Below are 57,671 nucleotides of genomic sequence, written 5' to 3'. Positions count from 1 at the left end.
CCATGACGCCGTTTCCGACGTCCAGCGAGTCGAGGTTGTTCCAGTGCCCCGGTCCGGCGTCCGGGATCCACTGGACGACGTCGTTCCAGCGCACCTTGACCGAGTTGTTCCAGGTCACCAGGGTGTCGCAGTAGCACTCGACATCGGTGTCGACGCGCCAGCCGTTGCTGTTCTGCTTCCAGACGCCGGCCTTGGTGTGGCTCAGCGACCAGGAGATGACGAACTGGATGGGCCGGCCGGTCTGCTTCAGCGCCGTCGACCAGGCGGCCACGTCCTGGGTGTTGTCGTGGTTGGCGCCGCCCTGGAAGGAGCCGGGTCCGACCCCGTCGAGCTTGAGGAAGTCCACGCCCCACCCGGCGAGGACGTCGGCGACGGAGTTGACGTAGGCCTGGGCGCACGCGCTCGAGTAGTCGATCTTGTACGCCGAGTCCCAGCCGTTGGTCTTGCGCAGGTCGGAGTAGACGATGTCGCGCGTGTGGCAGCCGGTGGTGCCGTAGACGGGGGTGTCGCCGTTGTTGTAGGCGCCCGGGTCCAGGCCCACCGCCAGGTATGTGCCGAGCTTGAGGCCCTTGTTGTGTACGTAGTCCGCCACGTACTTGAGGCCGTCAGGGAAGGTCTTCGTATTGGCCAGCGGCCTGCCGTACGCGTCGAAACCGCCGGCCCAGCCGGCGTCGATGTTGACGTACTCGTAGCCGTGCGACTTGAGCTTGGCGGCCAGCACATCGGCCTGCTGGAGCACATGTGCCTCGGTGAGCCAGCTCGCCCCGCCGGTCGGATTCACCCCCGGGTAGTTGGTCGACTCCAGGCTCCAGCTGCTCCACCCCAGGTAGGGCTTATCGGCGAGCCCGGCGGAGGCGGCGGAGGTGGAGGCGTGTGCGGACGCCGGGTTGGCGACCGCACTCTGCGGCGCGGCGGCGGTAAGGCCCGCCGCGGCGCACAGGAGAGTCACAAGGACGCCCCCTAGTCTGGTGGTACGTCTTGTCCGCTGCATCCTGAGTCCCTTCAGGAGTTGTGGAACGGAAATTGGACGTGCTCGGCGGTCCGGACCAGGGATGCAGCCCCGGTCCGGACCGCGTCAGCCCGCCCGGACCAGGTGCGTCAGGGTGCTGGCCCAGTCACCGGCGGGCAGTCGCAGAGGCAGCCCGTGGGCGCGGAGCACGGCGCCGTGGTGCACGGTGCCCTGTCCGTCGCGGTAGCGGGCGGCCGGATCGAGCGCGGCGAGCCGCAGCGGGAGCCGCGGCAGGCCGAAGTGCGGGGCGCGCTGCCAGGTCAGTACGACCGCCTCGGAGCCATCGGCGGCGGTGTACTGGACGGCGGCCGGTCCGTCGTCACCGGGGGCGCGCAGCCGGTGCAGCGCGCCGTGCTGGACGAGGTGCCGGACCGCCTTGTACTCCGCGACGAGCGTGGCGGCCTCGGCGAGTTCCAGCTCGCTCCAGGCCGTCAGATCGCCGCCGATGGCGAGTACTCCGGCCATCGCCACATGGAAGCGGTAGCGCAGCGGCACGCTCCGGCCGGTGAGCTGGTTGGGGGTGTCGGTCACCCAGGCGGCCATGGTGCGGGCCGGGTACAGCTGCCCGTAGCCGTGCTGGATGGTGAGCCGGTCGGCGGCGTCGGTGTTGTCCGAGGTCCACGCCTGGTCGGTACGGGCCAGAATGCCCAGGTCGACCCGGCCGCCGCCGCCGCTGCACGCCTCGATCCGCAGCTCCGGATGGTCCCGGCGCAGCCGGTCGATGACGTCGTAGAGATTGGCCACGTACGCCGTCCACAGCCGGTCCGGGTCGCCGTGCGGGCCGTCCGGCCAGCCCGCCTCGCTGAACGGCCGGTTCATGTCCCACTTGAGGAAGTCGATGTGGTTGTCGCCGACCAGCCGGGTCAGCCAGCCGTAGGCCCAGTCGGCGACGTCGGGGCGGGCGAGGTTCAGCACCAGCTGGTTCCGCAGCTCGGTGCGCTGCCGGTGCGGGAAGTGCAGCACCCAGTCCGGGTGGGCCCGGTACAGGTCGCTGTCGGGGTTCACCATCTCGGGCTCGACCCACAGGCCGAACTTCATACCGAGCCGGTGGACCTCCTTCACCAGCGGGCCCAGGCCGTCGGGGAAGCGGGCGGGGGAGGGGGTCCAGTCGCCGAGTCCGGCGTGGTCGTGGCGCCGGGCGCCGAACCACCCGTCGTCCATCACGAACAGCTCGGCGCCGATCGCGGCGGCGCGGGCGGCGAGCACCTGCTGGCCCGCCTCGTCGACGTCGAAGCCGGTGGCTTCCCAGGAGTTGTAGAGCACCGGGCGTTCCTCGCCGGGGTGCGGCAGGACGTGGCCGAGGATGTACGCGTGCCAGGCACGGCTGGCGGCGCCGAAGCCGCCGTCGGTGTACAGCCCGCACAGCCGCGGGGTGGTGTGCTCCTCGCCGGGGGCGAGCACCAGGGCGGTGCCGTCGTGGCCGGCGCCGCCGGTGAGGCCGACGCGGTCGTCGGGGCTGCGCTGGACGGTGATCCGCCAGCTGCCGCTCCAGGCCAGGGCGGTGCTCCAGACCTGGCCGTGCTCCTCGCCGGCGTCGCCCGCGTCCACCATCAGCCAGGGATTGGCGTGGTGGCCGGTGATGCCGCGGCGGCTGGTGAGCACGGTCTCGCCGTACGGGAGCCGATCGCGGCGCAGCTGGTTCTCCGCCGCCCACTGGCCGGTGACATGCGTGTGGCGGTAGTCCTCGCGGGGCGGGAGGGACCAGGCGGCGGAATCGGCACGCAGCAGGGTGACGGCTGCGTTTGCCGGGTTCGCTGCGTTGTGTGCCGTGTCTGCCGCGTTTTCGGTGGATCCCGCGTCCTGGCCGGTGTTGCGCAGGCTGGTCCAGCGTTCGATGACGTCACTGTCGTCGTGCACCCGGTAGTGCAGGGTGACCTCGAACGGGTAGTGCCGGTCTCGGAAGCGCAGACGCAGGGTGCCTGCTTCGGGGTCCGCCTCGTGGCCGAGGTGGCGCCATTCGAAGGCCCGGGTGCCGTCGGCGTAGCGGACCTGGAGCGACGGGGTGCCGTAGCGGGCGCCGCCGTCCACGGGGAGTTCCTCGCCGGCCGGCGGGCGGCCCTCGAAGCTGTTGAGCTCGGGTATGCGCCGCGTCGCGATCTCTTCGGCCTGCTCCAGCGTCAGCCGCTCGCCCCAGTGCACATGGCAGGGGGAGTCCGTGTCGTCCAAGCGCAGCGCGTAGGACGTGCGGGGCGTGCTGAGCAGCCAGACACGGGAGCCCGGAGCATGGGCGATCGCGGGCATATGTGCCTTTCAGGTTGGCGAGTCAGCAGCGAAGCGCAGCCAACTCGCCTTCCGAAGGCTTGTCAATCCCCCTGGCAGTCAAGCAAATCCAAGGAGGACGTGGCTTCCTGGAGGTAGTCCAAGGGATTACGGTTCTTTTATTGACAGAGGAAAATAAAGACATTACATTCCCGGCCATGCCCTCCCGTCCTCCTCTAGAGCCGTTCCCGGTGAGCACACCCGCCGCCACGCTCGTGTTCACCACGGTCCTCACCCAGGGCCCGCTCTCCCGGGTGGAGGTTGGTCGCCGCACCGGGCTGTCGTCCGCGGCGATCACCAAGGCGGTGCGTCCGCTGCTGGACGCCGGCTACCTGCTCGAGGCGGCCGACGGTGCGAAGGGGACAGGGCTCGGCCGTCCGGCCAACCCCCTCCAGGTCGACCCGGGGCGGGCGTTCTTCATCGGGATCAAGGTGACCGGCGATGAGGTGATCGGGGTCCTCACAGACCTGACCGCCCGCATCCGGGAAGCCCGCCACATCCCGTTCACCTCCCGGGCACCCGCCGTCGTCCTGGAAGTGATCACCGCCCTCACCGCCGAATTGCGCACGGCCGCCGAGGAGTACGGCGTGCCGGTCCAGTCCCTGGGCGTGGCGGTCTCCGGTGATGTGGACCGGGAGGTCGGCATGGTGCACTATTCGCCGTTCCTCGGCTGGCGGGACGTCCCGCTGGCCGAGCTGGTGAGCGGCGCGACCGAGCTGCCCACCGTGGTGGACAACGACGTACGGGCGCTGACCGTAGCCGAGCAGTGGTTCGGCGCGGGGGTGGGCGCTGACACTTTCGCCCTGGTGACGGTCGGTGCCGGAATCGGCTGCGGACTGGTCGTCGGCGGCCGTGTGGTAGCCGGGGCGCACGGAGTGGCCGGCGAGATCGGCCATGTGCCGATCGACCCGGCGGGACCGCTCTGCCACTGCGGCAACTCCGGCTGTGTCGAGGCGATCGCAGCCGATCCGGCGATCGTCCGGCGCATCCGGGAGGTGACCGGCGAGCCGGTCACCACGGCAGAGGAGGCGCTTGCCCTCGCCCGCTCCGGGCATCCCGGCGCGCGGCAGGCGTACGCCGGGGCAGGGCACGCCATCGGCCTCGGCATCGCCGCCGTGGTCAATCTGCTCGGGCCCGAACGGGTCATCATCTCCGGCGAGGGACTCACCGCGTACGACCTCTTCGAGGAGCAGATCCGCACCGCCTTCGCCGCTGCCGCCTTCGGCGCCGCCAAGGAGTGCGAGCTGCTCACCAGGCCGCTGCCCTTCGACGAATGGGCACGCGGCGCCGCGGCGACCGCCATCCAGACGTTCATCGAACCCGGCAAGGCGTAGGCCTCCGTCCACCGCGTGGGCCTTGCCGCTGCGGCATCGGGCCCGGCCCCGCCCGTGAGCGGCCGTGATCTCAGGTGTCCGCCGTGAGGGGCAGGGGCTGTTCGGTCCAGATGCATTTGCCGGTCCTGGTGTAGCGGGTGCCCCAGCGGTGGGCGACGGCGGCGACGAGCTGGAGTCCGCGACCGCCCTCGTCGGTGTCGGAGGCGTGGCGGATGCGCGGGGTGGTGAGGCTGCCGTCGGAAACCTCGCAGGTGAGGGCGCGGCTGCGGAGCAGACGGAGCCGGATCGGGCCCTTGGCGTGGCGGACGACATTGCCGACGAGTTCGCTGGCGAGGAGTTCGGTGGTCATGGTGAGCTCGTCGAGGTCCCATGCGGTGAGCTGGCTGCGGATGTGTTCGCGGGCCTGGCCGGCGGCCTGCGGGTCCTCAGGGAGGGACCAGGAGGCGACGTCGCCGCGGGCCAGCGTATGGGTGCGGGCGATCAGGAGGGCAGCGTCGTCGCTGGTCAGCTGCTGGGCGGGCACCAGGGCGGCAGTGACGGCGTCGCAGAGTCCCGCCAGGCGTTCGGTGTCCTGCGCCCCGGACCTCGTTCCGTTCCGTGACCGGTGCGGTGTCGCACCGAGAGCGTTGGTGAGGGCCTGGGCCAGCTGGTCCATACCATGGTCGATGTCTCGGGCGGGGGACTCCACGAGGCCATCGGTGTAGAGGGCGAGGAGGCTGCCGTCGGGGAGGTCGAGCTCGACGGTCTCGAAGGGCGGGACGGCGGTGCCGAGGGGCGCGTTGGGGGCGGTGCGGGGGAAGTGGACGGTGCCGTCGGGATGGACCACGGCGGGCGGGGGGTGGCCCGCGCTGGCGAAGGCACAGGTCGCGGTGGAGGGATCGTAGACGGCGTACAGGCAGGTGGCGTAGAAGTCATCGCCGAGGTTGCTGACGAGGTCGTTGAGGTGGGTGAGGAGCTCGTCGGGGGGCAGGTCGAGGTCGGCGAGGGTGTCGACAGCCGTCCGAAGCCGTCCCATGGTGGCGGCTTCGGAAACGCCGTGGCCCATGACGTCGCCGATCACCAGGGCCACCCGGCCGGCGGAGAGCGGAATGATGTCGTACCAGTCGCCTCCCACCTCGATGCCCTCGCCGGCGGGCAGGTAGCAGGCGGCGGCGGTGACGGCGGGCAGCGGAGGCAGCTCGCGCGGCAGCAGCCCGCGCTGCAGTTCCTGCGCCCGGGAGTGCTCCGTGTCGTACAACCGCGCCCGCGCCAACGCCTGGCCCATCAGTCCGCTCACCGCGGTGAGCAGGGTCCGTTCCTCGTCGGTGAAATGGTGTGGCTGGGAGAAGGAGACGACGGTCACACCGATGGCGCGCCCGGAGGCGACCATCGGCAAGAACGCCCAGGCCTGCTTGTCCCCCAGGGCAGGGATATGGGCCAGTGAGGGATAGCGTTCGACGTACGCCTCCGCCGACGGTATGAACACCGGGGCTCGCTCGTGGAGGGTTTCCAGCACCGGCTCCTTCCCGGTCAGGGACAACGCGGGGACAGCGTCGAGGAACTCCTGCGGATACCCGACCGCTCCGACCGCGCTCATCTTGTCGCCCTCGACGACCGTGACGGTCAGCCCGGTGGCGCCGAACGGCTGCATCACCCGGTCGGCGACCACAGCGACGACGTCCCGCCCGGTGACCGCCTCGGAAAGCGCCAGGGTCAGCTCCCCGATCCTGGCGGAGCGCTCCGCCGCGCTCTGTTCCGCCGCCTTGCGCTGGGCGTCCAGCGCCCGCCTCTCGGTGACATCGGTGAGGTAGACCATCGCTCCGTCCGGGACCGGCACCAGCCGCATATGGGACCACCGCTGGTCGGCGGCCCACTGCACGTCGAATCCGATCGGCGTGTCCTCGGCGGCGGCCTGCCGGTAGCGCTCGTGCAGGTCGGGCACTCCGGCGTCGGAGAACGCGTCCCACAGCAGGCGGCCGAGCAGTTTCCGGCTGGAGCCGAGGCGGCGTTCGGCCTCGGCGTTGACGAAGGTGATCCGCCACGAGGCGTCGGTGGCGAGGAATCCGTCGCTCATGTGTCTCAGCGCGCGGCCGATGGAGTCCCGGTCGACCCGGGTCTCCGTCGTGTCCCAGACCGTACCGATCATGTGGAGCGGCTCCCCGTCCTCGTCCAGGATCACCTGGCCGCGGGCCTCCGCCCAGCCGAAGGTCCCGTCCGGACGGGACACCCGGTACTCGACGCTCAGCAGGCTCCCGGTGCGGGCCGCCTCCTCGGCTGCGGCCAGCACCCGGGGCAGGTCCTCGGCGTGGACGGCGGACGACCAGGCCTCGAACCGTTCCAGGTGATCGTCCGCGTCGATACCGAACACGGCCAGCGCGCGATCGTCGAGGCACAGTTCGCGGGCGCGGAGATTCCACTCGAAGGAACCGACGTCGACCGCCTTCAGGGCCGACTGGAAGTGGGCGTCAGGCCTCCGCTCAGGCCACCGGGAAGGAGGAGGACGATGCTGGTCGGCGGAAGTACGCAGGCGCTCCACGGCCCACCGGGCCACCGCTTCCAGGAAGGCACACTGCTCCGGCGTGGGCGCCTCGGGCGTCGCCGTCAGCACCGTCAGCGCGCCGAGCGGACCGGGAGAAACCGACAGCGGAACGGCCACCATCCCGGTGCCGAGTGAGGGAGCTATGAGGGAAGAATTCTGCACGGGCACCCAAGCGCTCCGGCCCTCGCGGACGGCGCGGGCCGGAGCCACCTCCTCGTCCGGCCCGAGCTCCGCCCAAGCCCGGGCGAACGACTGGGGCAGCCCGCTGCTCACCACCAGCTTCAGGACGAGGGACACGGGCCTGCGGAAATGCGCCATGCCCCCCATCCCCCCTAGCTCGGCCACTGCCTGCTGGAGGCCCAGTCGCAGCACCTCGGTGTCCGACATGCCGCCGCTCACGGACGCCAGCAGCCGCAGCCGCTCGGCCTGCGGCCGACTCATCGGTGTGCGCGGGCTTCCGCCGACTCGGTTGATCACATCCGTTCCTTCGTCTGCTGCGGTCCGGGCATCCGCCTCCCCCGGCGCCGGGGGAGGCGAGGAGCGGGTAAAACATGATCTGTCACGATAAAGACACCCTAACCCTCCCGGTGGGGGACCCCGGGCCCCCTCCTCGATGTCGCACGCTGAAAACGGTCCCGTTGAAGCCAAAACAGACCAACAACGATCCCGCCTCCGAGCAGACGGTGCGCGGGTACTGGATGGCCGATGAGGTGGAGCCGTGGGGTTTGTCTAGGCCGGTCCTGTCGCCCGACGGGCCGCTCTGGAGTCCCGGCACCCGCACAAGCACCCGGATCCGTACGTACGTTTGTCACGCGTGTGGCCTGAGAGGCTAGGGTGCACCAAGCAAGCGTTGGGGGCTCGTTTCTTGTTTCTTGGGGGTTGAGGTGTCCAGGCATCGGATGTCGAAGCGGCAGCGGTATGTCGCGTGGTCGGTCGCGGGCGCGGCCGTGCTGGTGGGGGGCGCGCTGACGGCCGAGGCCGCAACGACGTCGACGTCGAGGCCGGCGGCGAAGGTGTATTCGGGGCGCGCGTTCGACACGTGCACGGCTCCGTCGCTGTCGACGATGACGGCATGGAAGGCGTCGAACTTCTACGGGGCGGCGGCCGTGTATGTGGGCGGCACGAACCGGGGGTGTAAGCAGCCGGCGCTGACCTCGACGTGGGTGACGAAGGTGAGCGCGGCCGGCTGGAAGCTGATCCCGTTGTACGTGGGTGCGCAGCCGCCGTGCCAGACCAGCAGTAACACGGAGCGGATCTCGGCGACGAACGCGGCCTCACTGGGCGCGACGGACGGCGCGGACGCGGTGGCGAAGGCATCCGGGCTCGGTATGAAGGCCGGCAGCGCCGTCTACCTGGACATGGAGGCGTACGACATCACCAACACCTCCTGCGTCAAATCCGTCCTGACCTACATCCACGCCTGGAACAAGGCCGTGAAGGCGAAGAACTACTACGCCGGGTTCTACGGCTTCAAGAGCACCAGCGCCGCCGCCGTCGTCAACGACACGGACCGTACGAACCTGCCCGACGCCGTCTGGTACGCGTACTACGACAAGGTCAACACCACGACCACCGACTGGCCGTACAAGGCCACGTGGTGGGTCCACCACCAGCGGGGCCACCAGTACCTGGTCAACAGCAAGGAGTCGCACGGCGGCGTCACCCTCACCGTGGACCGCAGCGCCTGGGACGCGCCGGTCGCCGTCGTCGCCGGCTAGACCGGCCCCAGGGACGGCACACCGAAGAGGCGGTACCCGATAAGGGTGCCGCCTCTTCGGCATACCGCTGGGCGGGGTCTGCGCGGCGGTTGGTTTCCTATTGTGCGCAGGGTTGCGTGACGGGCAACATTGGGCAGCCTTTAGCCGTCCAAAAGGTGCCTTGACAAGCCCTGGGGGCGCCTTCAGACTTACGTTGCGTCAACCGCAATCCGTTCCGTCATACGCACCGAGGTGTCATGCTGATTCCCGTGTGCCGTCTCGCCGATCTGCCGCGAGGCGAGGCCTACCGGCTCGAGTCCGACCCGCCCGTCGCGGTGTTCCACACCGACGACGGCGAGGTGTTCGCCATCGATGACACCTGCACTCACCAGGACGCCTCGCTCGCCGACGGCTGGCTGGAGGGCTGCGAGGTCGAATGCCCGCTGCACGCGTCGCGGTTCGACCTGCGCACGGGGAGCGTCGACGCACCGCCGGCCAAACTGCCGGTGCGCACGCACCAGGTCGTCGTCGAGGACGGCATGATCCGTCTGCGGCTGTCCGATGCCGCGCCGAACCTCCCGCCCGGCGCCGCCGGACGCACCGTGGGGGAAAACGCGTGAGGACCGTGGCCGTCGTCGGTGCGTCGTTGGCCGGCCTGTCGGTGGCTCGGTCGCTGCGCAAGCAGGGCTACGACGGACGGCTGGTCGTCATCGGTGCCGAGCGGCACCGCCCCTACGACAGGCCGCCGTTGTCGAAGGAATTCCTCGCCGGCGAGATCGACGAAACGGCGCTGACGCTCGAGGCGGAAGGTGAGGACCTGGGCGCCGAGTGGGTGCTCGGCGCGACCGCTGTCGGGCTCGACCTCGCAGACCGCTCGGTGCGGCTCGCGGACGGCCGGTCGGTGCGGGCGGACGGGATCGTGGTCGCCACCGGAGCGGCGGCGCGAACGCTTCCGGGAAGCGACGGCCTCGCCGGGGTGCATGTGCTGCGTACGGTCGACGATGCCATCGCCCTGCGCGAGGACCTGGCCCGGGGCGGGCGGTTGGTGGTCATCGGGGGCGGATTCATCGGCGCCGAGGTCGCGTCGACGGCGTACGCACTCGGCCTCGAGGTAACCGTGGTCGAGGTTGCGCCGACGCCGCTGGCCGGTCCGCTCGGGGCGGCGATGGGCGGCGTGGTCTCCTCGCTGCACCTGGACCACGGCGTCGGGCTGCTCTGCGGCGTCGGCGTCCGGGGGCTCATCGGGGGACTGGGGGCACCTCCCGGCGGTAGCCGGGGAAGCGTGGAGGCGGTGTTGCTGGAGGACGGCCGTAGTCTGCCGGCCGATGTCGTGGTCGTCGGGGTGGGCGCGCGGCCGTGCGTCGAGTGGCTGGAGGGGTCCGGTATCGCGCTGGAGAACGGCGTGCGGTGCGACGCCGACGGCAGCACGAATGTCCCGGGCGTCGTCGCGGTCGGTGACTGCGCGGCCTGGTACGACCCTGCCGCCGGGGCCCATCGCCGGGTCGAGCACTGGACCGGCGCCCGGGAACGCCCGGCGGCGGCCGTCGCCGCCCTGCTGTCCGGGGGGACGGCAACCCCCGAGCCGCTCCGGCCGCCGTACTTCTGGTCGGACCAGTACGGCGTACGCATCCAGTTCGCCGGGTACGCCGCCGGCGCCGACAGCGTCACCGTCGAGGAGGGCGCCGCTGCCGACCGCAGCTTCCTCGCCGTCTACCGGAGCGCCGGCCGGCCGGTCGCGGTGCTCGGCATGAACCAGCCGCGGCTGTTCACCCGCTGGCGCAAGCAGCTTGCACAACACCACACGTCTCCTGCGAGGAGTGCCCCGTGACAAACACCAGCCTGCCGGAGAGCCTCATCAGCACCCTCCCCGGCGACTACTACACCGACCCGGAGATCTTCGCCCTGGAGCAGGAGCGCATCTTCGAGTCGATGTGGTTCTGTGTGGCACGCTCCTCCGAACTGGACAAGCCCGGTGCGTTCCGGACCGTGGACGTGGGACGCGAGAGCATCCTGGTGACCCGGGCGCGGGACAACTCGATCCGTGCCTTCTTCAATGTCTGCCGGCACCGTGGTGCCAAGCTGCGCACCGAGGAGTCCGGAGAGGTCAAGCGGGCATTCCAGTGTCCGTACCACGCGTGGACGTACGACCTGCAGGGCAAGCTCGTCGCGGCTCCGAACCTCACCAAGATGCCGGACATCGGCCGTACCGAGTACGGGCTGGTCAATGTGCACGTACGCGAGTGGCTCGGCTACGTCTGGGTCTGCCTCGCGGAGGAGCCGCCCTCCTTCGAGGAGCAGACCCTCGGTGAGGTCATCACCCGGCTCGGCGACGTCGAATCGATCGAGCGGTACGACATCGCCGAGCTCGAGGTCGGCAGACGGATCGTCTATGACGTCAGGGCGAACTGGAAGCTCATCATCGAGAACTTCATGGAGTGCTACCACTGCGCGACCATCCACCCCGAACTCACCGAGGTGCTGCCCGAGTTCGCCGACGGCTATGCGGCCCAGTACTTCGTCGGCCATGGCGCGGAGTTCGGCGAGGGCATCCAGGGATTCACCGTCGACGGCTCGGAGGGCGTCGACCGCATCCCGACGGTCTCCGAGGACCAGGACCGCCGGTACTACGCGATCACCATCAAGCCGCAGGTCTTCATCAACCTCGTGCCGGACCATGTGATCTTCCACCGGATGTACCCCGTCGCCGCCGACCGCACGATCGTCGAATGCGACTGGCTGTACCTGAAGGACGTGGTGGCGAGCGGCAAGGATGTCAGCCGCTCCGTCGAGCTCTTCGACCGCGTCAACCGGCAGGACTTCGACGCCTGCGAGCGCTGCCAGCCCGCGATGAGCTCACGCCTGTACGCCAAGGGCGGGGTGCTGGTGCCGAGCGAGCACCACATCGGTGCCTTCCACGACTGGATCCACGACCGTCTGGGCACCCGGCAGCCGCAGTAGTCCCCCGGAGAGTCGCCGCCGCTCTCCGGGCGGCGGCACACTCAGCCCAGGTAGCCCATGCGGTGGCTGATCTCGTCCGCGCCCTTGATCAGCACGGGTGCGAGCTCGTGCATCCGCTCCTCCGTGAACCGGTACCCCGGGCCCGACGCGCTGACGGCGGCGACGACGTCGCCGGCCTGGGCGCGGATCGGGGCGGCCATGGCGTGCAGACCGATCTCGAGCTCGCCCAGCGTGACGGCGTAGCCGCGTTCACGGGCCTCGGCGAGGTTCTTCTCCAGCTTTGCTTTGGAGGTGATGGTCTCCGTCGTCACCTTCTCCAGCCCGGATTCCGCCAGCACTTCCGCGCGGCGCTTGGGCGTGAGGTGGGTCAGCAGGACCTTGCCGCTGGACGTCGCGTGCAGCGGCGTCAGCTGCCCGACCCAGTTGTGCGCGGTGATGGCGCCCGGTCCGCGCACCTGGTGCAGATTGATGGCGTAGTGGGACTCCAGCACCGCGATGTTGATGGTTTCCTCGATCTCGTCGGCCAGCCGTTCGCAGACCACGTGGCCCTGCTGGGTCACGTCGAGGCGGCCGGTGACCGCACCGGCCAGGCGTACGATGCCGAAACCGAGCCGGTACTTGCCGCGCTCGCCCGCCTGCTCCACGAGCCCGCGTGCTTCCAGGGCGCCCAGCAGGCGGAAAGCGGTCGACTTGTGAACCTCGATCTCCGCGGCCACCTCGCTGACGCCCGCCTCGCCACGCTGAGCCAGGATCTCCAGGACGCTGACGGCGCGGTCGACGGACTGTACGCCGCCCGACGGCGGCCCCGAGTGCTCCGAATCCGCGTCTGCACTGTAGTTGCTCATGACGAAACTATACGTGCAGGAAACAACACGGTGATAAAGGAGCGCGACGTCCCAGGGGCGTCAAAAGTTGCGTCCGGCGCAACCTAGTGCGTATAGCGGTACTCGTATTAGCATGCGAGGCGTATCGACCGCGCGAGCGAGACGAGGCAGCAATGGCCCCCAAGAGTTACGACTTCGTCATCGTCGGCGGCGGCTCGGCCGGCAGCGCACTGGCGAACCGGCTCTCCGCGGATCCGGACACTCGCGTGCTGGTGCTCGAAGCCGGCCGCCCCGACTATCCGTGGGACGTCTTCATCCACATGCCCGCCGCCCTCACCTTCCCGATCGGCAGCCGCTTCTACGACTGGAAGTACGAGTCCGAGCCCGAGCCCCACATGGGCGGCCGCCGCGTCTACCACGCCCGCGGCAAGGTCCTCGGCGGTTCCAGCAGCATCAACGGCATGATCTTCCAGCGCGGCAACCCGCTGGACTACGAGCGCTGGGCCGCCGGCCCCGGCATGGAGAAGTGGGACTACTCCCACTGTCTGCCCTACTTCCGGCGCATGGAGAACTGTCTCGCCGCGGACGAGGACGACGAGTTCCGTGGCCATGAGGGCCCGCTGGTGCTGGAGCGCGGCCCCGCCACCTCGCCGCTCTTCCCCGCCTTCCTCAAGTCCGTCCAGGAAGCCGGCTACCCGCTCACCGACGACGTCAACGGCTACCGCCAGGAGGGCTTCGCGCCCTTCGACCGCAACGTCCACCGGGGACGGCGGCTGTCCGCCTCCAAGGCCTACCTCCGCCCGGTCAAGAAGCGCCCCAACCTGGAGATCAAGACCCGGGCCCTGGTCACCCGGGTCCTCTTCGAGGGCAAGCGCGCGGTGGGCGTCGAGTACCAACGCGGCCGTGGCAAGCCCCAGCAGGTCCGCGCCGGCGAGGTCATCCTCTGCGGCGGCGCCATCAACTCCCCTCAGCTCCTCCAGCTCTCCGGCGTCGGCAACGCGCAGGAGCTTCAGCAGCTGGGCATCGACGTCGTCCACGACCTCCCGGGCGTCGGTGAGAACATGCAGGACCATCTCGAGGTCTACGTCCAGTACGCCTGCAAGCAGCCCGTCTCCATGCAGCCGTACATGGCGAAGTGGCGTGCCCCCTTCATCGGCTTCCAGTGGCTCTTCCGCAAGGGCCCCGCCTCCACCAACCACTTCGAGGCCGGCGGCTTCGCCCGCAGCAACGAGGACGTCGCCTACCCCAACCTGATGTTCCACTTCCTGCCGATAGCCGTTCGCTACGACGGCTCCTCGCCGGCCGGCGGCCACGGCTACCAGGTGCACGTCGGGCCCATGTACTCCGACGCGCTCGGCTCCGTGAAGATCAAGAGCAAGGACCCGCGCGAGCACCCCGCGCTGCGCTTCAACTACCTCTCCACCGAGCAGGACCGGCGCGAGTGGGTCGAGGCGATCCGCGTCGCGCGCAAACTGCTCAACCAGCCCGCGATGGAGCCGTACAACGCCGGAGAGGTCTCCCCGGGCCCCTCGGTCGAGACGGACGAGCAGATCCTCGACTGGGTCGCCAAGGAGGGCGAGACGGCCCTCCACCCGTCCTGCACCTGCAAGATGGGCGCCGACGAGATGGCGGTCGTGGACCCGGAGAGCATGAGGGTCCACGGTGTGGAGGGGCTGCGGGTGGTGGACGCCTCGGTGATGCCCTACGTCACCAACGGCAACATCTACGCCCCGGTGATGATGATCGCCGAGAAGTCCGCCGACCTGATCCTGGGCAAGACCCCGCTGCCCCCCTCCAAGGCGCAGTTCTACGTCCACACCCCCCGCAACGCCCAGCAGGCCTGAACCGGGCGGTGAATCTCGAAGTACCTGACGCGTTCGTCTTCTCCGGCCGGCCTCATGCCAGCTGCCATCATGACGTGCTGAGACGCGATGTTGTCGTGGTCGGCGTCGCCTTTCACGCAGGTGACGCCGCGTGCCCGCGCGAACAGCAGCAGTCCGCGGAGGGCTTCGGAGGCGTATCCCTTGCCTCGCGCTGACGGGATGAGGCCGTAGCCGATCGTGACGCTGCCGTTCTCGTCCGCAGGTCCGTGGAAGCCCAGGCCGCCGATCGCCTGACCGTTCTCGAGGCGACGGATCTCATAGTTGCCGAACGGCTGGGGATCTCCGGTGTTCGCGCAGGTGCCCAGGAAGCGCCTGGCTGCGGACACGTCCCCATCGGTGGGGTATCCGGGCGCCCATCGGGCACCGCTGTCCGACTCGCCCGCCACCACTCGCTCAGCCTCGCTGACCGTCATCGGATGAAGCACGAGCCGCGCTGTCACAAGATCGCCCATAGCAGGGAGGAGTATCACGCGGGACGACCAGACCGCACTTGGATTATCCGACCGGACAGCGCCCCGCCTCCAGTTGGCGATCGTAGGTACGGAAGGATCGCGGTATGCGCGGTGGGGATGGGCTGTTCGAGGTCGAGCCGGTCGAGGGGAATCGGCCGGATGGCCGTGCGGCGGCGGTGGACAAGCGGTTCAGGGCGTTCGACCCGCACCAGGTCCTGCTGCTGCCCCCGTCGCTGGACGACTGGCTGCCCCAGGACCACCTGGCCCGGTTCGTCGCCGACCTGGTCGGCGACGTACCTTGGCGGGTGCGCCCCCGCCTCTCGTTCCGGCCCGCGAGTTGGCCATGCGGTTCACCTTCACGCCGCGCGGTGCGCGTCTCGCCCGCCGCCTTGTACCGGCTCGACCAGTGGGGTTACGGGTACGACTCCGTCGTGCTCGGCTCGGGCGTTTGAGGGGCGGGCTGCCTGACCCTGAGCGCATGGCCTCCGGCTCCCGGCGGAGCCGGTCAGCGGAAGACGACCGTGCTGCTGCCGTTCAGCATGACGCGGCTTTCGCTGTGCCACTTCACCGCGTGCGCGAGCACCTGGGCCTCGACGTCCCGGCCGACCGTGACCAGGGCCTCGGGGCCGAGGGAGTGGTCGACGCGTACAACGTCCTGCTCGATGATCTGGCCCTCGTCCAGGTCCGGGGTGACGTAGTGGGCCGTGGCACCGACGAGCTTGACGCCGCGCTCGTGGGCCTGGACGTAGGGGCGGGCGCCCTTGAAGCTGGGGAGGAAGGAGTGGTGGATGTTGATGGTGCGGCCGTCGAGCCGTTTGCAGAGGTCGTCGGAGAGGACCTGCATATAGCGGGCGAGGACGATGAGGTCGATGTCGAGCTCATCCACGAGCTCCAGCAGCCGCGCCTCCGCGGCGGCTTTGGTCTGGGCCGTCACAGGGATGTGGTGGAAGGGGATGCCGTAGGTCTCCGCCAGTGGCTCGAAGTCCCGGTGATTGGAGACAATTGCCGGGATCTCGATGTTGAGCGCTCCGGTTCGGCGGCGGAAGAGCAGATCGTTGAGGCAGTGGCCGAACTTGGACACCATGATCAGTGTGCGGGTGGGGGTCAACACGTCACGTATTTGCCAGGTGATCCGATACTCCTCGGCCACAGCGGCGAAACCGTAACGCAATGTTTCCAGCTGTGTGCCCGGATCCGGCACCTCGAAGTGGACTCTCATGAAAAAGCGGTCCTGCAGCCGGTCGTCGAACTGCTGGCTCTCCAGAATGTTGCCGGAGTGCCGCACGAGGAAGCCGGTCACCGCGTGGACCAGTCCGGCCCGGTCGGGACAGGAGAGAGTGAGGACGAACTCATGGCCGGGCTGCGGTCGAGGAGACATCTGGATCCTCCGTTGGTGCGTATCGCACAACACGGTGTCTGATACGCAACATCATCCAGTCCCGTGTAGCACGGGGTCAAGGAGTGCCGTCGCAGTGCTCACCTTTGTGAACCCATATCCGCTGACTACTTGACGTATGACGCTCTGTGCACGATCGTGTTCCCCCACAAGGAATTCGATGCGTGATACGCAACGAACCAAAGACGCAATGAGTGTTACAGCCAGCCTGAAGGGCTCCGCGCGTGGCAGATCTGTATCTCGACGGCGTTTGGTGCGAGGCGGTGGCGGGTGGCCACCGCGAGATCCGCTGCCCCGCCGACGGCATTCTTGTCGCGACCGTGTCGGAGGGGACCCGGGCCGACACGGAGATCGCGATCGCCGCGGCCCGGCGCGCCTTCGACGACGGGCCCTGGCCGCTGACCCCGGAACGGGAACGCGGCGCCCTGCTGCTGCGCGCCGCCGATGTGATCGAGCGCGACGCCAAGGAATTCGCCCGCGCCGAGTCGCTCGACACGGGCAAGCGCCTGGTGGAGAGCGAGTACGACATCGCCGATGTCGTCTCGTGCTTCCGGTACTACGGCGGGATCGCCGGCACCAGCGCCGGACGGGTCATCGACACCGGGCGTGACGACGCCATCAGCCGGGTGGTCTATGAGCCGGTCGGGGTGTGCGGGCTCATCACCCCGTGGAACTATCCGCTGCTCCAGGCCTCGTGGAAGGTCGCGCCCGCCCTCGTGGCCGGCAACACGGTGGTCCTCAAGCCCAGCGAGCTCACCCCCTCCACCTCGGTCCTGCTGATGCGCGCGCTGGAGGAGGCCGGGCTGCCGGCCGGAGCGGCCAATCTCGTACTCGGCGCGGGGCCCGAGGTCGGCGCGCCGCTCTCCGAGCATCCCGGGGTGGACATGGTCTCGTTCACCGGCGGGCTCGGCACGGGCAAGCAGATCATGGCCACGGCCGCCGCCTCGGTGAAGAAGGTCGCGCTGGAACTGGGCGGCAAGAACCCGAACGTAGTGTTCGCCGACGCCGATTTCGAGGCGGCGGTGGACTTCGCGCTGACGGCCGTCTTCCTCCACTCCGGCCAGGTCTGCTCGGCCGGTGCGCGGCTGATTGTCGAGGATTCGCTGCATGACGCGTTCGTCGACGAGGTGGTGCGGCGCGCCCGGCGGATCCGGCTGGGCGGCCCCTTTGACCCCGACGCCGAGACGGGGGCGCTGATCTCCGCCCAGCACCTGGGAAAGGTCGAGGAGTACGTGGCGCAGGGCCTGGCGGAGGGCGCTGTGCTGCGCTGCGGAGGGCAGCGGCCCGACGACGAGGCTCTGGCCGGCGGTTTCTACTATCTGCCGACCGTGCTCGACGAGTGCCGCCAGGACATGCGGGTGGTGCACGAGGAGTCCTTCGGCCCGGTGCTCACCGTCGAGCGCTTCACCGGCGAGGACGATGCCGTACGCATCGCCAACGACACGGAGTACGGGCTCGCGGGCGCGGTATGGACGCAGGACGCGGGCAAGGCCCAGCGGGTCGCGCGACGGCTGCGGCACGGCACCGTATGGATCAACGACTACCACCCCTATGTGCCACAGGCGGAATGGGGTGGGTTTGGTCATTCGGGCGTGGGCCGGGAGCTGGGGCCCACCGGCCTGGAGGAGTACCGCGAACCCAAGCACATCTGGCAGAACATCCGACCCAGTGCGCAGTACTGGTTCCGCGGCTGAGCGTTCCTGCCACCGACGTCAGGCGCTGCCGTGCCATCCGAAGAGAGGTCGATAGTGACCGCAGGAACCGAGAAGACACCGGTCGACCTCGCTCCCCAGCAGGTCGCCGACGCGGTGGAGAAGCCGAAGCCCTCCGGGGGGCCGCCCCCGGTCATCTCCGTACGCGGACTGTGGAAGGTCTTCGGGCCGAAGGCCGATCAGGTGCCGGACTCGCCGGAGCTGTGCGGTCTGTCCCGCCGTGAGCTCATGGACAAGGCCGGCTGCACGGCGGCCGTACGGGACGTCAGCTTCGATGTGTCGCCCGGCGAGGTGTTCGTCGTCATGGGCCTGTCGGGCTCGGGGAAGTCGACGCTGGTGCGATGTCTGACCCGGCTGATCGAACCGACCACCGGCGAGATCGTCTTCGAGGGCGAGGACATCCGGGGCGCGGACGAGAAGCGGCTGCGCGAGCTGCGCCGGAACAAGTTCTCGATGGTCTTCCAGCACTTCGGCCTGCTGCCGCACCGCAAAGTGCTGGACAACGTCAGTTACGGCCTGGAGATCCGCGGCGTGGGCAGGGCCGAGCGGGCCAGGCGGGCCATGGAGGTCATCGAACTGGTCGGCCTCGCCGGCTACGAGAACTCCTACCCCGACCAGCTCTCCGGCGGGATGCAGCAGCGCGTCGGGCTGGCCCGGGCGCTCGCGGGCGAGCCGGATGTCCTCCTCTTCGACGAGCCCTTCTCCGCGCTCGACCCGCTGATCCGCCGGGACATGCAGAACGAGGTCATCCGGCTGCACCACGACCTCGGCAAGACGATGGTGTTCATCACCCACGACCTGTCCGAGGCGCTCAAGCTCGGCGACCGCATCCTGATCATGCGCGACGGCAAGATGGTCCAGTGCGGCACCGGCGACGAGTTGGTCGGCGCTCCCGCGGACGACTACGTACGTGAATTCGTCCGGGACGTGCCGCGCGCCGACGTCCTCACCCTGCGGTGGATCATGCGGCCGGTGCAGCCGGACGACGCTCTCGACGGCCCTGAGCTCGGCCCGGATGTCGTGATCCGCGAGGCGACGCGGGCCGTGCTCGCCGCCGACAAGCCGGTGAAGGTCGTCCAGGACGGACAACTGCTCGGCATCGTCGGCGACGACGAGATCCTCGCGGTTGTCGCCGGTGCGGAAGTGGGCGCGTGATGGCGGTTCTCGCCGGGACGACCGCGCGACTCGCGCCGGTGCTCAAGGTCCGCCGCCGGACCGTGGTGGCCGGGGTCCTGGTCGGCTGGCTCGTGCTGTTCGCCGTCCTGCGCGGCCACCAGACGCTCGCGCTGGACCAGTCCAGCCTGACGGGCCTGCACCGCTGGTTCAACTCGCTCAACGACTCCATCGGTGCCAACCGCAACAGCAACCCGCTCTTCCTCTACTTCTTCAACGAGATCCAGCTGGCCATCAGCAATTTCGTCACCTTCATCCAGTCGCTGATCTCCCAGCCGTCGGGCGGCCGCCCGGTGCCCACGATCGGCTGGCTGGGCGTCGTGGCCATCGCCGGTTACGTCTCGTGGGCCTTCGGGAACTGGCGGGTCGCTCTGCTGGCCGTCGCCGGGTTCGCCTTCTTCGGGCTGCAGGGGCTCTGGCAGGAGAGCATGGACACCCTTGCGCTCACCCTGTCGGCGGTCCTCATCTCCCTTCTCGTCGGCATCCCGCTCGGCGTGTGGGCGGGGGTGTCCGACCGGGTGAACCGGATCCTGACGCCAGTCCTGGACGTCATGCAGACGATGCCGACCTTCGTCTACCTGGCCCCGCTGACGCTGTTCTTCCTCATCGGCTCGGCGTCCGCCGTGATCGCCACTCTGATCTACGCCGCGCCTCCCGCCATACGTATCACCGCGCACGCCATCCGCGCGGTGCCGGCCACCACGGTCGAGGCGGCCGAGTCGCTGGGGTCGACCCGATGGCAGACGCTCATCAAGGTGCTGCTGCCGATGTCCAAGCGCACAGTCGTGATGGGCGTGAACCAGACCATCATGTCCGCGCTTTCCATGGTCACCATCGCGGCTCTGATCGACGCGCCCGGTCTGGGCAAGGTCGTCATGCAGGCGCTGGAATCGCTCGACGTCGGTACCGCCTTCAACGCCGGTCTCGCCATCGTCGTCATGGCCATCGTGCTCGACCGGGTCACGACCGCGGCCGGCAACCGCACCGAGGACGCCAAACGACGGGGCAACCGGTTCCAGAAGCTGCGCCGTCCGCTGCTGTTGGCCGGTGGCGTGGCCGTCGCCGTATGCGCGTACGTGTCCTACACCTACGTATGGGCGGCGGAGTTCCCCGGCAGCGGCGGCATCGGCGGTTCGATCGCCAAAGCGGCGGACTCGGTGACCACCTGGGCTCAGAACGACCTCAGCGGAGTGACCAACGGCATCAAGAACTCGGTCACCACCGCGCTGCTCAACCCCTTCCAGACGCTGCTGACCGAGTCCCCCTGGTGGCTGGTGGGCGCGGTCCTGGTCGCCCTCGGTGCGGTGCTCGGCGGGTGGCGCGCGGGCGTCACGGCGGCGGGCTGTGTGGGCCTGCTGTTCGGGACGGGTGTGTGGTCCGACAGCATGGCGACGCTGGCGTCGACGGTGCTGGCTACGCTGATCGTGGTGCTGCTCGGCATCGTGGTGGGTGTCTGGATGGGACGCAGTACCGTGGCCGACCGGCTGATCCGCCCTGTCCTCGACGCGGGCCAGACCATGCCCTCGTTCGTCTACCTCGTGCCGTTCCTGGCGCTGTTCGCCGCGAGCCGGTTCACGGCGATCGTCGCCGCCGTCGTCTACGCCGCTCCCGTGACGATCAAGATCATCGCAGACGGGATACGGGCGGTGCCGGAGACCACGGTCGAGGCGGCGACGGCGGCCGGCTCGGACACCTGGCAGATCATCACCAAGGTGCAGCTGCCGATGTCACGCAGTGCCCTGACTCTCGCGACGAATCAGGGCCTTATCTACGTCCTGTCCATGGTCGTCATGGGAGGGCTGGTGGGCGCGGGCGCTCTCGGCTACGACGTGGTAGCCGGTTTCTCGCAGGGCGATCTGTACGGCAAGGGCCTCGCCGCCGGCCTCGCGATCGTTCTGCTCGGAGTCATGTTCGACCGGATCACGCAAGCGGCGGCGCGGCGCAGCGGGAACGTGTCCGGAAGGCAGTGATGCGCGGCAACGGCAAGGCTCTGCGGGCACAGCAACAAGCACTGGAGGCACCACATATGACAGGAAACCTCATCACCGGGTCCCGCCCCGCCAGATGGCGGGCCGGGATGGCTGGACTGGCGGCGCTGGGCCTCGCGCTCACCGCCTGCAGCGGCGCCAAGATAGGTGCGTCGAGTCCGTCGAGCGGCAGCAGTTCCGGCAAGTGCGGAGCGTTCAACCTGGCCGTCAACCCCTGGGTCGGATACGAGGCCGACGCGGCTGTCGTCGCGTACGTCGCCAAGACCGAACTCGGCTGTACGGTGACGAAGAAGGACCTCAAGGAGGAGGTCGCCTGGCAGGGCTTCGGAACCGGCGAGGTGGACGCGGTCCTGGAGAACTGGGGCCATGACGACCTCAAGAAGAAGTACATAACGCAGCAGAAGACGGCCGTCTCGGCCGGCCAGACCGGCAATAAGGGCGTCATCGGCTGGTACGTACCGCCGTGGCTGGCGAAGAAGTACCCGGACATCACCGATTGGAAGAACCTCGACAAGTACGCCGCCCAGTTCAAGACTTCCGAGTCGGGCGGCAAGGGCCAGCTGCTGGACGGCGACCCGTCGTATGTCACCAATGACGCCGCTCTTGTGAAGAATCTCAAGCTGAACTACAAGGTCGTGTACGCGGGCAGTGAGGCCGCTCTGATCACGGCGTTCCGCCAGGCGGAGGCCAAGAAGACCTTTGTCCTCGGGTACTTCTACGAGCCGCAGTGGTTCCTCTCGGAGGTCCCGCTGGTCAAGGTGAACCTGCCGAAGTACACAACCGGCTGCGACGCCGACCCGCAGAAGGTCGCCTGTGACTACCCGGTGTACAACCTGGACAAGATCGTCAGTAAGACGTTCGCGGACTCCGGCAGCCCGGCCTACGACCTGGTGAAGAACTTCAACTGGACGAACGCCGATCAGAACCTCGTCGCGAAGTACATCGCGCAGGACAAGCTGACGGACGATGCCGCGGCGAAGAAGTGGGTCGACGCCAACCAGGCCAAGGTCAAGGCCTGGCTCGGGAAGAGCTGAGCCGACGCTCGCGGAAAGTAATCGCCGTGCCTGGCGGGGTGGTTGTCAGCCCGCCGGGCACGGCTTTTGCGTGTCTGTGCGAACCCGTCCGGGCGGGCGGCAGGGACCTCTTGACACCCGCCCTCGGTGGCAGGCAATGTGAGTTGCGCAACCTGAAGCATGTTGCGCTGACAGCAACTGGACTGCTTTGAGGACTGGAGGTGCGGCGATGGCGGGACCCCGTGTGGTCATCATCGGAGCAGGCGTGGTGGGAGCGGCACTGGCCGACGAACTGTCCGCCGCCGGCTGGACCGATGTGACGGTCGTCGACCAGGGACCGCTCCCCGCCGCCGGCGGTTCGTCCAGCCACGCCCCCGGCCTCGTCTTCCAGACGAACCCCTCCAAGACCATGACCGAGCTGGCCCGCTACACAGTGGAGAAACTCTGCTCCCTCGACGTGGACGGACAGCCCTGCTTCCTGCAGGTGGGCGGCCTCGAGATCGCCACCACACCCGAGCGCCTGGCCGAACTCCGGCGCCGGCACGGCTGGATCACCTCCTGGGGCGTCGAGGGCCGGCTGGTGCGCCCCGACGAGTGCCTGGAGCTGTACCCGCTCCTGGACCGCGAACGGGTGCTCGGCGGGCTGCTGGTCCCCACCGACGGCCTGGCCAAGGCGGTACTCGCGATCGAGGCGCAGATCCGGCTCGCCACCGCCCGCGGCGTACGCTTCCTCGCCCGCCACGAAGTGCTGGACATCACCCAGGACGACGGCCGGGTCACCGCGGTCCGCACCGACCAGGGCGAGATCCCCGCCGACATCGTCGTGTGCTGCGCAGGCATCTGGGGGCCCAAGGTGGCCCGCATGGCCGGGATGACCCTTCCGCTCACCCCGTTGGCGCACCAGCTGGCATCCACCGGCCCGGTACCCGCCCTGGCCGGCCAGAGCGCCGAGGCCGTCCGCCCGATCCTGCGGCACCAGGACGCCGACCTGTACTACCGCGACCGCTTCGACCGGGTCACCATCGGCTACTACGGCCACCGCCCCATGCCGGTCTCCGCCGACGACATCCTCTCGGTGGACGACGCCGAGTCCATGCCCTCGGTACTGAAGTTCACCGAGGACGACTTCGCCGACGCCTGGACCGAGACCCAGGCGCTGCTCCCCGCGACCCGCGAGTCGAAGATCGAGGAGGGCATCAACGGCCTCTTCTCCTTCACCACCGACGGGATGCCGCTGCTCGGCGAATCGCCCGACGTCAAGGGCTTCTGGGTCGCCGAGGCGGTCTGGGTCACCCACTCCGCCGGAGTCGCCCGCGCCATGTCCGAATGGCTCGTCGACGGCCATTGTTCGTCCTTCGACCTGCACGAGTGCGACGTCAACCGCTTCGAGCCGCACCAGCTCGCGACGGATTACGTCATGGCCCGCGACTGCCAGAACTTCGTCGAGGTCTACGACATCCTCCACCCGCTCCAGCCCGCCGGTGCCCCGCGCCCGATCCGCACCAGCCCCTTCTACCCCCGCCAGCAGGAGCTCGGCGCCTTCTTCCAGGAGGCGACCGGGTGGGAGCGGCCCCACTGGTACGAGGCCAATGAGCCCCTGCTGGCCGGGCGCGACATCCCGCGGCCCAACGACTGGGCCGCGAAGTACTGGTCGCCGATCGTCGCCGCCGAGGCCCGGACCACCCGCGAGAGCGTCGCCATGTACGACATGACAGCCCTGAAGCGGCTGGCGGTCACCGGCCGCGGGGCCGCCGCCTTCCTGCAGCGGCTCTCCACCGGCAACGTCGACAAGTCCGTCGGCTCGGTGACGTATGCGCTGCTGCTGGACGCGGACGGCGGCATCCGCAGCGACGTCACCATCGCCCGCCTCGGCCGGGACCACTTCCAGGTCGGCGCCAACGGCAACCTGGACCTCGACTGGTTCACCCGGCACCTGCCCGGGGACGGGTCGGTGGCCGTACGGGACATCACCGCCGGCACCTGCTGCATCGGCCTGTGGGGTCCCAAAGCCCGCGAGGTCCTCCAGCCGCTGGCCGACGAGGACTTCTCGAACGCGGGCCTGAAGTACTTCCGCGCCAGGCGCGCCAACATCGGCTCCGTACCCGTCACCGCGATGCGGTTGAGTTACGTCGGCGAACTCGGCTGGGAGATCTACACCACCGCCGACCACGGCCTGAAACTCTGGGACACCCTCTGGGCGGCGGCCCGGCCCCTCGGCGGCATCGCGGCCGGGCGCGGCGCCTTCAACAGCCTCCGCCTGGAGAAGGGCTACCGCTCCTTCGGCACCGACATGACCTACGAACACGACCCGTACGAGGCCGGGCTCGGCTTCGCCGTCAAGATGGACAAGGGCGACTTCCTCGGCCGCGAAGCGCTGGAGCGACGGGCCGGCGATGTCCGCCGCCGCCTCGCCTGCCTGACCATCGACGACCCGCAGGCCGTGGTGATGGGCAAGGAGCCGGTGTACGACGGCGAGCGGCCGGCCGGCTATGTCACCAGCGCCGCGTACGGCTACACGATCGGCAAGGGCATCGCGTACGCGTGGCTGCCGGCGGAACTGGCCGTGCCTGGCCGGTCCGTGGAGATCGGCTACTTCGACCAGCGGGTGCGCGCGGTGGTCGCGGACGAGCCGCTGTTCGACCCGATGATGACCCGACTCCGTGGCTAGGCCCATGTCCTGGGGCTCCGCCCCAGAACCGCCCCCTACGCCCTGCGGGCCTGGGGGGACCCCCAGTCCTCAAACGCCGGACGGGCTGGATTTGCTCGCACCGCACCATTCAGGAGACGCGTGATGACTCCCCGTACCCCCGGAGCGGAGCTCCCCGAGCATCCCGACTGGCTGTGGCGCTCACCCGAGCCCAAACGCTCGTACGACGTGATCATCGTGGGCGGCGGCGGACACGGCCTCGCCACCGCGCACTACCTGGCCAAGAACCACGGCATCACCAATGTCGCGGTGCTGGAGCGGGGCTGGCTCGCGGGCGGCAACATGGCCCGTAACACCACCATCATCCGGTCCAACTACCTGTGGGACGAGAGCGCCGGAATCTACGAGCACGCGCTCAAACTGTGGGAGGGGCTGGAGGAGGACCTCGACTACCCGGTCCTCTTCTCCCAGCGCGGTGTGCTGAACCTCGCGCACAGCTTCCAGGACATACGCGACAGCGTCCGCCGGGTGGAGGCCAACCGGCTCAACGGCGTGGACGCGGAGTGGCTCGACCCCCAGCAGGTCAAGGAAGTCTGCCCGATCGTCAACATCTCCCCGGATGTGCGCTACCCGGTCATGGGCGGCACCTACCAGCCGCGCGGGGGCATCGCCAAGCACGACCACGTCGCCTGGGGCCTGGCCCGCGCCGCCGACGCGGCGGGCATCGACCTCATCCAGAACTGCGAGGTCACCGGCATCGACATCCGGGACGGCCGGGTGACCGGAGTGCGGACCTCGCTCGGCCCGATCGCCGCCGGCAAGGTGGCGCTGTGCGCGGCCGGACACTCCTCGGTGCTGGCGGACATGGCCGGGTTCGAGCTGCCGCTGCAGAGCCACCCGCTGCAGGCCCTGGTCTCCGAGCTGCTGGAGCCGGTGCACCCCACCGTCGTGATGTCCAACGCGGTGCATGTGTACGTCAGCCAGGCGCACAAGGGCGAGCTGGTCATGGGCGCGGGTATCGACGCGTACAACTCGTACACCCAGCGCGGTGCCTTCCACATCATCGAAGCCCAGATGGCAGCCGCCCTGGAACTCTTCCCGGTCTTCGCCCGCGCGCACATCCTGCGCACCTGGGGCGGAATCGTGGACGTCAGCCCGGACGCGTCGCCGATCGTCGGACTCACCCCCGTCGACAGCCTCTACCTCAACTGCGGCTGGGGAACCGGCGGCTTCAAGGCCACGCCGGGAGTCGGCTCCGTCTTCGCCCACACCATCGCCCACGACGAACCCCATCCGCTCAACGCCCCCTTCTCGCTCGAACGCTTCACCACCGGCGCGCTCGTCGACGAGCACGGCGCGGCCGCGGTGGCCCACTGAAGTGAGCCAAAGGGCGCGCCGCTGCCGAGGAGCCTCGGCAGCGGGTCAAGCGCCCGGAGGCGAACGAAAACAACACTGCGGAGCCGAACCCATGCTGCTCATCCCATGCCCCTGGTGCGGGCCTCGCGACGAGGCCGAATTCCACTACGGCGGTCAGGCACACGTGGCCTACCCCCAGGACCCCTCGGCGCTGACCGACGACGAGTGGGCCCGCTTCCTCTTCTTCCGCGACAACGCCAAGGGGCCGTATGCCGAGCGATGGAACCACGGGGACGGCTGCCGCCGCTGGTTCAACGCCGTCCGGAACACGGCGACCAACGAGATCCTCGCCGTCTACCGGACCGGCGAACCAAGGCCGGTGACGGCCGCCGAGTCAAAGGCCGCGCCCCTGCCGAAAGCGCCGGGAACGAGCGTGCGAGGAACGAGCGAGCGCAGCGTCGAGAAGCGCCGACAGGGCCACGCGCCGGAGGCGCATGATCGGACACAGCGAGCGGCCGGAGGCGAGGGCGCGGTAAGCGGCACGAGCTCTCAGTCCTTCCGGCTGCCGCACGGCGGCCGGGTATCGCGCGGGGAGCCGCTGAGCTTCCGCTTCGACGGCGTCGAGTACCAGGGCTACCGCGGCGACACCCTCGCCTCCGCGCTGCTCGCGAACGGCGTCCACCAGGCCGCCACCAGCATCAAGCTCGGCCGCCCGCGTGGCATCTTCTCGGCGGGCAGCGAGGAGCCGAACGCCGTCGTCCAGATCGAGGCACCCTTCCCGGAGCCGATGCTGCCCGCGACGACCGTCGAGCTGTACGACGGCCTTGTCGCGAGCAGCCTCCCCGGCCAGGGACGCCTCGCCACCGAACCCGACCCGGCCCGCTACGACGCCGTGCACGCCCACTGCGACCTGCTCGTCGTCGGCGCCGGACCGGCCGGGCTCGCCGCGGCGGCAGCCGCCGCCCGCAGCGGCGCCCGCGTCATCCTCGCCGACGAGCAGCCGGAGCTCGGCGGCAGCCTCCTCGGAACGGGCGACCTCCCCGACTGGGCCGCCTCCGTCGGTGACGAGCTGGAGGCGGCGCCCGAGGTGCGGGTGCTGCGCCGCACCACGGTCTTCGGCTACTACGACGACAACCATCTCGTCGCCGTCGAACGCCGCACCAGCCACCTCGGCGGCCGGGCCCCGGCGCACGTCTCCCGCGAACGCGTCTGGCGGATCCGCGCCCGCCGGGTCGTCCTGGCCACCGGCGCCCACGAGCGCTCGCTCGCCTTCGCCGACAACGACCGCCCCGGCGTCATGCTCGCCGGTGCCGCCCGTACGTATGCCGGCCGGTACGGCGTCCTGCCGGGCCGGCGCGCGGTGGTCTTCACCACGAACGACAGCGCCTATGCCGCCGCCCTCGGCCTCGCTGCCGCGGGCGTGGACATCGCCGCCGTCGTCGACACCCGGCCGGAACCGGGGGAGTGGGCGCGCCGCGCCGCCCAGGCGGGCATCGAGGTGCTGGCGGGGCATGCCGCGCTGGGCACCACGGGCGATCCGCGGATCTCGTCGGTGACCGTGGCCGGACCTGCCGGGACGCCCCGGGTGATCCCCGCCGACCTGCTACTGGTCTCGGGTGGCTGGAATCCCGTCGTCCACCTCTTCAGCCAGTCCGGCGGGAAGCTGCGGTACGACGAGGAGCTCGGCTCGTTCGTCCCGGACACCGCCCGCCAGTCGGTGGAGGCCGCCGGCGCCGCCCGCGGCGTCCTCGACCTGCCCGGCTGCCTCGCCGACGGCGCCGCCGCCGGAGCCCGCGCGACCGAGGCGGAGGGCTTCACCGCCCCGGAACCGCTCCCGCTGCCCGAGACCGCCGAGGAGCCCCGGACCCCGGCCGCGCACCTGTTCGTGGTCCCCGCAGCTGACACCACCCGTTCCTTCGTCGACCTCCAGCGCGATGTCACCGTCGCCGACCTCGCCAAGGGCACCGGCGCAGGCATGCGCTCCATGGAGCACCTCAAGCGCTACACCACCGCGGGCACCGCCAACGACCAGGGCAAGACCTCGGGCGTACTCGCCGGCGGCGTCGTCGCCCACCTCCTCGGCCTGGACATCGCCGACCTGGGGACGACGACCTTCCGGGCCCCGTACACCCCCGTCGGCTTCGCCACCCTCGCCGGCCGCTACCGGGGAGCGCTCCACGACCCCGTCCGGGTGACCGCGCTGCACGACTGGCATGTCGCCCACGGGGCCCTGTTCGAGAACGTCGGCCAGTGGAAGCGCCCCTGGTACTACCCACGGGAGGGCGAGAACCTGGAGGCCGCCGTCCTGCGCGAGTGCCGGGCCGCCCGCGAGGGCGTCGCCCTCATGGACGCCTCGACCCTTGGCAAGATCGACGTACAGGGAGCGGACGCGGGCGTCTTCCTGGACCGGCTCTACACCAACATGATGAGCACCCTGAAGGTCGGCATGATCCGCTACGGCGTCATGTGCCGCCCGGACGGCATGGTCTTCGACGACGGCACCGTCATCCGTCTCGCCACCGACCGCTTCCTGGTCACGACCACGACGGGCAACGCCGCCGCCGTACTCGACTGGATGGAGGAGTGGCTCCAGACCGAGTGGCCCGAACTGCGCGTGCACTGCGCGTCGGTCACCGAGCAGTGGGCCACCGTCGCCCTCGTCGGGCCGGGCTCCCGCGAGGTCCTCGGCGGCCTCGCCCCGGAGCTCGCCGTGGACAAGGACAGCTTCCCGTTCATGGCCTGGCGCGACACGACCGTCGCCGGAATCCCGGCCCGGGTGTGCCGGATCAGCTTCTCCGGCGAGCTCGCCTACGAGATCAATGTGCTCCCCTGGGACGCTCCGGAGCTCTGGGACGCCCTGTACGAGGCCGGGCGCCCCCTGGGCATCACCCCATACGGCACCGAGACGATGCACGTCCTGCGCGCGGAGAAGGGCTACCCGATCGTCGGCCAGGACACCGACGGGACCGTGACCCCGCAGGACCTCGGCATGAGTTGGGTGGTGTCGAAGAAGAAGCCCGACTTCATCGGCAAGCGCTCCTACGCCCGCGCCGGCGGCAGCCGCGCCGACCGCAAGCACCTGGTCGGGCTGCTTCCCGAGGACCCCGCCTTCTTCCTGCCCGAAGGCACCCACCTGGTCGCGGAGGACCCGCTGCCCGCGCCACCCGTGCCGATGCTCGGACATGTCACCTCCAGCTACCGCAGCGCCGCGCTCGGCCGGACCTTCGCGCTCGCCCTCGTCCGGGGCGGCCAGGACCGCATCGGCGAGCGGCTGTACGCACCCGTGGGTGACCGGCTGGTCCCGGTCACGGTAGCGAGCCCGGTTCTCTACGACCCCGAGGGGGCACGCCGCGATGGCTGACACCACCACAACCCGCCGCAGTCCGTTGGCGCACGCCGCGCAGCGGCTCGCCGCCGCCACCCACGACTGCGACGGAGCGCTGATCCTGGCGGAACTGCCCTTCCTCGCCCAGGTCAACGTCCGCCTCGACCCCAAGGGGCCGGCGGACGCCGTCGAACTCGCCCTGGGCATCCCGCTGCCGCTCACCCCCAACACCAGCGTGCGCGGCGGCGGCCTCACCGCCCTGTGGCTGGGCCCCGAGGAATGGCTCATCGTCGGCCCCGCCGGCACCCAGGCCGACCTGGAGGCCCGGCTGCGCAGCGCCGTCGGGGAGCAGCACGCCGCCGTCACCGATGTCTCGGCCCAGCGCACCACCCTCCTCGTCGCCGGTGACCGGGCCCGCGACCTGCTGGCCCACGGCTGCTCACTCGACCTCCACCCCCGCGCCTTCGGCCCCGGCCGCTGCGCCCAGACCACGTTGGCCCGCGCACAGGTGGTACTGGTGGCGTCGGAGGAACCGGAGCCCGGATTCTGGGTACTGGTGCGCTCCTCGTTCGCCGGATATCTGGCCGAATGGCTGCTCGATGCCGCGACGGAGTACCTCCCCGCGCCCGCCGGAGAAATCACCTGACCCAGCTGTTGATCGCCTGCCGTCGGAGAAGGCTCCGCGGCACATGATCCGGAGTAGTGTGGAGACGTCGTGGGCGTCTTGTTCTGCCAACCTCCCGGTTCCGCCTACCCGGTGGGCGGAGGCAGCCCCAGAGCCAGCGGCACCGCTGCTCAACGGGCAGGAAAGAAGGAATGGACGCCGCAGATGACGCAGAGCAGAGCCCGGTCGGGGCGATCGGCCGGGTGACCGTATCGATTCCGCCGAATGGTCCGGGCGAGGTGCTCCTGGCGATACGTGGCGGGACCGAGGCCTTCGCGGCCTGGGCCGAGGTGCCGATCGCCAGACATGTTCGTGTCATCGTCGTGGACCGCACATCGGCCCGCTCCGTTGTCGTTGAGCCGTTCCCTTCTCCGTAGACGTTATGTGACACCACAGGAGCTCTCTCATGTTGTTCTGGCACGTTCCCGCCCCCAACGAAGCGATGTTGATCTCCGGCTCAAAGCGGCAGGTGCAGGACACCCAGTTCCGGATCGTGACCGGACACGGCAGCTTCGTGCTTCCGGTCAAGCAGAAGGCCCGCATGCTGTCCCTGGCACTGCGGGAGTCGGAGATCACCGAGGACTGCGTGACCCAGCAGGGCATCCGCCTCAACGTCCGCGCCGTCGCGGTGTTCAAGGTCGGTGACGACCCGGTGTCCATCGCGAACGCGGCCCGTCGTTTCCTGTCGGAACAGAACCGCATGGAAGAGCTCGTGGGCCGCATCTTCGCCGGTCACCTGCGTTCCATCATCGGCGGCCTGACAGTGGAGCAGATCATCCGGGAGCGCGACCGGGTCTCCCAGGAGGTGAAGGAGGGCAGCCACAGCGAGATGGAGAAGCTGGGCATCGTCGTTGACGCCCTGCAGATCCAGGAGATCGAGGACGCCACCGGGTACATCAACAACCTGGCGGCCCCGCACGCCGCCGCTGTCGCCAGCCAGGCCCGGATCGCCCAGGCGAGGGCCGATCAGGAAGCCGCCGAGCGCGAGCAGCAGGCCGCGGCGCTGAAGGCCGAGTACGAGCGGGACACAGCGATCAAGCGGGCCGGCTTCCAGGCCGAGACCGAGCAGGCCAACGCCCGCGCCGCCCAGGCGGGCCCGCTCGCCGAGGCCAGGGCCTCGCAGGAGGTCATCGAGGAGCAGACCGCGCTGGCCCAGCGCCGGGCGGCGCTGGCCGCGCAGCGGCTGGAGGCGGAGGTCCGGCGCCCCGCGGACGCCGAGGCGTACCGCCAGCGCACCCTGGCCGAGGCCCGTCGCGACCAGGCCAAGTTCGAGGCGGACGGCAACGCCTACGCCGAGCGGACGCTGGCCCAGGCCCAGGCCGACGCCAACAACGCCCGCGCCGCCTCGCTGAGGGACGGCAACCAGGAGCTCATCGCGGCCAACCGCATCGTGGAGAACCTGCCCGCCCTGGCCGACGCGGCCGCCCGTGGGATCAACGGTTCCACCCTGACCGTGCTCAACGGCACCGAGGGCATCAACGAGGTGGCGGCCGGCATCGTCGGACAGGGCATGGCGATCCTGGACACCCTGAAGAAGCGGACAACGCTGCCGAGCCTGAACGGAGCGTCCGCCTCCACGCCGCAGACCGTCGAGAAGAGCTGACCGGCCGGACGCCGAACGCTCCCCGCCCCCGCTGCCGGCCGAGTCCGGCAGCGGGGGCGGCCGTCCGTCAAGGGGCGACGCTCCAGTCGCGGAGGACGGCGGCGGTGTCGGCCGCCGGTGCGGGCGGCGAGGGTGCCACGGGCGGTGCCGCCGAAGTCGCCGGCCTAGGCGTGCCGATGGCGTGCAGCACTCCGGTGAGCGAGATCGCGGGCGAGGCAGCCGTCGGGGCCGACGCCGAGCCGTTCGGTCACACCCGGCCGGATGCCCTCGATCAGTACCTCGGCCCGGTCGATCAGCCGCAGCGCGCGGTCCCGGCCGGCCGGCTCCTTGAGGTCGGCGGCGGGCCGTTCGACGCGGACGACATCCGCACCGAGGTCGGCCGGCAGCTCAGCGCAGCGGATACGGCTGGCGCCGTCCAGGGCGATGGGCGGGGCGATGGGCGGGGCCATGCCGATGCCGGCGACGTTCGACGGCCATCCGCGCGGATATCCGGAGGTAGTCCTCCGATACGCGTGTAAGGTATGACCTTGGAGTGGTGCTGGTGAGGCCATTCTGCTGTTCCGAGCTGCGGCTGACCGGGAATATTCGGAGTACGGCATCCGGTTCCTCTGGGAAAATCAGTCCACAGGTGGGGCCGAAGCGGAGGGCGACATGAGGGAAGCACCCTTGCTGGAGCAGGGCGGGGCGGAGGAAGCCGGATGACCACCCTGATGTCCGGCGGCCCCCACCCCAGCCACCCCCGCCCACACCGCCGGGCTCGTGCGCTCGCCGTGGCTCTCACCGTGTGCGTGGACGGCGCCGCTGTCGCCCTCATCGCCAGCCGTCATCTGCCCGCCGCCATAGCCGGCGCCGGCCTGGCGGGCCTGGGCTGGGTGGCCGCGGAGCACCTTCCCCGCCGCGAAACCCCGGTGACCGACGGTGACGGCCTCTCCCGGCCGATCCCACCGGTCACGCGCGCGTCGGGCCGATGACGGAAGTCGGCGAAAACCGTGAAGACGGTGAAGTGGCCACGTCAATCGAACGGCGGCGACGGCTGACCCTCGAACTGCTGCTGGTCTGTGCCATCGGCCTGGTGCCGTGGACGGCCCTGCTGGCGCTGACCCTGCCGGCCCAGTACCAGGTGCACGAGTGGCGGGTGACGTGGGTCGGGTTCGACATCCTGATGGTCGTGGCCATGGCGGCCACGGCGATCTTCGGCTTGCGGCGTCGCGGCCGCCCCGCCGCCATGTCCGCCCTCGCGACAGCTGTACTGTTGATCTGCGATGCTTGGTTCGACGTATCGCTCGCCTTCGGTACGCCGGGCATCTGGGTTTCGGCCGCTTTGGCGGTGTTCATCGAGCTGCCACTCGCCGCCTTTCTCGTCCATCGCGTGCATGCGTTGATTTGAAGAGCCCAGTGGTGCAGGTAAACGGAGGTTTTACTCCGAAACGAGTAAGATGGAGACATGAGCCATCAGTCTCCGGAATCCGGCCGCACCGGAGTGCGCCCCTGCCGCACACTGCGGGCAGACGCCGAGCGCAATCGCAGCCGTCTGGTGGAGGCCGCTCAGGCCGTCTTCGCGGAGTCGGGTCTGGATGCCCCGCTGGAGGACATCGCTGAGCGTGCCGGAGTCGGGATCGCGACGCTGTACCGCCGCTTCCCGAGCCGCGAGGAACTGATCGCGGCCACCTATGAGGCCAAGATGAACGAATACGCGAAGGCCGCCGAGGAAGCGCTGGATGCTCCCGACGCCTGGACCGGATTCACTGGTTGCATCGAGCGGATCTGTGCCATGCAGGCCGAGAATCGCGGCTTCACCAACGCGGTCACCATGGGACTGCCGTCCTCGGAGGAAATGAAGGCACTGAAGGACCGGACGAAGGGCGCCATCGACGCGGTGGTGCACAGGGCGCAGGAAGAGGGCGTCCTGCGTGAGGACTTCGTCGCGGAGGACATCACCCTCCTGCTGTTGGCCAACGCGGGCGTCCTGCGGGCCACCAGGGACGCAGCGCCGCACGCCTGGCGGCGTCTGATCGCCTATCTGCTGGAGTCGTTCCAGGTCCAGGGGGACCGGTCAGGACCGTTGCCGGCGCCGCCGACCGCCATACAGATGAGACGGGCCATGATGGCCTACAAGGCACAGGCCTCGCGGCCCGAGCAGGTCGAACCGGATGATTGCGAGAATGAGGACTCCCCGGTCCCGGTCCCGGCGACAGGTGCTGTGATCTGAAACACGGGAAGTCAGGAAGCGCGTCCGGCGGAGCCGGGAACTAAACGGAGGTCGTTGTCCGTATGAGCTGCGGAGCCTTGGGCCGGACGGTCCGCCGCCCTTACCAGGAGGGCCCTCCACCTGTGACAGGAGGCGACGTGTGCAGCGAAGACGTCCTGCCGCCCGGCACGGCCACCCGGACGTCGGAGTCGGCCGGGTGAGTGCGTGATACCCACGGGGTTCGTGGATTCGATCGGTGTGTGGGCCTACGTGCTGGTGTTCGTCCTCACCATGGGCGAGACCAGTGTCTTCATCGGACTCGTCCTCCCGGGCGAGACGCTCGTCCTCTTCGCCGCGGCCCTGGCCGGCGGCGGCCACCTCAACCCGTTCGGCCTGGCCTTTGTCGTGGTCACCGGCGCCATGGTCGGCGACTCGGTCGGCTACTGGGTCGGCCGCTGGTATGTGCGCACCCCGGCCGCCGAGCGGCTGCGCCAGTGGGCCGGGCGCCGTCGCCTGCCCGGACGGCTGCGGGACCGCTTTCCGCTGCGGAGCGGTAACGAGCGGGCGCACGACTTCCTGCGGCGCCATGGCGGCAGTGCCGTCTTCACCGGGCGCTTCGTGGGCTTCGTACGGTCCTTCCTCCCCTTCGCGGCGGGGGCGGCGGGCATGCCCTACCGGAGGTTCCTCCCGTACACCATCGCCGCCTCGCTCATCTGGGGCACCGGGAGCGTCGCGATCGGCTACTCCCTCGGCGCCTCCGCCGGCGCCCTGCTGGACAACGCCGGTATGGCTGCGGTGGTGGGCGTGGCCGCGGTCGCAACGGTGGCCTTCCTGGCGCACCGGTTCCACCGCCGCCGGGGCCAGGCGGCTGACTTCCGGCGGGCCAGGCGTTCCGTGGCGTCCTCCGTACTTGCCGACGAGGTGCCCGGGACGCTGCAGCCGGACCCCGCCGCCGTGCACCCGGGCGAAGGCGCCGAACGGCTGCCCGGCGGGCCGTAGGCCCCGTCTGACAGATCCCGTCCGCCCCGCGATGCTCCCCCGGCCTGGCGGCTGGGAGGTGCACCCAGGCACGCACGCTCGCTGCGTTGTCGAATCGCCCGATTAGCCCGGCTACGAGGACGACGCCGATTTCCCCCAGACTTCGTCCGGGGGTGCCCCCACCGCCTTGCGATCGCACGCACCAGCCGCCGCGGGGGGCGCCCTCCGGGCGGGTCGGCCGGGCCGTGGCGGGACGTGCTACCCGCCGGCGTCGTGGACGGTCAGCATGGGCGGAATCCGATCGTCAGGGTGACGGGGCGGGCGATCAGCTCGTACTGGGGCTGGACCCGTGGCCCGCAGGCGCCGCTGCCGATGCCCTGGTGCGCGGCGTCCAGGTTGACGTACACGCGGGGGTGCGGGCGCAGATCGGTGGTGTGCCGGGCGTTGTCGAGATCCGCGCTGGTCCAGCGCCGCACGGTCAGGTCTACGTACGGGCTCGCGGTGATGATCAGCCCGCCGCCCGCGCGGTCCGTCAGATGGGCCCGGCGCACCTCGCGCCGGTTGCCGTTCTCCTGGGGAAGCACGTACGGCGTCTGCAGCTCGTCGACGTCGGCGCTGAAGCGGCCGACCCGGACGGCCGAGGTGGTGTCGGAGTAGGCCTCGCCCGGACCGAGCCCGAACCAGTCGACCGTCTCGATGCTCTGCGGCAGGGCCATCCGGATGCCGATGCGCCCGAGTGGGCACGGCCAGCTGCCCACCGGCTTCGCGGTGAGGGTGAGCCGGAGCTGCCCGGGGTCCTCGGCGTCGGTCTCCCAGCGGTATTCGGTCCGCATGGCGAAGTCGGCGCCGGCCGGGGCGGTACGGGTGACGACCTCCAGGCCCGTGTCGTGGGGCCGGACGCCGAGGACCCGGTGTTCCAGGCGGTCGAGGCCCGCCTTGCGCCACGCCTCGGCGACCGGGCCGCCCCAGGTGCGCAGGTCGTTGTCGGTGGGGGCGCGCCACAGGTCGAGGCGGGGGCCGTCCGTCCGGAGGCCGGCGAGGCTGAGCAGCGTTCCGGAGACGGCGTCGAATACCGCGGGTCCGAGGGCGTACTTGTCACCCGTGCGGACCGGCGCCAGCGGCCGGCCCGTCGGCGGGGCGGCGGCCTCGGGGCCGGCGAGCGCGGCCTGGGCCCAGGCGATCTCATGCCCGGCCGGCGCCCAGGGCTCGTCCCGGGCGAGCTCGGCGGTGACCGTGACCCACCGCTCCTCGCCCTCCTTCCGGGCGGCGTCGCACAGCGTGGTGAGCGCCTCGGGCCAGGGCAGCTCCGCAGCGGTGCCCGCGGCGACCGGCGGTACGGCGAACTCCGCGTCCCCCTGGAGCTGCCCGTCGTCCTCGACCCTCCAGCAGAACCGCAGATGCGCGGTGTCGAGGGTGTGCAGGTGGCTGCGGACCCGTACGGTCCGGGCGGTGGTGTCGACGGTGATCCTGACCGGCTCGACGGCTTTCTTGTACTCCGTGAGACCGGGCGAGGGGGTGCGGTCGGGGAAGACCAGGCCGTCGCAGACGAAGTTGTCGTCGTGCACCGGCTCGCCGAAGTCGCCGCCGTACGCGAAGTGCTCGCGGCCGTCCGGGGTGCGGCGCCGGATGCCGTGGTCGATCCACTCCCAGACGAAGCCGCCGTGCAGCCGGGGGTGGCTCTCGAAGAGGTCCTGGTACTCGCTGAGGCCGCCGGGGCCGTTGCCCATGGCGTGCGCGTACTCGCACAGGATGAAGGGCATCGCCCGTCGCCTGGCGTCCTGGGCCGGGTCGCGGGTGACGACGTCCTGCCGGCGGCCGATCAGGCCCAGCTCGCCGTACTCGACATACATCAGGCTGTAGACGTCCGTGTAACTGCAGTTGTCGTCGCCCTCGTAGTGGAGGAGCCGGTCCGGGTCGCGGCCCTTCGCCCACTGCGCCATGGCCTCCAGGTTGGAGCCGTGGCCGGCCTCGTTGCCGAGGGACCACATGATGACGCACGCGTGGTTCTTGTCGCGTTCGACCATGCGGCGCATCCGGTCCAGGCACGCCTCGCGCCAGCGCCGGTCGTCGCTCGGATTGCCCTCCCAGCCGACCAGCCCGAAGCCGTGGGTCTCCAGGTCGCACTCGTCGACGACCCACAGCCCGTACTCGTCGCACAGATCGAGGAAAGCGGAGTCGGGCGGGTAGTGGCTCGTGCGTACCGCGTTGATGTTGTGACGCTTCATCAGCAGCACGTCGGTGAGCATGTCCTCGTGGCTGAGGGTCCGCCCGGTGTCGGGGTTCCACTCGTGGCGGTTGACGCCGCGGAAGAGCAGCGGCCGCCCGTTGGCCAGGATGAGGCCGTCCCTGACCTCGATCCGGCGGAAGCCGATCCGCAGCGGGATCCGCTCGCCGTCGGTCACCAGCTCGCCGTCGTAGAGCCGTGGCTGCTCGGCGGACCAGGGGTCGAGCCTGCGTAGGCGGTGCGGTCCCGCCGGATCGGCGTCGGTGATACCCAGCTCGGGGACGGTCAGCCGGGCCGGGGCTTCGGTGTGTACGGAGAGTGTGCCCTGCCCGGTGAGGTGGTCGTAGTCGGCGTGGACGAAGAAGTCGGCGAGCGTGCCGGCCGGCCGGGAGACCAGGGCGACGGGGCGGAAGATCCCCGACAGCCACCACATGTCCTGGTCCTCCAGGTAGCTGCCGGCCGACCACTGGTGCACCCGGACCGCGAGGATGTTGCGGCCGGGCCTGAGGGCGTCGGTGACGTCGAACTCGGTGGGCAGCCTGCTGCCTTTGCCGTCGCCGAGGAGGCTGCCGTTGAGCCAGACGGCGAAGCAGGAGTCGACGCCCTCGAAGCGCAGCAGGGTGCGCCCGCCCGGCCACTGCCCGGGGAGGGTGAACTCCCGGCGGTACTCACCGGTCGGGTTGGCGTCCGGTACGTGCGGCGGGTCCAGGGGGAAGGGGTAGATCTGGTTGGTGTAGGCGGGCGCACCGAACCGCGGTTCGCCGGGCAGTCCGTCCAGCTGCCAGTTGGCGGGCACCGCGATCGTCTCCCAGCCGCTGTCGTCGAAACCGGCGGCCTGGAACCCCTCGGCGGCCTGCGGCAGGCCGGCGGCCAGATGGAAGCGCCACTGGCCGCTCAGGTCCAGCACGGGGGCGTCCGAGGTGAAGGCGGCGCGGGGGGCCTCGCGGCCGCGACCGGGGGAGAAGCTTTCCAGGTAGTCGTGCGCGATGGGCTCGCTCATGCAGTTCTTCCTCTGGGGGTGGTGGGCCGTACGGGTGCGGGCCCGCCCCGCGCCGTGGCCGGACCGTGATCGGGCAGCGTTGAAACGTTGAAACGTTGAAACGTTGAAACAGGGTCAGGCTTTCGGCGCAGCCGCCGTCATCCGGCCGGCGGCGCGGAACTCGCGCGGACCAGGACTTCGGGGCTGAGGAGAGTCAGGGAGGGGGAGGGGGGCTGGTTCTCGGCGATCCCGCGCAGCAGCAGTCCGGTGGCCTCCTGGGCCATCCGCCGCTTCGGGAGGGCCACAGTGGTCAGCGGCGGATGGGCGTGCGCGGCCTGCGGAATGTCGTCGATTCCGACGACCGAGACATCCTCTGGCACCCGCAGGCCGTTGTGCCGGACCGCCTCCATCACTCCCAGCGCGATGGCGTCGGTGGACGCGAAAACGGCAGTCGTGCGGTCGGCGGTGCGGTCGGCCGAAAGCGCCAGCAGAGCCGCTTCGTAACCGGACTCGGGAGTCGAATCGGGGATCGCGAACACCGAGTCGTCGGTGACAACGATGCCGTCCTCGGCGAAGGCCCGGTGGGCGCCGCCGACCCGTACGCGGTGTGCGGGCAGCTCGGCGATCGACACCAGGCGTTGGTGGCCGAGTTCCCGCAGGTGGCGGCCCGCCAGATAGCCGGCTTTCTCGTAGTCGATGGTGACCACGGGCAGCGTGTCCGGCGGGTCGATCTCCCAGGCGCACAGGGCGACCGGCAGTCCGTACTCGCCAAGCAGCGGCACATGCTCGCTCAGGTCGAAATCACCGGCCACCAGGAGCGCGTCCACCGAGCGGTTGGAGAGGGTGGCCAGGTGGCGCCGGGCGCGCTCGCCGTCGCCCCGGGTAGTGGCAAGGAGCAGGTGGTAGCCGTGCTCCTCCAGCAAGGTCTCCACCACTTCCACCACCTCCGAGTAGAACGGGTTGGCGATGGTGGGCACGATGAAGCCGATGGTCATGGTCGTGCCGGTGGCCAGGCTCCGGGCGACCAGATTCGGGGTGTAGCCGAGCTCGGCGATGGCCGCCTCGACCTTGGCCTTGGTCTCGGCGCTGACGATCGCGCGTCCCCGGACGACATTGGAGACCGTCTGCTTGGTGACTCCGGCCCGTCTCGCGACGTCGAGCATCGTCACCATCGGTCGCCACCACCCTTCATTCATTTGACCGGTAAAAATCCCTTGCGGCGCCGGACGCTAACAGGGCTTTTGTGTGCAGTCAAGGGGCGCCGCAGGGATCTCCGACCTGCCATGTACCGCCGGTGAGGGAAGCAAGGTACGCACGCCCTCTTGACGCACCCGACACACGTAGTTAACGTCCAGCATCGCAGCTTTTACCGGTCAAAAGCCGGGCTGTTCCTACTCCCCTACGCACGATGAAGCATGTTCCCGTCCGGCCCGACGGGACGATCCAACCGACATCACTCCGGGCGGCCCGCCGTGTCGGCAGGCGCACTGCCCGGAGACGCACGGCCTCGACGATGTGAACGCCCGGCGACGGCAGACGCCCGGCGGCGAACGACGAGCCCGGATGCATGCCGGCATGCCGGCCGCTCTGATGACGGCGCCACGCCACGGCCGCCCTCCTGAGCACCGATTCCCCGCCGCCGTTCCGGTCGCCGGTGCCCTCGCTCCCCGAGAACCCCCCCGAATAGCGAAGCAGTCCTGGCAGTCCTGAAACAGCCCTGGAAGGCAGGCAAAAACATGTGGTCCACATCTGGTGCCCCGATGACTCGTCGTCGGTTCCTCGTGACCTCCGCAGGTGCCGCTGCGGCGGTCACCGGGGGCGGTCTGCTGTCCGGCTGCGCCGGCTCGGTCTCCGGCGGCAGTTCGGGCGGCGGCAACAAGACGCTGACCATCATGATCGGCACCACCGAACTGGGCCTGCCCGCCGAGATCAAGGCGGCCGAGAAGGCGCTCGGGTTCAACATCAACATCGTGAAGTACGACATCACTCGGCTCACCGCCATGATCACCGCCGGCAGCCCGCCGGACCTCGTACGCGGCATGGGCGCAGTGGACACCCCGTACCTCGCGGCGCACGGTATCGCTCAGGACCTGGACGACTACTTCGCCAAGAGCAGCGTCATCAAGGTCAGCGATCTGGACCCGGTCAACGACGTCTGGCGTTACGACGGCAAGAAGCAGGGCACCGGACCGCGCTACGGCATGGTGAAGGACTACTCCCAGGACTCCATGATCTGGTACAACACCGCACTGTTCGACCAGGCGAACGAGTCCTACCCCAGCGACACCATCCCGCTCACCTACGACGAGCTGTTCGAAAAGGGCAAGCGCCTCACGCAGAGCGGCAAGAAGACCAAGGTGTACGGGTGGAGTTACGCCGGCAACACGCAGAACTTCATGTCCATGTTCGCCTCCCTCGGAGGCAGCCTCTTCACCGATGACTTCTCCGCCGTCGACTACTCCAGTCCGGAGGGGATCAAGATCCTCACCTGGTATCTGAAGCTGGCCAAGTCCGGTATGACCCCGACCGTCGTGAACCCGGACCCCAACGGCTGGGACTGGCCCAACTTCGACGCCAACCGGATAGCGGTCGCCACCGACGGTTACTGGTTCGGCGGCAGCGTCAACTCCGACAAGAAGATCGCCGCGATCTCGCGCTTCGCCCCCGCCCCGCAGTTCGGCACCAAGCGGACCAGCAGCTGCTACAGCGCGACCGGCCTGTGGATGCCCAAGGCGGGCAAGAACAAGGAGTTGGCCTGGCAGGCCTTCGAGTACTTCCTCGGCGGCGTAGGCGCCAAGACCCGGGCGAAAAACGGCACCGGCATCCCCGGGCTGAAGTCGCTGCGCCCGCTGCTGCCGCAGGCCGAGCCCTTCCAGAAGCAGGCGTACGCGGTGCAGCAGCGGGAACTGCCGTACTTCTCGGTGATCTCCTTCACCCCGTACGCCAAGTGGGACGCACTCGACGCCGTGGTCAACCAATACCTGCCCGCGGCGATCAACGGGACCGTCTCGGCGGGGAAGCTGGCGGACCAGCTCAACACGGGGATCAACAAGCAGCTCTCGAACAACAAGAAGTTGATCAAGTGAGCACCGGCCAGCTCGCCGGGGCTTCCGCCAATCCCGCAGGCACCACCGCGTCCGCCAGGCCCGCGCGGGTGACCACCGGCCGTCGCACCGGTCGGCGGGCCGGCCGCCGAGGGGCCCGCGCCCGCCAGCAGTCCCGGGTCTTCTATCTGTGCGTCGCGCCGTGGTTTCTCGGGTTCCTGGGCCTGACGCTGTATCCGCTGGGATACGCGCTGTGGCTGAGCATGACGGACTCCGACGGCATCTCGCCGCACTCCAACTTCATCGGTCTGGGCAACTACAAGGAATTGCTTTCGGACCCGGTGACCCGCGACTCGCTGCTGCGGACCGGTGTGTTCGTCGGGGCTGTCGTGCCGCTCAGCCTCATCGCAGGACTCGCGCTCGCGGTGCTGCTCAACCGCCCGATCCGGGCCCGGGGCGTCTTCCGTACGCTGTTCTACCTCCCGGCGGTCTTCCCGCCGATCGGTGCGGCGATGGCTTTCAAGATGCTCTTCAACCGTGACTCCGGCGCCGCCAACGGCGCCCTCGGATTCGTCGGCATCAACCCCGTCACCTGGCTGGCCGACCCGTACGCCCGGTACGTGCTGTTCATGCTCACCATCTGGGGCTGCGGAAACTCGATGATCATCTCGCTGGCCGGTCTGCAGGACGTACCCAAGGAGCTGCACGAGGCCGCCCGTCTCGACGGCGCCAACGCCTGGCAGGTGTTCCGGCGGATCACCGTCCCGCTGCTGTCGCCGGTGCTCTTCTTCCAGGTCGTCACCGGCGTCATCTCCGCCCTGCAGAGCATCACGCCGCTGCTCCTGGCGGCCAACCCCAGTACGGCCGGGGTCACTTCGGTGCCGCAGGGGGACTACCTGTACATGATCAACGTATTCGCGCAGTACCTCGCCTACGGACGCTTCGGCTACGCCTCCGCGCTGCTGTGGGTGCTGTTCCTCATCATCCTCGCCATCACCGCAGTGATCTTCAAACTGAGCTCGGGCGCGGTGTTCTACAGCTTCGAGCCGGAGGCCAAGAAATGATCTTCGCTCGCCGCAGCGCCATCTACCTGATCCTGGTGGCGCTGGCCACCCTGTTCATCGGCCCCTTCGGCTGGCTGATTATCACCGCCCTCAAGAGCAGCTCCGAGCTGACCGCCTATCCGGTGCACTGGCTGCCCGCCTCTTGGCAGTTCGGAAACTTCTCCAGGGCGCTCAACTTCATCCCCTTCCTCGGCTACGCCAGGAACTCCCTGATCATCGCCACCATTTACTCGGTGCTGATCACCATCAGCTCGGCCTGGGCCGGCTTCGGGTTCGCCCGGCTCACCGCGCCGGGCAAGAAGGTGCTCTTCGGCGTACTGCTGTCAACGATGATGATGCCCGCGATGATCACGCTCATCCCGACGTACATCATCTTCGCCAAGCTCGGGATGATCGACACCTACTGGCCCTGGGTGCTCTGGGGACTTGCCGGCGCCCCCTACCTGATCTTCCTGTTCCGGCAGTTCTTCTCGAACATGCCGCAGGAGCTGGAAGAGGCTGCGATCGTCGACGGGTGCGGTTACGGCAGGATCTTCTGGCGCATCTTCCTGCCGCAGTCCTGGCCGGTGCTCGCCACCAGCATGGTGTTGTCGTTCTCCTGGAGTTGGGGCGACTACATCGCGCCGTCGCTGCTGCTCAGCACGGACCGCACCACGCTGGCCGTCGCGGTGGCCACCCAGTACACCAACCCGGCGAACGACACCCCGGTCAACGAAGTCATCGCGGCCGGCTCGGTCCTGTACATCATCCCGGTCCTGGTGCTCTTCCTGATCCTCCAGCGCGGCTTCGTCTCCGGGGTCGCCACCTCCGGGCTGAAGTGAAAGGAAGACACCCGACATGTACGTGAACCATCCGCGCGGCCTCGAACGGCGCTGACGCCGGAGCTGTCCGCCCGCGCGGCATACTCCACGGGCCCCGGCACCCAGGTCGGCAACCTCTACGGGGCGCTGCACGCGCGCGGCGTCGCCGAAGGGCTGCGCGAGGCGGGCCGGGACCGGCCGCTCAGCCTGGTCCGCTCGGCCTGGGCCGGCAGCCAGCGCCACGGCGCCGCCCTGTGGTCCGGGGACATCCCGACCACTTTCGAGTCGCTGGCCCAGCAGGTACGGGCCGGGCTGAACGTCGCGATGAGCGGCATCCCGTGGTGGAACACCGACATCGGCGGCTTCCAGGGCGGCGACCCCAGTGACCCCGCCTACCAGGAGCTGCTGGTCCGCTGGTTCCAGTACGGCACCTTCAGCCCGATCATGCGACTGCACGGCGACCGTAAGCCCAACTACCCCACCTTCTCCACAGACATGACCGGCGGGCCGAACGAGGTCTGGTCGTACGGACAGGAGGCGTACCCGATCCTGGCCGGACACCTGCGGCTGCGCGAGCGCCTCCGCCCGTACCTGCTGGAACTGTCCGAGGCGGCACACCGCACCGGCGCGCCGGTCATGCGGCCGTTGTTCTTCGGCTTCCCGGGCGACGACCACGCCTGGAGCGTCGACGACCAGTTCCTGCTCGGTCCGGACATCCTTGTCGCACCGGTAACCGAGGCGGGCGCCCGTAGCCGCTCCGTCTACCTGCCGTCCGCAGCCCGCTGGACCGACGCCGTCACCGGCACTGTCCACCAGGGCGGCACCACCTTCGACGCGTCAGCCCCGCTGGAACACCTTCCCGTATTCGGCCGCGAAGGCGCCGCCGTCGCGGCCGCGTTCCCCGAGTGACTGAAGGCCGCCCGTGCACCGCGCCACCCTCACCATCGACCCCGCCCTGACCGTGGCCCAGGTCAATCCCAGGCTCTACGGATCCTTCGTCGAGCACATGGGCCGCTGCGTCTACACCGGAATCTACGAACCCGGCCATCCCGAGGCCGATGAGGACGGGCTGCGCCGCGACGTCCTCGACCTGATCCGCGAACTCGGCGTCACCATGATCCGCTACCCCGGCGGCAACTATCTCTCCACCGCCCGCTGGGAGGACGGCGTCGGGCCGCGCGAACAGCGCAAGAAGCGCTTCGACGTCGCCTGGCGGTCCATCGAGACCAACGAGTTCGGCCTGGACGAGTTCATCCGCTTCGCCCGCAAGGCCGGCGTGGAGCCGATGATGGCCGTCAACCTCGGCACCCGGGGTGTCGAGGAGGCCCTGGACCTGCTCGTTTACGCCAACCACCCCTCCGGCACCTACCGTTCCGAGCAGCGCGCGGCCAACGGCTCACCGGAGCCGCACGACATCCGCATGTGGTGCCTCGGCAACGAAATGGACGGCGGCTGGCAGCCCGGCCACAAGACCGCGCACGAGTACGCCCGGCTGGCCGCCGAGACCGCCCGCGTCATGAAGATGTACGACCCGGACCTCGAACTGGTGGCGTGCGGCAGCGCCCACAGCGCCATGCCCACCTTCGGCAGCTGGGAGTCCACCGTCCTGGAGGAGGCATACGAGCACGTCAGCCACATCTCCTGCCACCAGTACTACGCCGAGACCCCCGATGACCTGGCGTCCTTCCTGGCCGGCGGCGTCGACCTGGAGTCACTCATAGAAGGGGTCGTGGCGACCGCCGACGCGGTCCACGCCAAGGGCCGCCACACCAAGCGGATCAACCTCTCCCTCGACGAGTGGAACGTCACCTTCCGTACCAACGAGATCTTCGGGGACATCGAGCCCTGGCAGCGGTCCCCCCGGCTGATCGAGGACCGCTACACCGCCACCGACGCCGTGGTCGTCGGCAGCATGCTGATCGCCATGCTGCGCCACGCCGGTTTCCGGGACGACAGCTCGTTCATACCCGTCACCTCCTGGGCCTGAGCCCCACCGGAAAGACCGCCGCCGCCCGTGAACCACGGGCGGCGGCGGTCTTTTCCGCGGAGTGCCTCAGCTGACGGTGAAGTCGCTGTAGTCGACCTCTCCCGCGGTGCTGGAGGAATGGGAGGAGGTGAAGACGCCCGCGTCCTGGGCCGTGGCGGCGGAGTTCACGGTGGCGGTGCCGACGGCGGTCCAGGTGCTGCCGTTGGTGGAGTAGGAAGCGGCGTAGGAGGTGCCGGTCCGGACGAGTTTGAGCCAGGTCGGGTAGGCCGTGGTGCCGTCCGTCTCTATGTTGCTGTCCACGGCGCCGTTGCCGTTGCTGTCCCACTGGAGGGCGACGCCGTGGCCGGGGGTGACCGCGAGGATGAGGTACCCGGCCGAGGTACCGGTGCCGGTGATGTCGTTGCGGACCATGATTCCGGACTTCGTCCAGACGTTGGTGCTGTCCTGTGAGGTCACCGCCACCGTGACGGTCGAGCCGTCGGTGACCGCACCGGGCAGGTAGATGGAGCTGTACTCGTCGTCGGTGACCCAGATGTCCGCCCCGGCGCCCAGGATGGCGAGGTCGGTGCCCGACTGGCCGTAGACCGGGGTGGGTGAGGTCGCGGAGCTGAAGGTCTTGTACGGGTCCTTGACCGGCTGGCCGAGTACCGTGGTCGCGCCCTGGGTGACGGTGATGTTGTCGAAGACCGTGGTGTTGAGGGCGAAGGGGCTGCGAGAGGTGACGGCGAGCCCCACGTAGTAGGAGGCCTTGCCGAAGGCGGCGATCGTGTCCCGGCCGATCACCGACCAGGTGGTGCCGTCGGCGGAGGTGGAGGCGGTGAACTTGTTGCCGCTGCGCTCCAGCCGCAGCCAGGTGGGGGTCGCCACACTGGTGCCGCTGCCGCTGGTCGTTGAGGTGCCCCCGGCCACCACCTGGCGCCGTACGAACTGCTTGACGCCGGTGTCGCCGCTGCTGTTGCTGGTGAGGATCGCCCCGGCCATCTGGCCGAACGGCGACAGCGACTGGGCCATCAGCAGACCCACCTGGTCGTTGGTGCCCGCGTTGGCCCGGCTCGCGACCCTGGCTGTGAAGGTGATGTCACCGGTGGCCGGCAGGTAGGCGTACTGCGCCGTCATGCCCTGGCCGTTGACATTCAGGTCGGTCCCGGCGCCGCGCACGGTGAAGCTCTTGTCCGTGGCGTCGTAGCTGGTGCTGCCGGGGGTGCGTACGGAGACCACGCCGTGGATGCCCAACTGCCTCTCGTCCAGGACGTAGTCGCCGATGTCCTGGTACGACCAGGGGGCGGGCGGCGGCGTGCCGACGGTGAGCCCCAGCGTGGCGGTGTCGGTGCCAGTGGCGTTGGACGCCGCGATCCGGACGTCGAAGTCCCCGGTGGCGGTGGGGGTTCCGGAGATCAGGCCGGTCGCGGCATCGACGGCCAGGCCGTCCGGCAGACCGGTGGCATCGAAGGACGCCGGGGCGTTCGACGCACCGATCAGGTAGGCGAACGGTAGGCCCGCGTTGGCGAAGGCGGTCGGCGCGCTCTTGACCGCGGGCGCGGGCGGCGTCGGCATCGTCGCGCTGACCTGCGCCGAGTCGGGGCCCGCCCCGCCCACGTTGGTCTTCGCGACCACGTAGGAGTACGTCGTGCCCGGCACCCCGGTCGCGTCCGCGTAGCGGGTGTGGACGCCGAAGCCCACCGGGCCCACGTCGGTCGCGATCACCTCGTAGGAGCCGCCGGCGGCGGCGCGCTTGACGGTGTAGCGGCCGGACAGGTCCGGATCGCTCCAGGTCAGCTCGATCGCGCCGGTCCCGGCGGTCGCCGCCAGGGACGTCACGGTGCCCTCGGGCGCCGGTACCGCCCACAGCGTGCTGGACTTCCGGGTCACGGTGACATTGTCGAAGGTGGCCGTACCGGTCTCCGCGTACGACTGCGGGACACCCAGGCACGAGCAGTGCGCCAGACCGGCGTAAATGGTCGTGCCGAGCGCGAGTTCCGTGGAGCCCACCTCGGTCCAGGTGACGCCGTCCGACGAGATCGAGCCGGTGAACACGTTCTTCTTCCGCTCCAGCCGCACCCAGTACGGCATGCGCATCCGGTAGCCGTCGCCCGCCGCCTCGACGTACGGGGCCGTGAGCGGGGTCGCCGAGTCCGGCAGCGTCCCCAGATTGGAGATCGGGTACGCGGCCGCCGTCGAGATCGCCGTCTGCTGCGCGGGCGGCACCGGAGTGCTGCCCGTCGCCGAGGTGCTCGCGCCGGAGGTCGCCCGGGTGGTCCACACCCCGCTCCAGGCGGTCAGCGTCAGGCCCTGGATCAGCATCGCCGCGTGTGCCGAGCCCGCCGTCAGCGAGTCGCGCATCATCACGCCGACCTTGGAGTACTGCGAGCTGAGCGGATGGACCACCCGCGTGGTGATCACCCCGTCGCCCTTGAGGGACACCGAAGCGAAGCGGAAGCTGTCGCTCGTCCCCGCGATGTCCGCGCCGCTCGCCTCGATCACGAACCGCTCGCCGTCGAAGGTGGTAAGCCCCGCCGCCTGGACGGAACCCACGTTCCGCGACGACCACTTGACCGGCAATCCGGCCGTCGCGCAGGCCACCATCGACGCCGGGCTGGTGCCCATGTCGTTCGACGCCGAGACCGTGTAGTAGTACGTCTTGTCGATGCTCACCTCCAGGTCCTCGTACGTCGTGGAGGTGAGCCCGGCGGCGATCGTCTTGTACGTCCCGTCGAGGCTGGTCGCCCGGCGCAGTGTGTACGTCTTGGCGGCGGCGGCGCTGGCCGGGTCCACCGAACCCACCCAGGCCAGCTCGACGCCGTCGGCGCCGTTGCCCGCGGTCAGCCCGGCCGGGGCGCCGGGCGGCACGGCGGGCACCGTCCCGGCCGGGGCGTCGCGGGCGTAGGCGAGGGTGCCCCAGGACGGGTGGTCCTGGTCGTAGCCCTCGATGAACCGGGCTCCGGCGGTGCCCCGGAAGACCGCCTGCTCGGTGTACGGCGCCGACAGCCCGAGCACGGTCACGTAATGCGCGTAGGCGATCTCGAAGATGGGCCGGGAGACCCCGCGTACCAGCGTGGTGACGGCCGTCTTGATGTACTTCCCGGTCTTGTCCAGGTCCGCCACGAAGGGCACATCGTCATGGCCCAGGTTGTACTTGGCGTCGTACTCGTAGCCGGCGAGGATGCGGTTGCCCGCGAAGCCGTAGAGGTCGACGCCCTGGTTCCACGCCACTTGGGCGGCGTTGGCGAGCAGCCCGAGGGCCAGCTGCTCGTGGGTCTGGTCGCGGCCGCTCTCCTGGCCCTGCCCGGTGGCGTTGATGATCCGGTTCCTGATGGCGCCGTTGCCCGCGCCCGCGGCGGCGTAACGCACCGCGTCCTCGAACATCACCCGGTCGTCGCAGAAGATGCCGATGGCCATGACGGTCTGGATGATCCCGGTGTCCCAGCCGCCGTTGGCGAAGAGGGCATAGCCGGACTGCGCCTTGTACCAGACGTCCCGCAGCGAGTCCCGGCAGCGCGCGATGTCCTCGGCCGCCCAGCCGGTGTAGCCGCTGTACCGCAGGATCTCCGCCGCGTTGACGAACTTGAACCCCTGGAGGGACGCACCCAGTTCGCCGTCCGCGCCGGTGAGGCCCTGAAGCGTCCTCGACCAGATGTTGATGATGTCGCGAGCCTTGTCCGCGTACCGGACGTCCTGGGTGATGTACCACATCAGGGCGTTCTGGTACGCGGCGGCGGCGTCGCTCGGCGCCTGGTCCTGGTAGTTGTACGGGCCGCGTCCCCAGGTGGTGATCTGGCCGGTGTTCTGTGCCGTGTAGTCGTAGGAGGAGCGGCCGTCGGCGGCCAGTGCCTGGTAGCCCGCGTAGACCGGGTCCTGCTTGGCCGCCACCGCCGATCTCATGCGGTCCAGGTCCTCCTGGGTGTGCAGGATTCCCGGGTGGGCGAAGGCGAAGCCCGCGACCGACTGCTCTACGGGCTGGCCGGCGTATGCCGTGCCCGGGGCCAGCAGCGAGCGGGTGCCGGTGGCCGCGAGTACCACCGCGGTGGTGCCCAGGAAGGTGCGGCGGCTCAGTGAGTTCGTCACGGCTCAGCTCACCACCAGCGTGAGGGTCCGGGTGCCGGTGCCCACGGCGTTGGTGGCGCTGAGGATGACGGAGGAGGTGCCGGAGCCGGCCGGCTGCCCGGATATCACACCGGTGGCTTTGTCCACGGTCAGGCCGTCGGGCAGCCCGGTGGCGTCGAAGGCGTACGGTACGTTGGCGGCCGTGATGGTGTAGCCGAAGTCCGAACCGGTGCTGCCCGTCGTGGAGTCCGCGCTGCTGATCGCGGGCAGCACGGAGGCGAGCGAGGCGCCGGAATCCACGAACTTCAGATTCGTGACGTGCTCGTTGGTGTACATCGGGACGAAGTCCGAGGTCTTGTACCAGGGGGCGTGCCCGTCGGTGTCCGAGACCAGGGTCCCGTTGATGACGAGATTCTCGAAGGTCACGTCCTTGATGCCGTGGTCCGCGTCGTAGCCCACCATGTGCGCGGTGGAGGCGTGGGTGCCGGTATAGCTGAGGTTCTTGACGTAGACCATCTCGATGCCACGACCGGCCGAGGTGTTGTACGACGTGTTGAACATGACCCGCATGTTGATCAGCTGGCCCCACCGGAAGTCCTCCACCCGGACGTCCTCGATCCGCACATTGCGGACCAGGTTGCTGTCTCCCGGGTTCAGCGCGATGCAGCCCTGGTAGTCCAGCTGCGGTTCGCGGTGGTCGAGGATGTCGAGGTTGGAGAAGGTGAGGTTCTCGATCGTCTCGGGATTGTCGGTGTTGCCGTGGGTACCGACGTTGACCGGGTGCGCCACGTCCGCCCAGAGGCTGGAATTCTTGACGACGATGTTGCGGGTATCGCCGTAGTAGTCCCAGCGGTGGTTGTAGATGGCGATGCAGTCGTCGGAGTTCCGCATGAACACGCCGTCGATCACGACGTCCTTGCAGCAGAAGAGGTCGATCCCGTCGCCCCAGGTCGTCGCGCTGAGCCCGCGCATGTTCCGGATGGTGAGGTTCTGCGCCTCTCCCGCGGTGACCGCGTACCCATAGGGGAACATCATCGTGACCCCGTCGATCACGATGTTCTTCGAGGAGTTGACGGTGCAGCCGCCGCCTTGCGAGTTGTAGATCAGGCCCCGGCCGACCAGCTCGGCGTTCTCGACATCCTGGAAGATCACCCGGGACTTGAGCACCGCGCCGCCCGCCAGATAGACCGTCTTGCCGCTGGGAACGGTGACCGTACCGTCCGAGGTGGTGTGCACGCCGGGGCCGAAGTAGATGACATCGGGGTCGTCCGCGCTCGGCGGGTTCGTGTCGATCGCCCCCGCGAACAGCTGGAGATTGTCGAAGAGATCTCCGTTGACCTCGACGGACAGGTTCCGCGGTTCGGTCAGGGTGAAGGTCACGGTGTTGTGCTTGTGCACCTTGTGCTCGATGCCGTACGAGAGCGGGCGGATTCTCGCCGAGGTGATCCGGTCGGTGGTGTAGGTGACCGAAACCTCAACCTCGCCCGAGAAGTCGAAGTAGGCCATGGACGAGTTCTGGTTGGTACCGCTGCCCGTTCTCGGATCGATGGTCATGAACTTCGCCAGATAGGTGGAGACCGCCTTCCATTTGCCCCCGGGCGTCCGCGCTTTCACGGCGAAGCTGGTGTTCTGCGCGATGCCGTCCGGGATGGCGTACGTCACCAACTGGTCGGCGGGGTCGGCCGATGCCTTGGCGGCAGCCGCCTGCGCGGGGCTCGCCAGGCTGGACGCGTAGCTGGTGGCGGCTGTGACGCCGGCGGCGTACAGCAGTGTCCGGCGCGACAGTCGTGGGTCAGGGATGTTCATTGGATGTCCCTTCGTCAAGTCGGTGTGCGTACACGGTGTCGCCAGTTGCGCAGCGAGGAACCTGCTGGTGAACCGGCGGACACGCCGGCCGTCCCCGACGTCCCGCGGAGCGGGCAGGGCTCATCGCAGAAGGAGCGCGGGGGCGCAGGGGATCGGGTGTCGGGCCGTCAGACGTAAGCGCAGCACGGCTTTTGACCGGTCAAAGCTGCGAGGCTGGACGTTAATCACGTGTGTCGGTTGGGTCAAGAGGGTGTGCACGAATGACTTTCCGGACCGGCGGGACACGCGGGGCCAGAGCCTGACAGGCCCCCTTGACGCGGTTCGTGGCCGCTGTTAGCGTCCAGCGCCGCAAGGGTTTTTACCGGTCAAATGAGGATGGTGTCATCCGGTGGTGACCATGCTGGACGGGGCGACGCGGGCAGGCGTCACCGAACGAACCGTCTGCAACGCGGTGCGGGGCACGCGGTCGGCCCGGCGCCGGTTCATGATCCGCCGGAGGCGCTAGCGTGGAAGGCATCCCGTCCGTCCGCTCCCAGAGGATTGCCATGCGTATCGGTCTCCAAGTGCCCAGCTTCAGTTACCCCGACGGCCCGCAGGCGATCGGCCCGGTCTTCGGCCAGATCGCCCGGGACGCCGACCAGGCCGGGCTGCACAGCCTGTGGGTCATGGACCACTTCTTCCAGATCCGCGGGGTCGGCGAGCCGGAGGAGCCTATGCTGGAGGCCTACTCGGCCCTTTCCTACGCCGCCGCCCTCACCGAACGCATCACCCTGGGCGTCTTGGTGAGCGGCGTGGTCCACCGGTACCCGGCTGTCCTGGTCAAGACGGTCACCACGCTGGACGTGCTGTCCGGTGGACGGGCCTGGCTGGGCATCGGCGCGGCCTGGAACGAGGAAGAGTGCCGGGCGCTGGGGATCCCCTTCCCGCTGCTGGCGGAGCGGTTCGAGCGCCTGGAGGAGACCCTGCAGATCACTCACCGCATGTGGTCCGGCGACCAGAGTCCGTACGAGGGTACCCACTACCGGCTGGAGCGCCCTCTCAACTCCCTGCCCCCGCTGCGCCGCCCGCACCCGCCCATCCTGATCGGCGGCTCGGGGGAGAAGAAGACCCTGCGCCTGGTCGCCAAATACGCCGACGCCTGTAACTTCCTCGGCGGTCCCGCCGAGCTTCTCCACAAGCTCGATGTATTGCGTGAGCACTGTGCCCGGGAGGACCGGCCGTTCGAGGAGATCGAGAAGACCTCGACCTCCCGGCTGTCGCTCGACTCCTCCGTCGGCGAGATCGTCGACGGCCTCGGGCAGTTGGCGGAGCTGGGCTTCGACCAGGTGATCCACTCCCTCGCCGATGTCCGCGACCCGCGGGCATCGGTCGCACTGCTCGGCCAGGTCGCCGAGGAGGCCGGAAGCTGGTGACATCGGGGCGGTGCCAGGTTCATGACCGGGCCGGTCTGCTGGACGCCGAGCAGGCCGGCTAGGCCGGCCCCACTGGAAGACCGCGACGACTGCGCTGAGCGCGGCGGTGACGGAGAGCACGAAGCCGACCGCCGCCTTGAGACGGGTGGCCCGTTGCCGGCCGGCCGCGGCCGGCCGGCAACGGGCCACCCGTATGGGGTCAGGCCAGACCGACCGACTTCAGCCAGGCCTGTGCGACCGCGAGCGGGTCCTTGCCCTCGGCCTGGACCTGGGTGGCGAGGGAGAGCAGGGCGGTGGTGTCCAGCTTCGCCGAGAGGGTGTTGAGGGCGTCCACTCCGGTCTGGGGCAGTCCGGACTTGTAGACCAGCGGGATCACGTTCTCGAATCCGAAGAGGTCCTTCGGGTCCTGCAGGGTGATGAACTTGTTCGCCGAGATGGCGGGGTCGGTCGTGAAGATGTCGCCCGCCTGCGTGCTGTTGTTCTTCAGCGCCGCCAGGGTCAGCGAGCCGCCCGCGTCCAGCGCCTTGAAGGACTTGAAGGTCACGCCGTAGACCGACTTGAGGCCCACCAGGCCCTGGTGCCGGGTCTGGAACTCCGGCGAGGCCCCCATGACCAGCTTCGGGGCGACCGTGGCGAGGTCCGCGATCGAGGAGCTGGCGGTGAGGTTGTACTTCTTGGCGGTGGCCGCGTTGAGAGTGACGGAGTCCTTGTCCTGGGCGGCGGCCGGCTTGAGGACCGTGAGCTTGGAGTCCAGCTTGGCGGTGATGGCGGCGTCGGTGGTCTCCACCGTCGTCGGGGTGGCCTTGGCGTCGAGGTAGGCGAGGAGCGCGCCGTTGTACTCCGGCAGGACGGTCAGGCTGCCGTTCTTGATCAAGCCGTAGGTGGTCTCACGGCTGCCGATGTTGGGCTTGTAACTGACCTTGAGCCCCTTGGCCTTGAGCGCCTCGCCGTAGATGTCGCCGAGCAGGATGCTCTCGGCGAAGTTGTTCGATCCGACGACGATTGTCCCGCCCTTGGCCTTGGTGGGAGAGAGCGGGTCCGACTTGCCGGAGGAGGACGAAGAGGAGCAGCCCGCGACCAGCGAGGCGGCGGCGCTGGCGGCGAGAGCGGCGGTGGCGATGCGGCTACGCCGACTGCTGGTTCGGGTGTCAGTCACGATTCCCATTCCGGGGTTTTGATGGACAAGGCGGAGCTGTCGGCTCGTCGGCGCCCCCGCGCACTCCGCAGGGACCGGCCGCCATGACTTCTTTCTTCAACCGATACTGAACGATCACGCCAGGCCGGTGACAGGGTATGCCGCACCTTGTAATGAATTCTTGACTCGGTGATCAGTTCGAACGGTCCGGCACCCGGTAGTCTCCCGGAAAGTCGGGCATCCGGAGCGGTTGCGACCGCTTTCGTTCGAATGTTTCGGAAGTGTTGCCGAGTGTCTGCCACGAGCACAGCGATACCGCTGGACGTTCCGGCGAAAGCGCGATGTGCTGGTCATCGTGCCCATCACGGTCATCGCCGTGATGCTCGCGTATGCGGCCGTGAGCCAGGTCGGCAGGGCGCGCTCCGCGGCCGCCTCCGCCGTCCTCAGCGCCGCAGGCGCCCCGGGCGGGCGGTCAGCGCCTGCGTACTCCCGGTGACACGGCCAACCGGCCGACCAGCGCGAACAGCGCCAACGTGGCCAGCGCGAGGGCGACGACAAGTGTGGCGCCGCCCACGACCTTCTCGTAGTTGCGCTGGTAGAGACCGTCGACGATGAACCGCCCGACCCCGCCGAAGCTCACGTACGCGGCGATGGTGGCGGTGGAGACGACCTGGATCGCCGCGGACCGCAGACCGCTGAGGATCAGCGGCAGGGCGACGGGGAGCTCGACCTGGAAAAGGATCTTCGCCGGGCGCATGCCCATGCCACGTGCGGCGTCGACCGGCGAGGGGTCCACGGTGCGCACGGCCTCATAGGTGGTCACCAGGATCGGTGGGATGGCCAGCACGACCAACGGGATCATCACGGGCGTCAGCCCCAGGCCCAGCAGGACGAACATCAGCACCAGCAGGCCGAAGCTGGGCAGCGCCCGGCCGGCGGTCGCGATGAGGGCCAGCGCGTTGCCGCCACGGCCGGTGTGCCCGGTGACCAGGCCGACCGGCAGTGCGATCCCGGCGGCGATGGACATCGCCAGCAGGCAGTACTGGATGTGCTCCCACACCCGGGTGGGTATCCCGTCATAGCCGTGCCAGTTGGCGCTGTGGCTGAAGAACGACTGGATGAAGTTGATGATGTTCACTGGGCGCCCTCCGGGACCGCCTGGACCGTACGGGTCCGCCGGGTACGGCGGCCCGAGGGGAGCCAGGGCGTCAGCAGCTTCCCGCACAGGACGAGCAGGGCGTCCGCGGCGATCGCCAGGACCGCCGTGGTGACCACCGAACTGACCGCGAGGATCGGGCGGTGGTAGAACATCGCGTCCGCGAGCAGATTGCCCAGTGCGCCCTGGTTGCCGATCAGCGCGCCGACGCTGACCAGGCTGATGCTGGAGACCGTCGCCACCCGCAGCCCGGCGAAGATCGCCGGGACCGCGATCGGCAGCTCCACCTGGGCGTACCGGCGGATGGGCCCGAACCCCATCGCGGTGGCGGCGGCCTGGGTCTCGGCCGGCACGGACCGGACTCCGTCGACGATGGCGGGGACGAGGACCACCAGGCTGTAGAGGGTCAGCGGGATCATCACGGTGATCTCGCTCTGACCGGTGTAGTCGATCAGGATGACGAAGAAGGCCAGCGAGGGGATCGCGTACAGCACAGTGGTGACCCACAGCACGGGCTGGTAGAGCCACCGGAAGCGCATGCAGAGCTGCCCGACCGGCAGCGCGATGAGGAGCCCGGCCAGCACCGGGATCAGCGCCATCTCCAAGTGCCAGGCGACCAGCCCGGCATAGCTGTGCTGAAGGTCGCTGGGCATGTCGAAGAAACCGTTCATCCGGTGACTCCGGCAGACTGCTCGTCTTCGTGGGCGGCCGCGTCCGCGCTCTGCTTGTGTCCGCCCTGCTCATGCTCGGCGTGTGCCCGGCGGATCGCGTCGGCGATCGTCTCCTGCGAGGCGACGCCCATGACCCGCCCTTCCTTGTCCACGGCCACCGCCCAGCCCGTGGGGGAGAGCACCGCGGAGTCCAGCGCGGCGCGCAGCGAGTCCCGGCCGGGCGCGAACGGACGCCCGTACGGGACGAGCGTTTCATCGCCGGCCGCCCGCTCCACCGGGTCGGCCCAGCCCAGTGGGCGGCCTTCGGTGTCGGTGACCATGACATACGGGATGCCCGGAGTGGCGCGGGCCGTCACCTGGTCCGCGGTCGAGTCGGCCGCGACCACCGGTTCGGGGTTGATCTCCAGCCCGGCGGAGGTGAAGAACGACAGCCGCCGGATGCCCCGGTCGGCGCCCAGGAAGTCCTCGACGAAAGCGTCGGCGGGCGCCGCGAGCAGCTGGTCCGGCGGCGCGAACTGGGCGAGTCTGCCGCCGGTGCGCAGTACCGCGATCATGTCGCCGATCCTGATCGCCTCGTCGATGTCATGGGTGACGAAGACGATGGTCTTGCCGAGTTCGGCCTGAATGCGCAGCAACTCCTCCTGGAGCCCCTTGCGGACGACGGGGTCGACGGCCGAGAACGGCTCGTCCATCAGCAGCACGGGAGGGTCGGCGGCCAGCGCTCTGGCCACCCCGACCCGCTGCTGCTGGCCGCCCGAGAGCTGGTAGGGATAGCGCTTGGCCATCGACGGGTCCAGGCCCACCCGTTCCATCAGCTCCATCGCGCGGGTACGCGAGCGCTGCCGGTCCCAGCCCAGCAACCGGGGCACGGTCGCGATGTTGTCCACGATGGTGCGGTGCTGGAAGAGGCCGGCGTTCTGGATGACATAGCCCATGGAGCGGCGCAGGGCGTTGACCGGCTGCTGCTGGATGTCCCTCCCGTCCAGCAGGATCGTGCCGCTGCTGGGCTCGATCATCCGGTTGATCATCCGCAGCGTGGTCGTCTTTCCGCAGCCCGACGGCCCGACAAGCACCGTGATCGAACGGTCCGGAATCTCCAGCGACAGTCGGTCGACCGCCTCGGTGCCGTCAGGATAGCGCTTCGTAACAGCGTCAAAACGTATCAAAGCGAGCAATACCCTTCAGGGTGGGGCAACCGCGACCAAGAATGGCTGTTGAACGCGCAAGCATACATTGATGCGCGGAGTTTAGACTGCACCGATTATGGCTGGATACGGGCTCCGGGCACCGTTCACGCCGATGTCACAGCTGTGGACTGACCGATTGGGCGTGGCGGAAGACCTGACGTGGGTCCCACAGGCTCTTGGCGTGTTCCAGGCGAGCGTAGTTGTCGCCGTAGTAGAGGCTGTGCCAGGGGTGGGGCTGCTGTTCGGATCCGGGGGAGTCGTGGCCGCCCAGGTCCCGGTCCGGGTAGTTGATGTAGCGGCCGTCGGTGTTGGGGCCGAAACCACATGCCTGCCATGCCGAAGCCCGTCATTTGTGTCCATGAGACCAAGCCTAGTACGGTTGCTCACATACAGCTACGGTACAACTACTTTGTGTACCCGGACGCCCTCCAGTGCCGCGCGCTGGCAGCTGCGTTCGGGTGTGCCCGGGTGGTGTGGAACGACTGCCTGCGGGCCCGCAGGGAAGCACAGGCGACCGGACCGCCGTACGTGACTCTGGCCGCCGGACGGGCGGACAGGCTAAACGCCTCGCAGAGCGCAGGTAAGACCAGGACGAAAATCCCGGCACAGCGCGTTGAAGCAGGAAGCCACCAAGACGGTCACAAGACCGTGGCAGGAATCCCCGGTCTGGCAGACCGGGGAGCACGTCAACCGGCCTGCCCGCGTTTCACGCACGTGTAGGCACCGTAGAGGGAGCCGGTGTAATCGGCCTCGACGATCTCGAAACCGGCCGCGTCGAGCATCGGCTCCAGCAGCCAGCGGAAGGTGCTGTACTCGGTGCGGAGATGCTCGGCGTAATCCTCGCGGGTATACCCCAGGGCGGGGGTGCGACGCGAGGTCGCACGTTTGTGAGTGAGTACACCTTTGGAGGTTCGACGATGTCGATGGTGTAGATCCTGATCAGTGTCCATGTGATCAGTCCCCGCCCCGACGTGCGCTGCTGGTAACGGCAGGGTGCGGAGCTCGGGGGAAAGCCAAAGGGCTCCCGTTCCATTCGGGAGTTACGGGCGAGGGGAAGACCGGACGGGTGAAGGTGACTGAACCCTTGGATGATGTCTCGTGACTGAGGATGCCTTTCGATGGGTTGTTTGAGTTGGGCAGTAGGGCTGGCCGCTGAGAAGCGGCAGGTGCCGGGCGGGCCACTCCCGT

44 protein-coding genes and 1 pseudogene (1 of these 45 running past the window's edge) are annotated in these 57,671 nt (G+C 69.4%); 28 read left to right on the top strand and 17 right to left on the bottom strand.

Annotation, left to right across the window (positions count from 1 at the left end):
- Together FCI23_RS26530 and FCI23_RS26525 are read right to left on the bottom strand one after the other, a co-directional pair.
- A protein-coding gene (locus FCI23_RS26530) for a CBM35 domain-containing protein (protein WP_136726449.1) crosses the window boundary here: on the bottom strand, positions 1-991 show its 5' end (the start). Its footprint begins 1,073 nt before the window's first position; 991 of the gene's 2,064 nt are visible here — the first part of the coding sequence; the start codon lies at positions 989-991; the stop codon falls past the left edge of the window.
- A gap of 84 nt (positions 992-1,075) precedes the next feature.
- Positions 1,076-3,250: an alpha-galactosidase gene (locus FCI23_RS26525; RefSeq protein WP_136726448.1), complete on the bottom strand. Its 2,175-nt coding sequence runs from the start codon at positions 3,248-3,250 to the stop codon at positions 1,076-1,078.
- Between the two features lie 176 nt (positions 3,251-3,426).
- On the opposite strand from FCI23_RS26525, the gene FCI23_RS26520 reads away from it, so the two are divergent.
- Positions 3,427-4,602 (top strand): ROK family transcriptional regulator, encoded by a 1,176-nt coding sequence (locus FCI23_RS26520; RefSeq protein WP_136726447.1) that lies wholly within the window; start codon positions 3,427-3,429, stop codon positions 4,600-4,602.
- Between the two features lie 70 nt (positions 4,603-4,672).
- On the opposite strand, the gene FCI23_RS26515 is transcribed toward FCI23_RS26520, so the two are convergent.
- Positions 4,673-7,597, bottom strand: a complete 2,925-nt coding sequence (locus FCI23_RS26515) for a SpoIIE family protein phosphatase (RefSeq protein ID WP_246144011.1) — start codon at positions 7,595-7,597, stop codon at positions 4,673-4,675.
- Positions 7,598-8,019: 422 nt separating this feature from the next.
- On the opposite strand from FCI23_RS26515, the gene FCI23_RS26510 reads away from it, so the two are divergent.
- The 4 genes from FCI23_RS26510 (at position 8,020) to FCI23_RS26495 (ending at position 11,775) form a co-directional block, all read left to right on the top strand.
- Positions 8,020-8,838: a glycoside hydrolase domain-containing protein gene (locus FCI23_RS26510; RefSeq protein ID WP_246144010.1), complete on the top strand. Its 819-nt coding sequence runs from the start codon at positions 8,020-8,022 to the stop codon at positions 8,836-8,838.
- A 236-nt stretch (positions 8,839-9,074) separates the two neighbouring features.
- Entirely contained in the window at positions 9,075-9,437 is a 363-nt protein-coding gene (locus FCI23_RS26505; RefSeq protein ID WP_136726445.1) for a bifunctional 3-phenylpropionate/cinnamic acid dioxygenase ferredoxin subunit, read from the top strand.
- Positions 9,434-10,645, top strand: coding sequence for an NAD(P)/FAD-dependent oxidoreductase (locus FCI23_RS26500; RefSeq protein ID WP_136726444.1), 1,212 nt, complete (start codon positions 9,434-9,436; stop codon positions 10,643-10,645). Before FCI23_RS26505 ends, FCI23_RS26500 begins: the two co-directional genes overlap by 4 nt.
- Positions 10,642-11,775, top strand: coding sequence for an aromatic ring-hydroxylating oxygenase subunit alpha (locus FCI23_RS26495; RefSeq protein WP_136726443.1), 1,134 nt, complete (start codon positions 10,642-10,644; stop codon positions 11,773-11,775). The genes FCI23_RS26500 and FCI23_RS26495 overlap by 4 nt, the downstream gene beginning before the upstream one ends.
- A 41-nt stretch (positions 11,776-11,816) precedes the next feature.
- Here the strand turns inward: FCI23_RS26495 and FCI23_RS26490 are convergent, their stop codons facing one another.
- Complete coding sequence (locus FCI23_RS26490) at positions 11,817-12,620, bottom strand: IclR family transcriptional regulator (RefSeq protein ID WP_136726442.1); 804 nt, start codon at positions 12,618-12,620, stop codon at positions 11,817-11,819.
- A 152-nt stretch (positions 12,621-12,772) separates the two neighbouring features.
- On the opposite strand from FCI23_RS26490, the gene betA reads away from it, so the two are divergent.
- Positions 12,773-14,443 carry a choline dehydrogenase gene (gene betA / locus FCI23_RS26485; RefSeq protein ID WP_136726441.1) on the top strand — a complete coding sequence of 557 codons (1,671 nt, stop codon included), beginning with the start codon at positions 12,773-12,775 and terminating at the stop codon, positions 14,441-14,443.
- On the opposite strand, the gene FCI23_RS26480 is transcribed toward betA, so the two are convergent.
- Positions 14,407-14,934 (bottom strand): GNAT family N-acetyltransferase, encoded by a 528-nt coding sequence (locus FCI23_RS26480; protein ID WP_136726440.1) that lies wholly within the window; start codon positions 14,932-14,934, stop codon positions 14,407-14,409. The genes betA and FCI23_RS26480 overlap by 37 nt on opposite strands.
- Before the next feature lie 104 nt (positions 14,935-15,038).
- On the opposite strand from FCI23_RS26480, the gene FCI23_RS64630 reads away from it, so the two are divergent.
- Entirely contained in the window at positions 15,039-15,386 is a 348-nt protein-coding gene (locus FCI23_RS64630; protein WP_456318838.1) for a hypothetical protein, read from the top strand.
- Between the two features lie 53 nt (positions 15,387-15,439).
- Here FCI23_RS64630 and purU read toward each other — a convergent pair whose 3' ends face one another.
- The gene (purU, locus tag FCI23_RS26470) at positions 15,440-16,312 is read right to left on the bottom strand and encodes a formyltetrahydrofolate deformylase (protein WP_136726439.1); all 873 of its coding nucleotides are present in this window, start codon (positions 16,310-16,312) and stop codon (positions 15,440-15,442) included.
- Between the two features lie 242 nt (positions 16,313-16,554).
- Between purU and FCI23_RS26465 the strand changes: the two genes are divergently transcribed.
- From FCI23_RS26465 to FCI23_RS26420, 10 genes are all read left to right on the top strand, one after another.
- Entirely contained in the window at positions 16,555-18,024 is a 1,470-nt protein-coding gene (locus FCI23_RS26465; protein ID WP_136726438.1) for an aldehyde dehydrogenase family protein, read from the top strand.
- 114 nt (positions 18,025-18,138) lie between these two features.
- Positions 18,139-19,197, top strand: coding sequence for a quaternary amine ABC transporter ATP-binding protein (locus FCI23_RS26460; RefSeq protein ID WP_136726497.1), 1,059 nt, complete (start codon positions 18,139-18,141; stop codon positions 19,195-19,197).
- Positions 19,197-21,185, top strand: a complete 1,989-nt coding sequence (locus FCI23_RS26455) for an ABC transporter permease (RefSeq protein ID WP_136726437.1) — start codon at positions 19,197-19,199, stop codon at positions 21,183-21,185. The genes FCI23_RS26460 and FCI23_RS26455 overlap by 1 nt, the downstream gene beginning before the upstream one ends.
- A gap of 56 nt (positions 21,186-21,241) precedes the next feature.
- Positions 21,242-22,237, top strand: coding sequence for an ABC transporter substrate-binding protein (locus FCI23_RS26450; RefSeq protein WP_136726496.1), 996 nt, complete (start codon positions 21,242-21,244; stop codon positions 22,235-22,237).
- A gap of 208 nt (positions 22,238-22,445) precedes the next feature.
- Positions 22,446-24,884: a GcvT family protein gene (locus tag FCI23_RS26445; RefSeq protein WP_136726436.1), complete on the top strand. Its 2,439-nt coding sequence runs from the start codon at positions 22,446-22,448 to the stop codon at positions 24,882-24,884.
- A 123-nt stretch (positions 24,885-25,007) separates the two neighbouring features.
- Positions 25,008-26,240, top strand: a complete 1,233-nt coding sequence (locus FCI23_RS26440) for a sarcosine oxidase subunit beta family protein (protein WP_136726435.1) — start codon at positions 25,008-25,010, stop codon at positions 26,238-26,240.
- Positions 26,241-26,331: 91 nt separating this feature from the next.
- Positions 26,332-29,580, top strand: a complete 3,249-nt coding sequence (locus FCI23_RS62450; RefSeq protein WP_136726434.1) for a sarcosine oxidase subunit delta family protein — start codon at positions 26,332-26,334, stop codon at positions 29,578-29,580.
- Positions 29,573-30,190 carry a sarcosine oxidase subunit gamma gene (locus FCI23_RS26430; RefSeq protein WP_136726433.1) on the top strand — a complete coding sequence of 206 codons (618 nt, stop codon included), beginning with the start codon at positions 29,573-29,575 and terminating at the stop codon, positions 30,188-30,190. The genes FCI23_RS62450 and FCI23_RS26430 overlap by 8 nt, the downstream gene beginning before the upstream one ends.
- A 170-nt stretch (positions 30,191-30,360) precedes the next feature.
- On the top strand, positions 30,361-30,585 hold the full coding sequence (locus tag FCI23_RS26425; RefSeq protein WP_136726432.1) for a hypothetical protein: 225 nt from the start codon (positions 30,361-30,363) through the stop codon (positions 30,583-30,585).
- Between the two features lie 29 nt (positions 30,586-30,614).
- The gene (locus FCI23_RS26420) at positions 30,615-31,811 is read left to right on the top strand and encodes an SPFH domain-containing protein (protein WP_136726431.1); all 1,197 of its coding nucleotides are present in this window, start codon (positions 30,615-30,617) and stop codon (positions 31,809-31,811) included.
- A 203-nt stretch (positions 31,812-32,014) separates the two neighbouring features.
- Here FCI23_RS26420 and FCI23_RS26415 read toward each other — a convergent pair.
- Positions 32,015-32,260 (bottom strand): annotated as a pseudogene (locus FCI23_RS26415) (CoA transferase); the annotation flags it as partial.
- Positions 32,261-32,509: 249 nt separating this feature from the next.
- On the opposite strand from FCI23_RS26415, the gene FCI23_RS26410 reads away from it, so the two are divergent.
- The 4 genes from FCI23_RS26410 (at position 32,510) to FCI23_RS26395 (ending at position 34,998) form a co-directional block, all read left to right on the top strand.
- The gene (locus FCI23_RS26410; RefSeq protein WP_136726429.1) at positions 32,510-32,782 is read left to right on the top strand and encodes a hypothetical protein; all 273 of its coding nucleotides are present in this window, start codon (positions 32,510-32,512) and stop codon (positions 32,780-32,782) included.
- Complete coding sequence (locus tag FCI23_RS26405) at positions 32,779-33,198, top strand: hypothetical protein (protein ID WP_136726428.1); 420 nt, start codon at positions 32,779-32,781, stop codon at positions 33,196-33,198. Before FCI23_RS26410 ends, FCI23_RS26405 begins: the two co-directional genes overlap by 4 nt.
- A 57-nt stretch (positions 33,199-33,255) precedes the next feature.
- Positions 33,256-34,020, top strand: a complete 765-nt coding sequence (locus FCI23_RS26400) for a TetR/AcrR family transcriptional regulator (protein WP_169316948.1) — start codon at positions 33,256-33,258, stop codon at positions 34,018-34,020.
- 222 nt (positions 34,021-34,242) lie between these two features.
- A complete protein-coding gene (locus FCI23_RS26395; RefSeq protein ID WP_246144008.1) occupies positions 34,243-34,998 on the top strand; it encodes a DedA family protein in 756 nt (251 codons plus the stop codon).
- Positions 34,999-35,258: 260 nt separating this feature from the next.
- On the opposite strand, the gene FCI23_RS26390 is transcribed toward FCI23_RS26395, so the two are convergent.
- Positions 35,259-38,201 carry a glycoside hydrolase family 2 TIM barrel-domain containing protein gene (locus FCI23_RS26390; protein WP_136726427.1) on the bottom strand — a complete coding sequence of 981 codons (2,943 nt, stop codon included), beginning with the start codon at positions 38,199-38,201 and terminating at the stop codon, positions 35,259-35,261.
- A 137-nt stretch (positions 38,202-38,338) separates the two neighbouring features.
- Positions 38,339-39,352 carry a LacI family DNA-binding transcriptional regulator gene (locus FCI23_RS26385; protein WP_136726426.1) on the bottom strand — a complete coding sequence of 338 codons (1,014 nt, stop codon included), beginning with the start codon at positions 39,350-39,352 and terminating at the stop codon, positions 38,339-38,341.
- A 588-nt stretch (positions 39,353-39,940) separates the two neighbouring features.
- Between FCI23_RS26385 and FCI23_RS26380 the strand changes: the two genes are divergently transcribed.
- The 5 genes from FCI23_RS26380 to FCI23_RS26360 are packed head-to-tail and all read left to right on the top strand — an operon-like array spanning position 39,941 to position 45,075.
- A complete protein-coding gene (locus tag FCI23_RS26380; protein WP_136726425.1) occupies positions 39,941-41,266 on the top strand; it encodes an extracellular solute-binding protein in 1,326 nt (441 codons plus the stop codon).
- A complete protein-coding gene (locus FCI23_RS26375; RefSeq protein WP_211265485.1) occupies positions 41,263-42,288 on the top strand; it encodes a carbohydrate ABC transporter permease in 1,026 nt (341 codons plus the stop codon). The genes FCI23_RS26380 and FCI23_RS26375 overlap by 4 nt, the downstream gene beginning before the upstream one ends.
- Positions 42,285-43,109, top strand: coding sequence for a carbohydrate ABC transporter permease (locus FCI23_RS26370; RefSeq protein WP_136726424.1), 825 nt, complete (start codon positions 42,285-42,287; stop codon positions 43,107-43,109). Before FCI23_RS26375 ends, FCI23_RS26370 begins: the two co-directional genes overlap by 4 nt.
- A 51-nt stretch (positions 43,110-43,160) precedes the next feature.
- Entirely contained in the window at positions 43,161-43,997 is an 837-nt protein-coding gene (locus FCI23_RS26365) for a glycoside hydrolase family 31 protein (protein WP_407646031.1), read from the top strand.
- A gap of 13 nt (positions 43,998-44,010) precedes the next feature.
- Positions 44,011-45,075 (top strand): alpha-N-arabinofuranosidase, encoded by a 1,065-nt coding sequence (locus FCI23_RS26360; protein WP_136726423.1) that lies wholly within the window; start codon positions 44,011-44,013, stop codon positions 45,073-45,075.
- Between the two features lie 66 nt (positions 45,076-45,141).
- Here FCI23_RS26360 and FCI23_RS26355 read toward each other — a convergent pair whose 3' ends face one another.
- Together FCI23_RS26355 and FCI23_RS26350 are read right to left on the bottom strand one after the other, a co-directional pair.
- Entirely contained in the window at positions 45,142-49,137 is a 3,996-nt protein-coding gene (locus tag FCI23_RS26355) for a putative Ig domain-containing protein (protein ID WP_246144007.1), read from the bottom strand.
- Between the two features lie 3 nt (positions 49,138-49,140).
- Positions 49,141-50,922: a glycosyl hydrolase family 28 protein gene (locus tag FCI23_RS26350; protein WP_136726422.1), complete on the bottom strand. Its 1,782-nt coding sequence runs from the start codon at positions 50,920-50,922 to the stop codon at positions 49,141-49,143.
- 545 nt (positions 50,923-51,467) lie between these two features.
- Between FCI23_RS26350 and FCI23_RS26345 the strand changes: the two genes are divergently transcribed.
- A complete protein-coding gene (locus tag FCI23_RS26345) occupies positions 51,468-52,334 on the top strand; it encodes an LLM class F420-dependent oxidoreductase (protein ID WP_136726421.1) in 867 nt (288 codons plus the stop codon).
- A gap of 199 nt (positions 52,335-52,533) precedes the next feature.
- Here the strand turns inward: FCI23_RS26345 and FCI23_RS26340 are convergent, their stop codons facing one another.
- The 5 genes from FCI23_RS26340 to FCI23_RS26320 form a co-directional block, all read right to left on the bottom strand.
- Positions 52,534-53,490 (bottom strand): ABC transporter substrate-binding protein, encoded by a 957-nt coding sequence (locus FCI23_RS26340; RefSeq protein WP_246144005.1) that lies wholly within the window; start codon positions 53,488-53,490, stop codon positions 52,534-52,536.
- A 451-nt stretch (positions 53,491-53,941) separates the two neighbouring features.
- A complete protein-coding gene (locus FCI23_RS26335; RefSeq protein WP_136726419.1) occupies positions 53,942-54,607 on the bottom strand; it encodes an ABC transporter permease in 666 nt (221 codons plus the stop codon).
- Positions 54,604-55,296, bottom strand: coding sequence for an ABC transporter permease (locus tag FCI23_RS26330; RefSeq protein WP_136726418.1), 693 nt, complete (start codon positions 55,294-55,296; stop codon positions 54,604-54,606). Before FCI23_RS26330 ends, FCI23_RS26335 begins: the two co-directional genes overlap by 4 nt.
- The gene (locus FCI23_RS26325) at positions 55,293-56,462 is read right to left on the bottom strand and encodes an ABC transporter ATP-binding protein (RefSeq protein WP_136726491.1); all 1,170 of its coding nucleotides are present in this window, start codon (positions 56,460-56,462) and stop codon (positions 55,293-55,295) included. The genes FCI23_RS26330 and FCI23_RS26325 overlap by 4 nt, the downstream gene beginning before the upstream one ends.
- 136 nt (positions 56,463-56,598) lie before the next feature.
- On the bottom strand, positions 56,599-56,775 hold the full coding sequence (locus tag FCI23_RS26320; RefSeq protein ID WP_136726490.1) for a BBE domain-containing protein: 177 nt from the start codon (positions 56,773-56,775) through the stop codon (positions 56,599-56,601).
- A gap of 32 nt (positions 56,776-56,807) precedes the next feature.
- Between FCI23_RS26320 and FCI23_RS62445 the strand changes: the two genes are divergently transcribed.
- On the top strand, positions 56,808-57,203 hold the full coding sequence (locus tag FCI23_RS62445) for a helix-turn-helix domain-containing protein (protein WP_322973896.1): 396 nt from the start codon (positions 56,808-56,810) through the stop codon (positions 57,201-57,203).
- Here FCI23_RS62445 and FCI23_RS58365 read toward each other — a convergent pair.
- Positions 57,170-57,433, bottom strand: a complete 264-nt coding sequence (locus tag FCI23_RS58365) for a hypothetical protein (RefSeq protein ID WP_211265484.1) — start codon at positions 57,431-57,433, stop codon at positions 57,170-57,172. The genes FCI23_RS62445 and FCI23_RS58365 overlap by 34 nt on opposite strands.
- Between the last annotated feature and the right edge of the window lie 238 nt (positions 57,434-57,671).

It is taken from the genome of Actinacidiphila oryziradicis, assembly GCF_005047355.1.
GTDB lineage: Bacteria > Actinomycetota > Actinomycetes > Streptomycetales > Streptomycetaceae > Actinacidiphila > Actinacidiphila oryziradicis.
Note: the sequence above shows the minus strand (reverse complement) of the source record. Positions and strands in the feature narration are given on the sequence as shown.

What these genes read in the sequence shown, in the direction of transcription:
- FCI23_RS26525 (WP_136726448.1), bottom strand. Translation starts at nt 3,250, where the DNA reads ATGCCCGCGATCGCCCATGCTCCGGGCTCCCGTGTCTGGCTGCTCAGC.
- FCI23_RS26520 (WP_136726447.1), top strand. Translation starts at nt 3,427, where the DNA reads ATGCCCTCCCGTCCTCCTCTAGAGCCGTTCCCGGTGAGCACACCCGCC.
- FCI23_RS26510 (WP_246144010.1), top strand. Translation starts at nt 8,020, where the DNA reads ATGTCGAAGCGGCAGCGGTATGTCGCGTGGTCGGTCGCGGGCGCGGCC.
- FCI23_RS26505 (WP_136726445.1), top strand. Translation starts at nt 9,075, where the DNA reads ATGCTGATTCCCGTGTGCCGTCTCGCCGATCTGCCGCGAGGCGAGGCC.
- FCI23_RS26490 (WP_136726442.1), bottom strand. Translation starts at nt 12,620, where the DNA reads ATGAGCAACTACAGTGCAGACGCGGATTCGGAGCACTCGGGGCCGCCG.
- betA (WP_136726441.1), top strand. Translation starts at nt 12,773, where the DNA reads ATGGCCCCCAAGAGTTACGACTTCGTCATCGTCGGCGGCGGCTCGGCC.
- FCI23_RS26480 (WP_136726440.1), bottom strand. Translation starts at nt 14,934, where the DNA reads ATGGGCGATCTTGTGACAGCGCGGCTCGTGCTTCATCCGATGACGGTC.
- FCI23_RS64630 (WP_456318838.1), top strand. Translation starts at nt 15,039, where the DNA reads ATGCGCGGTGGGGATGGGCTGTTCGAGGTCGAGCCGGTCGAGGGGAAT.
- purU (WP_136726439.1), bottom strand. Translation starts at nt 16,312, where the DNA reads ATGTCTCCTCGACCGCAGCCCGGCCATGAGTTCGTCCTCACTCTCTCC.
- FCI23_RS26455 (WP_136726437.1), top strand. Translation starts at nt 19,197, where the DNA reads ATGGCGGTTCTCGCCGGGACGACCGCGCGACTCGCGCCGGTGCTCAAG.
- FCI23_RS26450 (WP_136726496.1), top strand. Translation starts at nt 21,242, where the DNA reads ATGACAGGAAACCTCATCACCGGGTCCCGCCCCGCCAGATGGCGGGCC.
- FCI23_RS26445 (WP_136726436.1), top strand. Translation starts at nt 22,446, where the DNA reads ATGGCGGGACCCCGTGTGGTCATCATCGGAGCAGGCGTGGTGGGAGCG.
- FCI23_RS26440 (WP_136726435.1), top strand. Translation starts at nt 25,008, where the DNA reads ATGACTCCCCGTACCCCCGGAGCGGAGCTCCCCGAGCATCCCGACTGG.
- FCI23_RS62450 (WP_136726434.1), top strand. Translation starts at nt 26,332, where the DNA reads ATGCTGCTCATCCCATGCCCCTGGTGCGGGCCTCGCGACGAGGCCGAA.
- FCI23_RS26430 (WP_136726433.1), top strand. Translation starts at nt 29,573, where the DNA reads ATGGCTGACACCACCACAACCCGCCGCAGTCCGTTGGCGCACGCCGCG.
- FCI23_RS26425 (WP_136726432.1), top strand. Translation starts at nt 30,361, where the DNA reads ATGGACGCCGCAGATGACGCAGAGCAGAGCCCGGTCGGGGCGATCGGC.
- FCI23_RS26420 (WP_136726431.1), top strand. Translation starts at nt 30,615, where the DNA reads ATGTTGTTCTGGCACGTTCCCGCCCCCAACGAAGCGATGTTGATCTCC.
- FCI23_RS26410 (WP_136726429.1), top strand. Translation starts at nt 32,510, where the DNA reads ATGACCACCCTGATGTCCGGCGGCCCCCACCCCAGCCACCCCCGCCCA.
- FCI23_RS26405 (WP_136726428.1), top strand. Translation starts at nt 32,779, where the DNA reads ATGACGGAAGTCGGCGAAAACCGTGAAGACGGTGAAGTGGCCACGTCA.
- FCI23_RS26400 (WP_169316948.1), top strand. Translation starts at nt 33,256, where the DNA reads ATGAGCCATCAGTCTCCGGAATCCGGCCGCACCGGAGTGCGCCCCTGC.
- FCI23_RS26390 (WP_136726427.1), bottom strand. Translation starts at nt 38,201, where the DNA reads ATGAGCGAGCCCATCGCGCACGACTACCTGGAAAGCTTCTCCCCCGGT.
- FCI23_RS26385 (WP_136726426.1), bottom strand. Translation starts at nt 39,352, where the DNA reads ATGGTGACGATGCTCGACGTCGCGAGACGGGCCGGAGTCACCAAGCAG.
- FCI23_RS26380 (WP_136726425.1), top strand. Translation starts at nt 39,941, where the DNA reads ATGACTCGTCGTCGGTTCCTCGTGACCTCCGCAGGTGCCGCTGCGGCG.
- FCI23_RS26370 (WP_136726424.1), top strand. Translation starts at nt 42,285, where the DNA reads ATGATCTTCGCTCGCCGCAGCGCCATCTACCTGATCCTGGTGGCGCTG.
- FCI23_RS26350 (WP_136726422.1), bottom strand. Translation starts at nt 50,922, where the DNA reads ATGAACATCCCTGACCCACGACTGTCGCGCCGGACACTGCTGTACGCC.
- FCI23_RS26345 (WP_136726421.1), top strand. Translation starts at nt 51,468, where the DNA reads ATGCGTATCGGTCTCCAAGTGCCCAGCTTCAGTTACCCCGACGGCCCG.
- FCI23_RS26330 (WP_136726418.1), bottom strand. Translation starts at nt 55,296, where the DNA reads ATGAACGGTTTCTTCGACATGCCCAGCGACCTTCAGCACAGCTATGCC.
- FCI23_RS62445 (WP_322973896.1), top strand. Translation starts at nt 56,808, where the DNA reads ATGCCTGCCATGCCGAAGCCCGTCATTTGTGTCCATGAGACCAAGCCT.
- FCI23_RS58365 (WP_211265484.1), bottom strand. Translation starts at nt 57,433, where the DNA reads ATGGACACTGATCAGGATCTACACCATCGACATCGTCGAACCTCCAAA.